The sequence below is a fragment of the Nonomuraea insulae genome (genome assembly GCF_042656245.1).
Genome location: NZ_JBHSPA010000057.1, coordinates 112,604 through 168,419, shown reverse-complemented (window position 1 = coordinate 168,419; position 55,816 = coordinate 112,604). Strand labels below are relative to the sequence as shown.

56 protein-coding genes and 1 pseudogene (2 of these 57 cut by a window edge) are annotated in these 55,816 nt (G+C 69.4%); 27 read left to right on the top strand and 30 right to left on the bottom strand.

Going from position 1 to position 55,816, the window contains the following annotated elements; genetic code table 11:
• Positions 1–591: the 5' portion of an ABC transporter ATP-binding protein gene (locus ACFPZ3_RS44050; protein ID WP_379520396.1), read on the bottom strand. The gene continues 1,257 nt to the left of window position 1, outside the view; only the first 591 of its 1,848 coding nucleotides appear in the window; the start codon lies at positions 589–591; its stop codon lies beyond the left edge, outside the window.
• Positions 592–706: 115 nt separating this feature from the next.
• Here ACFPZ3_RS44050 and ACFPZ3_RS44045 point away from each other — a divergent pair, with 115 nt between their 5' ends.
• The 3 genes from ACFPZ3_RS44045 (at position 707) to ACFPZ3_RS44035 (ending at position 3,103) form a co-directional block, all read left to right on the top strand.
• Positions 707–1,336, top strand: a complete 630-nt coding sequence (locus ACFPZ3_RS44045) for a TIGR03085 family metal-binding protein (protein WP_379520345.1) — start codon at positions 707–709, stop codon at positions 1,334–1,336.
• A 182-nt stretch (positions 1,337–1,518) separates the two neighbouring features.
• A complete protein-coding gene (locus ACFPZ3_RS44040; RefSeq protein WP_168019289.1) occupies positions 1,519–1,680 on the top strand; it encodes a hypothetical protein in 162 nt (53 codons plus the stop codon).
• Positions 1,681–1,741: 61 nt separating this feature from the next.
• The gene (locus ACFPZ3_RS44035) at positions 1,742–3,103 is read left to right on the top strand and encodes a glutamine synthetase family protein (RefSeq protein ID WP_379520344.1); all 1,362 of its coding nucleotides are present in this window, start codon (positions 1,742–1,744) and stop codon (positions 3,101–3,103) included.
• Between the two features lie 34 nt (positions 3,104–3,137).
• Here the strand turns inward: ACFPZ3_RS44035 and hisF are convergent, their stop codons facing one another.
• The 9 genes from hisF to hisD form a co-directional block, all read right to left on the bottom strand.
• Positions 3,138–3,899 (bottom strand): imidazole glycerol phosphate synthase subunit HisF, encoded by a 762-nt coding sequence (hisF, locus tag ACFPZ3_RS44030; protein ID WP_379520343.1) that lies wholly within the window; start codon positions 3,897–3,899, stop codon positions 3,138–3,140.
• On the bottom strand, positions 3,896–4,306 hold the full coding sequence (locus ACFPZ3_RS44025) for a Rid family hydrolase (protein WP_379520342.1): 411 nt from the start codon (positions 4,304–4,306) through the stop codon (positions 3,896–3,898). The genes hisF and ACFPZ3_RS44025 overlap by 4 nt, the downstream gene beginning before the upstream one ends.
• Before the next feature lie 21 nt (positions 4,307–4,327).
• Positions 4,328–5,050, bottom strand: a complete 723-nt coding sequence (priA, locus tag ACFPZ3_RS44020) for a bifunctional 1-(5-phosphoribosyl)-5-((5-phosphoribosylamino)methylideneamino)imidazole-4-carboxamide isomerase/phosphoribosylanthranilate isomerase PriA (RefSeq protein WP_379520341.1) — start codon at positions 5,048–5,050, stop codon at positions 4,328–4,330.
• Positions 5,051–5,380: a hypothetical protein gene (locus ACFPZ3_RS44015; RefSeq protein ID WP_379520340.1), complete on the bottom strand. Its 330-nt coding sequence runs from the start codon at positions 5,378–5,380 to the stop codon at positions 5,051–5,053.
• A 78-nt stretch (positions 5,381–5,458) separates the two neighbouring features.
• The gene (hisH, locus tag ACFPZ3_RS44010; protein WP_379520339.1) at positions 5,459–6,097 is read right to left on the bottom strand and encodes an imidazole glycerol phosphate synthase subunit HisH; all 639 of its coding nucleotides are present in this window, start codon (positions 6,095–6,097) and stop codon (positions 5,459–5,461) included.
• The gene (locus ACFPZ3_RS44005; RefSeq protein WP_379520338.1) at positions 6,091–6,246 is read right to left on the bottom strand and encodes a hypothetical protein; all 156 of its coding nucleotides are present in this window, start codon (positions 6,244–6,246) and stop codon (positions 6,091–6,093) included. The genes hisH and ACFPZ3_RS44005 overlap by 7 nt, the downstream gene beginning before the upstream one ends.
• Positions 6,243–6,836, bottom strand: coding sequence for an imidazoleglycerol-phosphate dehydratase HisB (hisB, locus tag ACFPZ3_RS44000; protein WP_106244651.1), 594 nt, complete (start codon positions 6,834–6,836; stop codon positions 6,243–6,245). Before hisB ends, ACFPZ3_RS44005 begins: the two co-directional genes overlap by 4 nt.
• Positions 6,833–7,903 carry a histidinol-phosphate transaminase gene (locus ACFPZ3_RS43995; RefSeq protein ID WP_379520337.1) on the bottom strand — a complete coding sequence of 357 codons (1,071 nt, stop codon included), beginning with the start codon at positions 7,901–7,903 and terminating at the stop codon, positions 6,833–6,835. Before ACFPZ3_RS43995 ends, hisB begins: the two co-directional genes overlap by 4 nt.
• Complete coding sequence (hisD, locus tag ACFPZ3_RS43990) at positions 7,900–9,216, bottom strand: histidinol dehydrogenase (RefSeq protein WP_379520336.1); 1,317 nt, start codon at positions 9,214–9,216, stop codon at positions 7,900–7,902. Before hisD ends, ACFPZ3_RS43995 begins: the two co-directional genes overlap by 4 nt.
• A gap of 393 nt (positions 9,217–9,609) precedes the next feature.
• On the opposite strand from hisD, the gene ACFPZ3_RS43985 reads away from it, so the two are divergent.
• From ACFPZ3_RS43985 to ACFPZ3_RS43975, 3 genes are all read left to right on the top strand, one after another.
• Positions 9,610–9,804, top strand: a complete 195-nt coding sequence (locus ACFPZ3_RS43985; protein ID WP_379520335.1) for a hypothetical protein — start codon at positions 9,610–9,612, stop codon at positions 9,802–9,804.
• A gap of 48 nt (positions 9,805–9,852) precedes the next feature.
• Entirely contained in the window at positions 9,853–10,875 is a 1,023-nt protein-coding gene (gene ligD, locus ACFPZ3_RS43980) for a non-homologous end-joining DNA ligase (RefSeq protein ID WP_379520334.1), read from the top strand.
• Between the two features lie 87 nt (positions 10,876–10,962).
• Entirely contained in the window at positions 10,963–12,432 is a 1,470-nt protein-coding gene (locus ACFPZ3_RS43975; protein ID WP_379520333.1) for a trypsin-like peptidase domain-containing protein, read from the top strand.
• A gap of 108 nt (positions 12,433–12,540) precedes the next feature.
• On the opposite strand, the gene ACFPZ3_RS43970 is transcribed toward ACFPZ3_RS43975, so the two are convergent.
• A complete protein-coding gene (locus ACFPZ3_RS43970) occupies positions 12,541–13,662 on the bottom strand; it encodes an MFS transporter (RefSeq protein ID WP_379520332.1) in 1,122 nt (373 codons plus the stop codon).
• 55 nt (positions 13,663–13,717) lie between these two features.
• On the opposite strand from ACFPZ3_RS43970, the gene ACFPZ3_RS43965 reads away from it, so the two are divergent.
• Both ACFPZ3_RS43965 and ybaK read left to right on the top strand, forming a co-directional pair.
• Positions 13,718–14,464 carry an AraC family transcriptional regulator gene (locus ACFPZ3_RS43965; protein ID WP_379520331.1) on the top strand — a complete coding sequence of 249 codons (747 nt, stop codon included), beginning with the start codon at positions 13,718–13,720 and terminating at the stop codon, positions 14,462–14,464.
• Positions 14,465–14,523: 59 nt separating this feature from the next.
• A complete protein-coding gene (gene ybaK / locus ACFPZ3_RS43960) occupies positions 14,524–14,979 on the top strand; it encodes a Cys-tRNA(Pro) deacylase (RefSeq protein ID WP_379520395.1) in 456 nt (151 codons plus the stop codon).
• Between the two features lie 57 nt (positions 14,980–15,036).
• On the opposite strand, the gene ACFPZ3_RS43955 is transcribed toward ybaK, so the two are convergent.
• The 5 genes from ACFPZ3_RS43955 to ACFPZ3_RS43935 form a co-directional block, all read right to left on the bottom strand.
• On the bottom strand, positions 15,037–17,484 hold the full coding sequence (locus tag ACFPZ3_RS43955; RefSeq protein ID WP_379520330.1) for a transglycosylase domain-containing protein: 2,448 nt from the start codon (positions 17,482–17,484) through the stop codon (positions 15,037–15,039).
• Positions 17,485–17,537: 53 nt separating this feature from the next.
• A complete protein-coding gene (gene murA / locus ACFPZ3_RS43950) occupies positions 17,538–18,848 on the bottom strand; it encodes a UDP-N-acetylglucosamine 1-carboxyvinyltransferase (RefSeq protein ID WP_379520329.1) in 1,311 nt (436 codons plus the stop codon).
• 15 nt (positions 18,849–18,863) lie between these two features.
• A complete protein-coding gene (locus ACFPZ3_RS43945) occupies positions 18,864–19,175 on the bottom strand; it encodes a hypothetical protein (RefSeq protein WP_379520328.1) in 312 nt (103 codons plus the stop codon).
• A gap of 138 nt (positions 19,176–19,313) precedes the next feature.
• Entirely contained in the window at positions 19,314–19,853 is a 540-nt protein-coding gene (locus tag ACFPZ3_RS43940; protein ID WP_379520327.1) for a Clp protease N-terminal domain-containing protein, read from the bottom strand.
• Positions 19,854–19,856: 3 nt separating this feature from the next.
• Complete coding sequence (locus ACFPZ3_RS43935) at positions 19,857–20,072, bottom strand: helix-turn-helix domain-containing protein (protein WP_379520326.1); 216 nt, start codon at positions 20,070–20,072, stop codon at positions 19,857–19,859.
• Between the two features lie 471 nt (positions 20,073–20,543).
• Here ACFPZ3_RS43935 and ACFPZ3_RS43930 point away from each other — a divergent pair, with 471 nt between their 5' ends.
• Together ACFPZ3_RS43930 and ACFPZ3_RS43925 are read left to right on the top strand one after the other, a co-directional pair.
• Positions 20,544–20,816, top strand: a complete 273-nt coding sequence (locus tag ACFPZ3_RS43930) for a hypothetical protein (protein WP_379520325.1) — start codon at positions 20,544–20,546, stop codon at positions 20,814–20,816.
• Between the two features lie 468 nt (positions 20,817–21,284).
• On the top strand, positions 21,285–21,638 hold the full coding sequence (locus tag ACFPZ3_RS43925) for a tyrosine-type recombinase/integrase (RefSeq protein ID WP_379520394.1): 354 nt from the start codon (positions 21,285–21,287) through the stop codon (positions 21,636–21,638).
• 75 nt (positions 21,639–21,713) lie between these two features.
• On the opposite strand, the gene ACFPZ3_RS43920 is transcribed toward ACFPZ3_RS43925, so the two are convergent.
• Positions 21,714–22,184, bottom strand: a complete 471-nt coding sequence (locus ACFPZ3_RS43920; protein ID WP_379520324.1) for a lamin tail domain-containing protein — start codon at positions 22,182–22,184, stop codon at positions 21,714–21,716.
• Between the two features lie 457 nt (positions 22,185–22,641).
• Between ACFPZ3_RS43920 and ACFPZ3_RS43915 the strand changes: the two genes are divergently transcribed.
• The 6 genes from ACFPZ3_RS43915 to ACFPZ3_RS43890 all read left to right on the top strand — a co-directional run bounded on the left by ACFPZ3_RS43915 (position 22,642) and on the right by ACFPZ3_RS43890 (position 27,560).
• Positions 22,642–22,917, top strand: coding sequence for an HNH endonuclease (locus tag ACFPZ3_RS43915; protein WP_379520323.1), 276 nt, complete (start codon positions 22,642–22,644; stop codon positions 22,915–22,917).
• Positions 22,918–22,921: 4 nt separating this feature from the next.
• On the top strand, positions 22,922–24,598 hold the full coding sequence (locus ACFPZ3_RS43910) for a DEAD/DEAH box helicase (RefSeq protein WP_379520322.1): 1,677 nt from the start codon (positions 22,922–22,924) through the stop codon (positions 24,596–24,598).
• A 49-nt stretch (positions 24,599–24,647) separates the two neighbouring features.
• Positions 24,648–25,661, top strand: a complete 1,014-nt coding sequence (locus ACFPZ3_RS43905; protein ID WP_379520321.1) for a hypothetical protein — start codon at positions 24,648–24,650, stop codon at positions 25,659–25,661.
• An 18-nt stretch (positions 25,662–25,679) separates the two neighbouring features.
• Positions 25,680–26,354, top strand: a complete 675-nt coding sequence (locus ACFPZ3_RS43900; protein WP_379520320.1) for a hypothetical protein — start codon at positions 25,680–25,682, stop codon at positions 26,352–26,354.
• Positions 26,355–26,408: 54 nt separating this feature from the next.
• Positions 26,409–26,633: a hypothetical protein gene (locus ACFPZ3_RS43895; RefSeq protein ID WP_379520319.1), complete on the top strand. Its 225-nt coding sequence runs from the start codon at positions 26,409–26,411 to the stop codon at positions 26,631–26,633.
• Between the two features lie 411 nt (positions 26,634–27,044).
• Positions 27,045–27,560 carry a hypothetical protein gene (locus tag ACFPZ3_RS43890; RefSeq protein WP_379520318.1) on the top strand — a complete coding sequence of 172 codons (516 nt, stop codon included), beginning with the start codon at positions 27,045–27,047 and terminating at the stop codon, positions 27,558–27,560.
• A 179-nt stretch (positions 27,561–27,739) separates the two neighbouring features.
• Here the strand turns inward: ACFPZ3_RS43890 and ACFPZ3_RS43885 are convergent, their stop codons facing one another.
• Both ACFPZ3_RS43885 and ACFPZ3_RS43880 read right to left on the bottom strand, forming a co-directional pair.
• Positions 27,740–29,122: an amidase gene (locus tag ACFPZ3_RS43885; RefSeq protein ID WP_379520317.1), complete on the bottom strand. Its 1,383-nt coding sequence runs from the start codon at positions 29,120–29,122 to the stop codon at positions 27,740–27,742.
• A 161-nt stretch (positions 29,123–29,283) separates the two neighbouring features.
• Entirely contained in the window at positions 29,284–29,409 is a 126-nt protein-coding gene (locus ACFPZ3_RS43880) for a hypothetical protein (RefSeq protein WP_379520316.1), read from the bottom strand.
• A gap of 333 nt (positions 29,410–29,742) precedes the next feature.
• Here ACFPZ3_RS43880 and ACFPZ3_RS43875 point away from each other — a divergent pair.
• Both ACFPZ3_RS43875 and ACFPZ3_RS43870 read left to right on the top strand, forming a co-directional pair.
• A pseudogene (locus tag ACFPZ3_RS43875) lies at positions 29,743–29,940 on the top strand (response regulator transcription factor); the annotation flags it as partial.
• A 90-nt stretch (positions 29,941–30,030) separates the two neighbouring features.
• On the top strand, positions 30,031–30,165 hold the full coding sequence (locus ACFPZ3_RS43870) for a hypothetical protein (protein WP_379520315.1): 135 nt from the start codon (positions 30,031–30,033) through the stop codon (positions 30,163–30,165).
• 42 nt (positions 30,166–30,207) lie between these two features.
• On the opposite strand, the gene dnaE is transcribed toward ACFPZ3_RS43870, so the two are convergent.
• A complete protein-coding gene (gene dnaE, locus ACFPZ3_RS43865; protein WP_379520314.1) occupies positions 30,208–33,735 on the bottom strand; it encodes a DNA polymerase III subunit alpha in 3,528 nt (1,175 codons plus the stop codon).
• Positions 33,736–33,905: 170 nt separating this feature from the next.
• On the opposite strand from dnaE, the gene ACFPZ3_RS43860 reads away from it, so the two are divergent.
• Both ACFPZ3_RS43860 and ACFPZ3_RS43855 read left to right on the top strand, forming a co-directional pair.
• Positions 33,906–35,297, top strand: a complete 1,392-nt coding sequence (locus ACFPZ3_RS43860) for an amino acid permease (protein ID WP_379520313.1) — start codon at positions 33,906–33,908, stop codon at positions 35,295–35,297.
• Between the two features lie 63 nt (positions 35,298–35,360).
• The gene (locus tag ACFPZ3_RS43855; RefSeq protein ID WP_379520312.1) at positions 35,361–36,398 is read left to right on the top strand and encodes an SGNH/GDSL hydrolase family protein; all 1,038 of its coding nucleotides are present in this window, start codon (positions 35,361–35,363) and stop codon (positions 36,396–36,398) included.
• Positions 36,399–36,405: 7 nt separating this feature from the next.
• On the opposite strand, the gene ACFPZ3_RS43850 is transcribed toward ACFPZ3_RS43855, so the two are convergent.
• Positions 36,406–37,236 carry a chorismate mutase gene (locus ACFPZ3_RS43850; RefSeq protein ID WP_379520311.1) on the bottom strand — a complete coding sequence of 277 codons (831 nt, stop codon included), beginning with the start codon at positions 37,234–37,236 and terminating at the stop codon, positions 36,406–36,408.
• 291 nt (positions 37,237–37,527) lie between these two features.
• On the opposite strand from ACFPZ3_RS43850, the gene ACFPZ3_RS43845 reads away from it, so the two are divergent.
• Genes ACFPZ3_RS43845 through ACFPZ3_RS43820 form a run of 6 tightly spaced genes read left to right on the top strand, consistent with a single transcriptional unit; the run spans position 37,528 to position 44,043 of the window.
• Positions 37,528–39,348 (top strand): serine/threonine-protein kinase, encoded by a 1,821-nt coding sequence (locus ACFPZ3_RS43845; RefSeq protein WP_379520310.1) that lies wholly within the window; start codon positions 37,528–37,530, stop codon positions 39,346–39,348.
• A 14-nt stretch (positions 39,349–39,362) separates the two neighbouring features.
• A complete protein-coding gene (locus ACFPZ3_RS43840; protein ID WP_379520309.1) occupies positions 39,363–40,922 on the top strand; it encodes a serine/threonine-protein kinase in 1,560 nt (519 codons plus the stop codon).
• Positions 40,919–41,761 (top strand): AraC family transcriptional regulator, encoded by an 843-nt coding sequence (locus tag ACFPZ3_RS43835; protein ID WP_379520308.1) that lies wholly within the window; start codon positions 40,919–40,921, stop codon positions 41,759–41,761. Before ACFPZ3_RS43840 ends, ACFPZ3_RS43835 begins: the two co-directional genes overlap by 4 nt.
• Positions 41,762–41,772: 11 nt before the next feature.
• Positions 41,773–42,435: an AzlC family ABC transporter permease gene (locus ACFPZ3_RS43830; RefSeq protein WP_379520307.1), complete on the top strand. Its 663-nt coding sequence runs from the start codon at positions 41,773–41,775 to the stop codon at positions 42,433–42,435.
• Positions 42,432–42,743, top strand: coding sequence for an AzlD domain-containing protein (locus ACFPZ3_RS43825; protein WP_379520306.1), 312 nt, complete (start codon positions 42,432–42,434; stop codon positions 42,741–42,743). The genes ACFPZ3_RS43830 and ACFPZ3_RS43825 overlap by 4 nt, the downstream gene beginning before the upstream one ends.
• A 10-nt stretch (positions 42,744–42,753) precedes the next feature.
• On the top strand, positions 42,754–44,043 hold the full coding sequence (locus ACFPZ3_RS43820) for a serine/threonine-protein kinase (RefSeq protein WP_379520305.1): 1,290 nt from the start codon (positions 42,754–42,756) through the stop codon (positions 44,041–44,043).
• Between the two features lie 3 nt (positions 44,044–44,046).
• On the opposite strand, the gene ACFPZ3_RS43815 is transcribed toward ACFPZ3_RS43820, so the two are convergent.
• Genes ACFPZ3_RS43815 through ACFPZ3_RS43805 form a run of 3 tightly spaced genes read right to left on the bottom strand, consistent with a single transcriptional unit; the run spans position 44,047 to position 45,909 of the window.
• Complete coding sequence (locus tag ACFPZ3_RS43815) at positions 44,047–44,976, bottom strand: RluA family pseudouridine synthase (protein WP_379520304.1); 930 nt, start codon at positions 44,974–44,976, stop codon at positions 44,047–44,049.
• Complete coding sequence (gene lspA, locus ACFPZ3_RS43810; RefSeq protein ID WP_379520303.1) at positions 44,969–45,556, bottom strand: signal peptidase II; 588 nt, start codon at positions 45,554–45,556, stop codon at positions 44,969–44,971. Before lspA ends, ACFPZ3_RS43815 begins: the two co-directional genes overlap by 8 nt.
• Complete coding sequence (locus ACFPZ3_RS43805; RefSeq protein ID WP_379520302.1) at positions 45,520–45,909, bottom strand: TraR/DksA family transcriptional regulator; 390 nt, start codon at positions 45,907–45,909, stop codon at positions 45,520–45,522. Before ACFPZ3_RS43805 ends, lspA begins: the two co-directional genes overlap by 37 nt.
• A 457-nt stretch (positions 45,910–46,366) precedes the next feature.
• On the opposite strand from ACFPZ3_RS43805, the gene ileS reads away from it, so the two are divergent.
• The gene (gene ileS / locus ACFPZ3_RS43800) at positions 46,367–49,513 is read left to right on the top strand and encodes an isoleucine--tRNA ligase (protein WP_379520301.1); all 3,147 of its coding nucleotides are present in this window, start codon (positions 46,367–46,369) and stop codon (positions 49,511–49,513) included.
• Positions 49,514–50,261: 748 nt separating this feature from the next.
• Here the strand turns inward: ileS and ACFPZ3_RS43795 are convergent.
• The 6 genes from ACFPZ3_RS43795 to ftsZ form a co-directional block, all read right to left on the bottom strand.
• The gene (locus ACFPZ3_RS43795) at positions 50,262–50,423 is read right to left on the bottom strand and encodes a hypothetical protein (protein WP_379520300.1); all 162 of its coding nucleotides are present in this window, start codon (positions 50,421–50,423) and stop codon (positions 50,262–50,264) included.
• Between the two features lie 2,270 nt (positions 50,424–52,693).
• The gene (locus ACFPZ3_RS43790) at positions 52,694–53,575 is read right to left on the bottom strand and encodes a DivIVA domain-containing protein (RefSeq protein ID WP_379520299.1); all 882 of its coding nucleotides are present in this window, start codon (positions 53,573–53,575) and stop codon (positions 52,694–52,696) included.
• Between the two features lie 105 nt (positions 53,576–53,680).
• On the bottom strand, positions 53,681–53,968 hold the full coding sequence (locus tag ACFPZ3_RS43785; RefSeq protein ID WP_379520298.1) for a YggT family protein: 288 nt from the start codon (positions 53,966–53,968) through the stop codon (positions 53,681–53,683).
• 79 nt (positions 53,969–54,047) lie between these two features.
• Positions 54,048–54,548 carry a cell division protein SepF gene (locus tag ACFPZ3_RS43780; RefSeq protein WP_379520297.1) on the bottom strand — a complete coding sequence of 167 codons (501 nt, stop codon included), beginning with the start codon at positions 54,546–54,548 and terminating at the stop codon, positions 54,048–54,050.
• Between the two features lie 137 nt (positions 54,549–54,685).
• Positions 54,686–55,378 (bottom strand): YggS family pyridoxal phosphate-dependent enzyme, encoded by a 693-nt coding sequence (locus ACFPZ3_RS43775; protein WP_379520296.1) that lies wholly within the window; start codon positions 55,376–55,378, stop codon positions 54,686–54,688.
• 165 nt (positions 55,379–55,543) lie between these two features.
• On the bottom strand, positions 55,544–55,816 hold the 3' portion of the coding sequence (ftsZ, locus tag ACFPZ3_RS43770) for a cell division protein FtsZ (protein ID WP_379520295.1). It continues 1,134 nt past the right edge of the window; only the last 273 of its 1,407 coding nucleotides appear in the window; its start codon lies beyond the right edge, outside the window; the stop codon is at positions 55,544–55,546.

Genomic DNA, 55,816 nt, shown 5'->3' with positions numbered 1-55,816 from the left:
GCGCAGTTGCTGGGCGCGGGTGGCGAGCGGGCTGAGCCTGCGCTGGTAGATCAGGTTGAGCACGGCGATGGCCGGGAAGATGAGGAACCCCACGAGCGCGAGCACGAGATCGGTGAACACCATCGCGATCGCGGCGGTGAACAACATGACGATCACGCCCACGGCCATCGGCAGCGGCGCGAGCGGCGCCCAGGCGGCCTCGGCGTCGGCGCTGGCGTTCGACAGGAGCTGCCCGGTCGGGTGCCGGTGGTGCCACGACAGCGGCAGCCTCAGGTACTGCTTGGTCACGTCGCGGCGCGACCTGGCCTGCATGCGGTACTGCATGACGCCGGCCAGGATGCGCCGCCCGGCCACGCCGAGCGCCTTCAGCAGCGCCGTGCCCAGGATCAGCAGCGTGCCGGTCCAGAGCGCGCCCGCCGCGACGTCGCCATTGTTGAACGAGGGCAGCAGCACGTTCTGCGTCGCCCAGCCGAGTGCCCAGGCGGAGGCGACGGTCATGCCGCCGTACACCGCGCTGGCCAGGACGGCCAGCGTGAACACCGCCTTCTCGGTACGGATGGCCACCCCAAGGACGCGGAGCCCTTGACGCATCACGGCCGAGGTGACCTTGCTCGCCACTCGGGGGATTCCTCTCAGATCTGACGTATATCCGTATGTCAGTATCACGTCTGATCACTCCGTTATTCCCGGCGGTAGGGTTGGGCCCGTGACTCACGCTCGTGGCGAACGCTCCGCGCTCTGCGACCTGCTCGACCGCCTCGGCCCGGACGAGCCCACCCTCTGCACGGGCTGGACCACCTCCGACCTGGCCGCCCACCTCGTGGTGCGCGAGCGCAGACCCGACGCGATGGCCGGCATCGCGCTCAAGCCCCTGGCCGGCTACACCGCCTCCGTACAGAACCGCCTCAAGGCCCGGCACTCGTGGCCCGAGCTGGTCGGCCTGGCCCGCGAGCCCGGCGGCGTCTACCGCCTGCTGCCCGCCCTCGACGAGGCCGTCAACACGCTCGAATACTTCGTGCACCACGAGGACGTGCGCCGCGCCCAGCCCGAGTGGGAGCCCCGCGAGCTGCCCCCCGACCTCGAGCAGCTCATCTGGAAGCGGGTCTCGAGCGGCGCCCGCCTGATGCTGCGCCGCTCGCCCGTGGGCGTGGTGCTGCACCGGCTCGGCGGCGGCGTCGTGCTCGGCGGCCCCAAGGGGAGCTCACGGGTGGAGGTCACCGGCCGGGCGGCCGAACTGCTGATGTTCTGCTTCGGGCGGCAGGCCCACGCCAGGGTGGAGCTCACCGGCGAACCCCAGGCCGTCGCCGCGCTGCGCGAGGCCACTCTGGGCGTCTGACCTTCCATCTTGCCCAGTACGGAAATCCCGGCGCGGTAGGCGCTCGCGCGCAAACTCAACCCCGTACCATGGCATAGGAAAGAAGCCCCCCGGTTAGGATCATGTACATCTTCACAGAAGATGCCTAGTGATCGCCCAGATCCGGGTATATACGGCTGGGAATGGACTGCAGGAGGCCCCCCATGCAGGTCAAGAAGGTGATCACGTACGTGGCTGTTGCGTTCGTGGTCTTCTACCTGTTCACCCGGCCGGCCCAAGCCGCCGCCGCGGTCAACGGTGTGTTCGACGGAATTCTTCAGGGAGCCAATCAGTTGGCCGTGTTCTTCTCGAGTGTTCTGACCTGACGGATGGTTCTGTCTGCGTCAGGTGCTTCCCCGCGCTGCCAGATCGTGTTACGCAGGCAGGATGAGAGATCGCCCTAGCGGCACCAAGATCAATCAGCTCGACCCCAATGCGCGGCGCATCCTCGAGCGAACTGAGCTCGAGGGCATCGAGCTGATCCGTTTTCTGTACGCCGACCACGGTGGCGTCATTCGTGGCAAGGCGGCATCCCGGTCGCGGCTGGCCGAACGGCTCAGCACGGGCATCGGGCACACGGTGGCCATGATGGCGATGAACATGCTCGACCAGCTCCAGGACGTCGAGCACATGGGTCCGGTGGGCGAAGTACGCATCGTTCCCGACCCCGCCACCTACGTGCCGCTGCCCCACGCACCCGGCGCCGCCGCCATGCTGTCGGACCTGTGCCTGCCCGACGGCACCCCATGGGAGGCGTGCCCGCGCACCTTCCTCAAGGACGCGATCAGCGAGCTCAAGACCGAGGGTTACGCGCTCGTGGCCGCGTTCGAGCCGGAGTTCACGCTCGGCCGGCGGCTGCCCCACCCGTCCGGAGGCCCCGACCGGCTGGTGCCGCTCGACGACTCGCTCTGCTATGCGGGCACGGGCTTCGACACCGCCCACGACTACACGATCAGGCTCATCCGCGCCCTGGAGACGCAGGGCCTGCGCGTCGAGCACTACCACCCCGAACTCGGCCCGGGCCAGCAGGAGCTGTCCGTACGCCACGCGCCCGCCCTGCGCGCCGCCGACAACCACGTCATCTACCGCGAGACCGTGCGCGGCGTGGCCATGCGCATGCAGATGTGGGCCTCACTGGCCCCCAAACCGCTGGCCGACCAGGCCGGCAACGGCGCCCACCTGCACCTGTCGCTGTGGAACGACACGCAGAACGTCTTCGCCGAGGAGAGCGAGGTGCGCGACGGCTTCATCGGCGGCCTGCTCGCGCACCTGCCCGCCCTCACGGCGCTGACCTGCGGCAGCGTCAACAGCTTCCGCCGTCTGACGCCCCGCACGTGGGCCGGCGCGTACGCCGTGTACGGCCCCGACAACCGCGAGGCCGCCATCCGCGTCTGCTCCCCGCTGGGCGAGAGCGGCGAGCCGAACCTGGAGCTGAAACCCTCCGACTCCTCGGCCAACCCCTACCTGTCGCTCGGCGCCGTCATCCACGCGGGACTCGACGGCATCCGGCGCAAGCTCGACCCGGGCGAGGCGGTGGACGTGGACCCGGACACCCGGCCGGGCCGCTATCCCCGCCTGCCGGCCTCACTGGGCGAGGCGCTCGACGCGCTGGAGGCGGACGAGGTGCTCATGGAGGCGCTCGGGCCGCTGCGGCGCAGCGCCTATCTGGCCGTCAAGCGGTCCGAGGCGGCCGCGTTCGCCGCCAAGGACACCTCCTACGAGCTCTTCCACCACCTGCGCGTGTTCTGACTCCTCAGCTTCCGGCTCCTCGGCTTCTTACTCCTCAGCGGACCGGGTGACCCGCCATCCGGAGCGTGTCCTTCACGTCGGAGATCTTCAGCGTGCCGAAGTGGAACACGCTGGCCGCCAGCACGGCGTCGGCGCCCGCCGCGACCGCCGGCGGGAAGTCCTCCAACCGGCCCGCACCGCCGCTGGCGATCACCGGCACGCGCACGGCCACCCGGACCGCGCGCAACATCTCCAGGTCGTAGCCGTCGAGCGTGCCGTCGCCGTCCATCGAGTTGAGCAGGATCTCGCCCACGCCCAGCTCTTCGCCGCGAGCGGCCCACTCCACCGCGTCGATCCCGGTGCCGCGCCGGCCGCCGTGCGTGGTCACCTCGAACCCGCTCGGCGTGCCCGGCGCCCGCCGGGCGTCCACCGACAGCACGATGCACTGCGCGCCGAACCGCCTGGACGCCTCGGTGAGCAACTCGGGCCTGGCGATGGCGGCGGTGTTGAGTGACACCTTGTCGGCTCCCGCGCGCAACAACCGGTCCACGTCCTCGACCGCGCGCACCCCGCCTCCGACGGTGAGCGGGATGAACACCTGCTCGGCGGTCCTGCGCACCACGTCGAGCATGGTCTCGCGCTCGCCGGAGGACGCCGTGATGTCGAGAAAGGTCAGCTCGTCCGCGCCCTCCTGGTCATAGCGCCTGGCCAGCTCGACGGGATCGCCCGCGTCGCGCAGGTTCTCGAAGTTGACGCCCTTGACCACACGCCCGGCGTCCACGTCGAGACAGGGGATCACTCTTACCGCCACGGTCATGTTCGCAGTGCCTCGATTTCGATCTCGACCAGCATTCTCGGGTCGACCAGCCCGGCCACCCGGACCCCGGTGCAGGCGGGGCGTACTTTGCAGAAGACCTCGTGAATGGCCCGCCCGACGGGGTCGAAGTGGCGCTGCTCGACCACATAGTAGCGGACCATGACGACGTCCTCCCTGGTCAGGCCGCCCATCAGGACCGCCTCCAGCGCGATGTCGATCGCCGTCAGGCTCTGCCCGTAGGCGTCGCCGACGTGGCGTACTTCTCCGTCGACCGTGGCCGTGCAACCGGACACGATCACCCGCTCGCCCGCCACGACGGCACGGGCGTAGCCGTACCTCTCCTCCCAGATGCCGCCCGAAAACACCCGATAGCCGGTGCTTTCCATACCGATGCTGCTGACGCTCATCTCGCCCCCTCCCGGCAAGAGCTACACGCGTACCGCGGACAGCGCTTTATCCAGCGTGAACGCGTGAGCGTAGAGGGCCCTGCCCACGATGACGCCCTCCACTCCGATCGGAACGAGAGAAGCGAGAGATACCAGGTCATCGAGGCTGGAAACGCCGCCACTGGCCACCACCGGCTTGTCGGTACGGGCGCAGATCTGGCGGTAGAGGTCGAGATTCGGGCCCTGCAACATGCCGTCCTTGGTCACGTCGGTGACCACGTAGCGGGGGCAGCCGTCGGACTCGAGGCGGTCGAGCACCTCCCACAGGTCGCCGCCCTCCTCGGTCCAGCCGCGGGCGGCCAGCGTGGTGCCGCGCACGTCGAGGCCGACCGCGATCCTGTCGCCGTGCTCGGCGATGATCTTCCGGCACCACTCGGGATTCTCCAGCGCGGCGGTGCCGATGTTGACCCGGCGGCAGCCGGTGGCCAGCGCGGCGGCCAGCGACTCGTCGTCGCGGATGCCGCCGGACAGCTCCACGTTCACGTCCACCCTGCCGATCATCTCGGCGATCAGGTCCCGGTTGCTCCCCCGGCCGAACGCGGCGTCCAGGTCGACGACATGGATCCACTCGGCTCCCGCCTCCTGCCAGGCCAGCGCGGCGGCCAGGGGCTCGCCGTAACCGGTCTCGGTGCCGGCCTCGCCCTGCACCAGGCGTACGGCCTGGCCGTCGGCGACATCCACGGCGGGCAACAGTACGAGCGACATTCAGATCCTCCGGTCGAAAGCCAAGGTCACGACGACGGGTACGAGCAGCAGGGAGAAGACGAGAACGGCGAAGCTGATCGGGAAGGAGCCCCAGACCAGCCAGGCGACCACCTGGACGATCACGAACCCGAGCGCCGCCACCGCGTTCTGGGCGCGGTGGCGGCGGGCGAGCAGGCCGCCCTGGCGGTAGAAGCGCACCGGGCGCGGGACGAGACGGCTCAGCAGGGCTCGGCGGCGGGCCCGGCGGGCCTGCCGCCGCTCGTTGGCCCGCATCGCGCGGGCCCGCTCGGCCTCCCGCTCCGCCCTCCGCCGCGCCCGCTCCTTACTCATAACGTGCTCAATACATGCTCAAACGCGCTCATGGGGTCCTCACAGCGTGCTCTCACAGCGTGCTCTCACAGCGTGTCCTCACAACGTGGCGAGCCAGTTGCGCAGCAGCGTGGCGCCGGCGTCGCCGGACTTCTCCGGGTGGAACTGGGTGGCCATGAGCGGGCCGTTCTCCACGGCGGCCACGAACGGCACCCCGTGCTCGGCCCAGGTGACGATCGGCTCCGCGAAGCCCTCTCCGGTGCGCAGCACCCACTCGCGCACGCCGTAGGAGTGCACGAAGTAGAAGCGGGTGGCCGCGTCGAGCCCCGCGAGCAACACGCTGTCCTCGGGCGCCTTGACCGTGTTCCACCCCATGTGGGGCAGCACGGGCGCCTCCAGCCGCTCGACCGTGCCCGGCCACTCGCCGCAGCCCTCGCTCTCCACGCCGTGCTCGACGCCCCTGGCGAACAGGATCTGCATGCCGACGCAGATGCCCAGCACCGGACGCCCGCCGGCCAGCCGCCGCCCGACGATCTGGTCGCCGCGGACGGCCTTGAGCCCCTTCATGCACGCCTCGAACGCGCCGACGCCCGGCACCACGAGCCCGTCGCACTCCAGCGCCGCCTCGAAGTCGGGCGTCACGCTCACCTCGGCGCCCGCCCTGGTCAGGGCCCGCTCGGCCGAGCGCAGGTTCCCCGACCCGTAGTCGAGCACCACCACGTTCTTCTTGCTCACCACCACAGCACCCCCGCCGTGATCGCCATCGCCGCGCCGAGCGCGCAGATGGCCGCACCGATCTTGAGCCCCTGCTTGGCCAGCGAGAACACCCCGCCCACCAGGAACAACCCGATGAACACCATGACTCCGGCGAGCAGGTTGTCCGTCATAGGACGCCCTTGGTGCTCGGCACGCCGGTGGCGCGCGGGTCGAGCTCGGACGCCTCGCGCAGCGCCCTGGCCAGCGCCTTGAACTGGGACTCCACGATGTGGTGGGCGTTGCGGCCGTAGGGGACGTGCACGTGCAGGCAGATCGCCGCCTGCGCGACGAACGACTCCAGGATGTGCCGGGTCATCGTCGTGTCGTACTCGGGGCCGATCATCGGCGCCATGCCCTCGGGCTCGGAGTGCACCAGGTAGGGGCGGCCGGACAGGTCGACGGTGACCTGCGCGAGCGACTCGTCCAGCGGGCACGACGCACTACCGAACCGCCTGATGCCCGACTTGTCGCCCAACGCCTCGCGGAACGCGGCGCCCAGCGCGAGCGCGGTGTCCTCGATCGTGTGGTGCGAGTCGATGTGCAGGTCGCCCTCGGTCTTGACGGTCAGGTCGAACAACCCGTGCTTGCCGAGCTGGGCCAGCATGTGGTCGTAGAAGCCGACACCGGTCGCCACCTCCACCCGGCCGGTGCCGTCGAGGCCGACCTCCACCAGGACCGAGGTCTCCTTCGTGACACGCTCGACGCGACCTACGCGGCTCACAGGACTCCTTCCAGGGCGGCGCGGAAGGCCGCCATCTCCTCGCCCGTGCCGATCGACACACGCAGCCATTCAGGCGGGCCCACCTCGCGGATGAGCACCCCGCGCTCCAGCATCCCCTGCCATACCCGCCGCCGGTCGGGGAACCGCCCGAACAGCACGAAGTTGGCGTCGGAATCGGCCACGGCCAGGCCCTTGGAGCGCAGCCACGCCACCGTCCCGTCCCGCTCGCGCCGTAGCGCGTCCACCGTGCCGAGCAGCTCCTCGCGGTGCCGCAGCGCCACGAGCGCCGCCGTCTGGGTGAGCGTGGACAGGTGGTAGGGAAGCCGCACCAGCAGCAGCGCCTGCACCACGGCCGGGTGCGCGGCCAGATAGCCCAGCCGGGTGCCGGCCATCGCGAACGCCTTGGACATCGTCCTGGAGACGATCAGCCTCGGGTGCGCCGGCAGCAGGGTCAGCGCCGACGGCGTGCCCTCCCGGGCGAACTCGGCGTAGGCCTCGTCCACCACGACGATGCCGGGCGCCGCCGCGAGGACCGCCTCGATCGTGTCCAGCGGCTGCGCAGTGCCGGTCGGGTTGTTCGGTGAGGTGAGGAAGACGATGTCGGGACGGTGCTCCTCGATCGCGGCGACGGCCTTGTCGGGGTCGAGCGAGAAGTCCTCCTCGCGACTGGCCTTGATCCACTCGGTGCTGGTGCCGCTGGTGATGATCGGGTGCATCGAATAGGACGGCTCGAAGCCCATGGCGTTGCGGCCGTGGCCGCCGAACGCCTGCAGGATCTGCTGGAGCACCTCGTTGGAGCCGTTGGCGGCCCACACCTGCTCGGTCGTCAGGCCGTGACCCAGATAGCCGGCCAGGCCGGCGCGCAGGGCCACCGCGTCCCTGTCGGGGTAGCGGTTGAGCTCGCCCGCCCGCTCCCCGATGGCCCGGGCCAGGTCGGCGACCAGCTCGGGAGAGGGAGGGTAGGGGTTCTCGTTGGTGTTGAGCCGGACCGGGACGTCGATCTGGGGCGCGCCGTACGGCGTCTTGCCCCTCAGGTCGTCGCGGATCGGCAGGTCGTCGAGGTTCACTCGGTCTCCGTGGGCACTCGCCAGTCGAAACGGGCGCGGATCGCGGCACCGTGTGCGGGCAGGTCTTCGGCGTCGGCCAGGACCGACACATGGGCCGCCGCGCCCGCGAGCGCCTCGCGGGTGTAGTCGACGACGTGGATGCCGCGCAGGAACGACTGCACGGACAGGCCGCTGGAGTGGCAGGCGCAGCCGCCCGTGGGCAGCACGTGGTTGGAGCCGGCGAGGTAGTCGCCGAGCGAGACCGGCGCGTAGGCGCCGACGAAGACCGCCCCCGCGTTGCGCACCCGCGCCGCGACGGCCGCCGCGTCGGCGGTGTGGATCTCCAGGTGCTCGGCGGCGTAGGCGTCGACGACCTTGAGACCGTCGTCGATCGAGCTCACCAGCACGATGCCCGACTGCACGCCGCTCAGCGCCTCGGTGATGCGCTCGGAGTGCTTGGTCGCCGACACCTGCCCAGGCAGCTCCTTTTCGACCGCCTCGGCCAGCTCGGGGCTGGTGGTGACCAGCACGGCGGCGGCGATCGTGTCGTGCTCGGCCTGGCTGATCAGGTCGGCGGCGACGTGGACCGGGTCGGCCGTCTCGTCGGCCAGGATGGCGATCTCGGTCGGGCCCGCCTCGGAGTCGATGCCGATGCGCCCCTTGAGCAGCCGCTTGGCCGCCACCACCCAGATGTTGCCGGGCCCGGTCACCATGGTGGCCGGCGGGCACTCCTCGGTGCCGTAGGCGAACATGGCCACCGCCTGCGCCCCGCCCACCGAGTAGACCTCGTCCACGCCGAGCAGTGCGCACGCGGCCAGGATCGTGGGGTGCGGCAGACCGCCGAACGCCTTCTGCGCCGGGCTGGTCACGGCCAGCGAGCTCACGCCGGCCTCCTGGGCCGGGACGACGTTCATCACGACGCTGGAGGGATAGACCGCGCGTCCGCCGGGCACGTAGAGGCCCACGCGCTCGACCGGCAGCCACCGCTCGGTCACGGTGCCGCCGGGCACGACCTGCGTGGTGACGTCGGCGCGCCGCTGGTCGCGGTGGACCAGCCTGGTCCGCCTGATCGACTCCTCCAGCGCGGCCCTGACCCTCGGGTCGAGCTCGGCCAGCGCCCTTTCCAGGGCCTCGGCGGGCACGCGGGCGGAGGCGATCTCGACACCGTCGAACCTGGCGGTCAGCTCCCGTACGGCTGCCGCCCCCCGATGATGCACGTCCTCGCAGATGGGCCGCACCTTCTCCAGGGCGGCCTCGACGTCGAGTTCGGCGCGGGGCAGCACGTCGCGCAGGTTCTCCGGCAGGGAACCTCGCATGTCGATACGGGAAATCACCCTGACAGTCTACGGATTCCGACGGCCGGATCCCGCTCTGTCCACACTCCGGAATGTCTCGGAACACCGAACGGCCGCGGGGCGGCGCTCGCCGACGCACGCCCCGCGGCCGAACTCACCCCGGACCGGGCCTGCCGGGGCGGGGCCGTGGCCGTCACGGGGGCACGGCCACGGCGGGGAAAAGCCAGGCCATCTCCTCTGCCCCAGACCGGAGCCCCGCTAACCTCGTCACACCAAGAAAAACTTAGCGTAGCCAGAAGCTGACTTTACGTCGTTTTCGCCGAGGGCGCCCGTCGTCCTGCGGCATCTCGCGGGCCACAGGAGCGCCTGCGCCGGACGCGTGAGCACGTTCACATTACGTGTCCATTATGTCCGGTGATTTACCCTTGCCACATGGGACAGTGGCACGGGCCGGACGGCATCCTCGTCGAGGCGATCATCTTGGATGATCGTCCGCTGCTGCGCGTCTCCCACCGGGTCAACGGTCATATGTACCTGCGCGGCTACTGCGCCACCGTGGACGAACTCGGCCGGCACGGCGTGGATCTGGGCGAACTGGTCGAAGACCCGGCGCTTGACCATCTGTAGACCGCCGGCCGCCACTGTCGATCAACCGGACGGGGTACGGCATGCACCATGGTGCGGCTGCCGGCCTACGCGCCGATGCTGGCCCAGCTCGGCACCCTGACCTCCGTACAGGGCCCGGACTGGGCCGTGGAGATGAAATGGGACGGTGTGCGCGCCCTCGCCTACGTCGAGGACGGAGCCGTCCGCCTGATGTCGCGCAACACCAAGGACATCACCCCCGCCTACCCGGAACTGCAGCTCATGGCCGGCGCCACCGGCCGGCGCGCGGCCGTCATCGACGGGGAGGTGGTGGCCTTCGACCAGACAGGACGGCCCAGCTTCGAGGCGCTGCAACCCCGGATGCACCAGCGCAACCCGGCGGCCGTGGCCGAACTGGCCAGGACGGTGCCGGTGACGTTCATGGCGTTCGACCTCCTGCACCTCGACGACGACAGCGTCATCTCACGGCCGTACACCGAGCGGCGCGAACTCCTGGAGGGCACGCTCACGCCCGGCTTCCGGTGGGAGGTGCCCGTCTGGTTCGCCGACCACGCCGAGCGGGCGTTCGACTCCTCGCGGCAGCTCGGGCTCGAAGGGGTCGTGTGCAAGCGGATGAGCTCGCCGTACCGGCCGGGGCGGCGCAGCGGCGAATGGACGAAGATCAAGAACGTGCGCGCCGTCGAGGTCGTGGTCGGCGGGTGGAAGCCGGGCGGCGGGCGGCGTTCCGGGATGATCGGGTCGCTGCTGATCGGCGCGTACGACCCGGCCGGGCGGCTGCGGTACGTCGGGCACGTCGGCACCGGGTTCACCGAGGCCACGCTGCGCGACCTGCGAGACCGGCTGACCCCCCTGGAACGCCCCGATTCGCCGTTCGGCGACGCGGTGCCGCGCGAGCACGCCCGCGACGCGCACTGGGTGGAGCCCCGGGTCGTGGGCGAGGTGCAGTACGCCGAGGTCACCGGCGACGGGCGGCTGCGGCATCCCTCCTGGCGAGGGCTGCGGCCCGACCGCGAGCCCGGCGAGGCCACCACGGCCGAGATCCTGCCAGACGGGCGGCAGGACGGGCGGCAGGACGGCGCGGCGGCGGGATGACCGCGACACGCCGACCCTGACTACACTTCGCCCTCTTATGGTGACTTACAGTGATCGAGAGGTTTGTCTAGCCGCTCGGGGGACATTGTGCAGAGAACTCTCGTCACCACGCTGGCCACGCTGGCCGGTGTCACCTTCGCACCGCCCGCGACGGCCGACCAGCCACCCGCGGCCCCCGCGGCACCCGTGGCGCCGATCGTGCGGAGCCTGTCCTGGGGGGCCGAGGCGTCGCCGGTGATGCGGCCGGGACGGGCCGTGCGTTATTGGAAGCCGGGCAAGCAGGCCAAGGCCAAGGCCGCCGAACTGCCCCTGAGCGCGCCGCGCGCGATCGAGGGCACGGCGGCCGGGCGGTTCAGCGTGCCCTCGGCCAAGCGGATCACCCCCGGCGGGGACACCAACGGGTACGCGCGCGTACCCAGGCCCTACACCGGAGCGGCCTACAGCCGCATCACCGGCCGGCTGTTCTTCGTCAACGCCGCCGGGAACGGCGACTCCTGCAGCGCCTCCGTCGTACGCTCCGCGGCCAGGCTGCTCATCGTCACCGCCGCCCACTGCGTCTACGGCGTCCCCCAGGGCTCGGCGACCGGACGGTGGCACACCAGCTTCGCGTTCGTGCCCGCCTACGACGGACGGGCCGCCGATGCGAAGCAGCGCGAACCGTACGGGCGGTGGGGCGGCCGGCGGGCGTGGAAGCCCGACGGGTACACCGGGGTGAGCGGCGGCGACTGGAACTCGATCTACGACATCGCCCTCATCGAGGTCGGCAAGCACAACCGCACCCTCCAGGAGGCCGTCGGCGCCTTCACCCCGATGCTCAACCAGGGCGGCAAGCACACCGTCGTCACCACCGGCTACCCGGGACTGCTCGGCAGGGAGCCGTACGACGGCAGCGACCAGCTCTGGTGCCTGGGCAGGACCAGGCCGGCGGAGGGCGTCTCCCGCACCCAGACCATGCTCGCCGCCCGCACCGCGGAGCCGGCGGCGAAGGGAGGGCGGATGGCGACGTACAACTGCCACCTGTTCAAGGGGCACAGCGGCGGGCCGTGGTTCGTCAAGGGCACCGGCGACCTGGTGGGCGTGCTGTCGGCGGGCAAGGAGGACGGCGAGGCCGAGGGCAACTCCGTCGCCAACGCGCTCAGCCTCGAAGGCTACGGGGCGATCGTCAAGCAGGCCGACCCGCGCGGCGTGTACGACGCGCTGTCCGTCAAGCTGTCCGGGCCCGCCCGGCCGGTCAGGCGTGGCGGCTCCGCCACCGTCACGGCCACCGTCACCATGCGCGGCCTGATGGCCGCCACCCAGGTGCCCGTCACGCTCGACCTGCCGTCCGGCGCGAGCCTGGCCTCGGTCAACGGGGCCACGTGCCAGGCCGCGGAGCGCAAGGCCGCCTGCACGATCGGCACCGTCCACCCCGGCACGCCGGTCCGGCTCACGGCGCGGCTGAACGTGGCCGCGAACGCCGCGCGGCGGCTGCCGATCACGGCGCGCGTCACCTCCACCCGCCTGGACCCGACGCAGCGCGACAACACCAACGTCCTGCGCCTCCTGACCCGCGGCTAGCCCTCCTCCCGCGAAGGTCTCCTCCCGCGAAGGTCTCCTCGCGCGAAGGTCTCCTCGCGCGAAGGTCTCTTCCGAGGGGGCGGGCGGCGGGGATCTCTCGCGAGCCGGTCAGGCGGGCACGGGGGCCGGATCTTTGAGGGTGCGGGCCAGCAGCCAGGCCAGGACCGGGAAGACGATCAGGCAGGCCAGCGCCATTCTGAGCGACGACGCCTCCGCCACCGCGCCCACCAGCGGGCTGGCCAGGCCGCCCACGCTCACCGCCAGCCCGAGGGTGACGCCGCCGGCCGTGCCCACCCGGGTCGGCAGGAAGTCCTGGCCGAGGGTGACGTGCAGGGAGAAGGGCGCGTACAGGGCGATCGAGGAGGCGGCGATGAACACGTACGCGGCGGGGCCGGGCACCAGCACCACGCCGGCGACCGCGGGGAAGGCCAGCGCGTACGCCAGGCGCATCGTGCGCACCCGGCCCCAGCGCGTCGCCAGCCTGCCGCCCAGCACAGTGCCCACCGCCCCACCGGCGAACAACACGAACAGCGCCACGGCTCCGGCCGCCCCGCCACCCATGTAGAGGGCCACGAAGGCGCTGAGGCCGACGTACACGACGGAACGGAAGACGATCACCAGCGTCAGCCTGGTGAACGACGGCCAGTCGTCCCTGCCCGAGACCGGCTCGGCGGCCCGAGCCGCCTGCCCGCCCCCGCTCAGCGCCCTGATCGCCGGCAGCGTCACCACCGCGCCCAGCACGGCAGGCAGCACGAGGAGCGGCGAGGCCCCCAGCCCCCAGCCCGACAGCAGCGGCGTCACCAGCACGGGGGCCGAGGCGAAGCCCAGCGTTCCGCCCAGGGAGAACCAGCTCATCCGCACGTGGCTGCCCTCGCTGGCGATCCTCGCCAGGCGCGCGGCCTCCGGATGGTAGGCGGCCACGCCCAGGCCGGACAGGGCGACGGCCAGCCAGGTCAGCACGTACGAGTCCGCCAGGCCACCCGCCGCGACCCCCACCCCGGAAAGGATCATGCTCAGCGGGATCAGCCAGGGCATGCGCCATTTGTCCGTCAACACACCGAACAGCGGCTGCACGATCGACGACAGGAGCGTGGCGGCCAGCACGATGCCGGAGACGGCGACGTACCCGTAGCCGCGTCCTGCCACCAGGAAGGGCACGAGAGCGGGGACCGCGCCCTGGTAGAAGTCCACGGTGGCGTGGCCGGCGGCGAGCATGGGGATCCTGTTCACGCCTCCGATCCTTTCCCGATGACCGGGTGGCCCGCTTCCGATAAAATGCCAATTTATGACGGGAATCCGCCATCTGTCCGAAGCGCCCACCGGCCGACGCCCCCTCGCGCCGGGCGGAGGCATCGACGCGCACCGGCACGATACCCACCAGATCGTGTACGCCTGCCGCGGCGTCCTGTCCGTCACCACCGACGCCGGCTCCTGGGTGGCCCCGGCCAGCCGGGCGATCTGGGTGCCGGCGGGAACCGTCCACGAGCACCGGGCGTACGGGAACACCGACCTGCGGCTGGTGGGCCTCACGGACAACCCGCTCGCACTGGACCGGCCCGCGGTGCTGGCGGTGGGGCCGCTGCTCCGCGAACTGATCGTCGCCTACACCGACTCCGCCGGCAGCCCGCCGTCCGGGGGCGGGGAGCGGGAGCGGCTGCTGGGGGTGCTGCTCGACCAGCTCAGAGGGGCGCCCAAGCAGCCGCTGCACCTGCCCACGCCCCAGGACCCCCGGCTGGCCGCCGTCTGCGCCGCGCTGCACCGCGATCCCGCCGACAACAGCACGCTGGCCAGGCTGGCCGCTCGGGCCGGCACCAGCGACCGCACGCTCGCTCGCCTGTGCCGGGCGGAGCTGGGCATGAGCTTTCCCCAGTGGCGCACGCAACTCCGGCTGCACCACGCACTGCTGCTGCTCGCCGACGGTGTGCCCGTGACCGCCGTGGCCCATCGGTGCGGGTGGGCCACGGCGAGTGCGTTCATCGACGTGTTCCGGCGGGCGTTCGGGTACACCCCGGGCCGGGCCTTTACATTGTAGATTCGCTACAATCGAACGTTGTGAGCAAATCGAAAGGCAAGGGCGGCACCCCGGCCACCATGGCGCTGACCCAGGCGAAGGCGGAGTTCACGCTGCATCCGTACGAGCATGACGCCTCCGCCCAGGCCTACGGCGAGGAGGCGGCGGACGCGCTCGGCGTGCCGTACGAACGGATCTTCAAGACGCTGGTCGCCGAGGTCGAGGGCGGGCTGGCGGTGGCGGTCGTGCCGGTGGCGGGCAAGCTCGATCTCAAGGCGCTGGCGGGCGCCCTCAACAGCAAGCGGGCGGCGATGGCCGAGGCCGCGAAGGTGGAGCGGGTTACCGGCTATGTCGTCGGCGGCATCAGCCCGCTGGGGCAGCGCAAGCAACTCCCGACCGTGGTCGACTCCTCGGCGCTCGACTTCGAGACGATCTACTTCTCGGCCGGGAAGCGCGGCCTCCAGATCGAGACCGCGCCCGACAACCTCATCACGCTCACCAGGGCCGTCACCGCCCCCATCGGCAAGGCCGGCTGAGCCTGCGGCGCGGAGGCCGCTCCCATGGCCCGCCCCCGGGAGTTCCGGAGGCCGCTCTCATGGACTGCCTGGGCGGTCCGGAGGTTGCCGATTGAGCGAATGGCCGGATGAACCGGGGGTCGGCCAGTCGAACGGCCGGTCGGGCTGCTGCCCGGACCCCGGTCGTCCAAAGGGCCGCTCAAGTTGCCCGATGAGCCGCTCAGGCTGGCCGACGGGGCGATCGGGACGGCTGAAAGGGCGGGGCTGCTCGCGTTCCGGCTGTTCAAGAGTCTCCTCGCCCCGCGGCTGTTCCTGCTCCCACCCGGAACGCCGCACCTCCACCGATCCCGCGTCCGGGAACTGCTCCAGCAGCCAATCGAACAGCCGCCGATGCCGCCGCACGAAGGGATGATCGCCGCGCCCGCGCCGCTCCTCCTCCGCGAGCGCCTTCTCCAGCCCCGGCGTATGCCCGCCACCGAAACGCGACATGTCCGGCCCTGGGAACCCGCGCGGCTCCGTACGCCGCAACGCCGGCCCCATCGACTCCACCCAGATCGGTCCCGGCAGCGACGCCCCCTGCACAGAGCCGTAGTACTGGTCCCCGATCTGCACCCCCTGCAGCGGGAACCGATACGACCCCCGGATGTCCCCCACGCTGACCGCCGCCGCCAGGTCGGGCGTGTAGCCGGCGAACCACGCGGAGGTGTAGCCGTTGTTGGTGCCCGTCTTGCCCGCCGCGGGCCGGTCGATGCTCTGCCCCTGCATGGTGCCCTTGTCGAAGACGCCCTTGAGCACGTGGTTGACCGCGTCCGCGATCGGCCGTTCGATGACCTGGTCGCACGCGGGCGGCACGTGCGTACGCCGCCCGTCCCTGCCGGTGATCTCCATGATGGCCAGCGGCCGGCAGTACAGCCCCCTGGCCGCGAACGTCGCGAACGATGCCGCCACCGTCACCGGGTCCATCTCGTTGATCCCCAGCGTGAACGTCGGCACCTCCCGCAGCGGCCTGCCGTCCGCCCTGACCACGCCGAGCGCCCTGGCCGTGCGGACCACGTTGCAGAGGCCGACCTTGCGCTCCAGCATCATGTAGAAGATGTTCACCGACTTCCAGGTGCCCGTCTCGATGCTGTGCGGTCCTCCGGCGCCCTCGCCGCTGGCGTTGAGCACGCGGGCGTTCGGGTCGTTGACGGAGTTGCCGGCGCAGTCACGGTAGCCCTGCGACGGCGACATCGCCCCCGGCGTCTGGAAGCCGTCGCCGAAACGCCAGCCCTGCTGCAGCGCGGTGGCCAGGGTGAACACCTTGAACGTCGAACCTGCCTGGAAGCCCTGTCCGCCGCCGTGGGCGACGTCGGCGGGCAGGTTGAAGGTGGTCTTGGAGCCGTTCTTGCGGTTGCCGGGGTTGCGGCCGAAGCGTTTGCTGGCCGCCATCGCCTTGATCCGTCCGGTAGCCGGCTCCACCATGGCCTCGGCGGCCACCTCGGTGTCCTCGGGTGAAACGTGTTTCTGGATGGCCTCGTCGGCGGCGCGCTGCGCAATGGGGTCGAGGCTGGTCCTGATCACCAGGCCGCCCCTGGCCATCCTGGCCTGCCGTTCGCGAGCGGTGTTGCCGAAGACGGGGTTCGAGAGGAGCTCCTGCTTCACGTACAGGCAGTAGAACGGGTACTCGCTCTGCTCGCACCCGCCGGGCTCCGGCCGCAACAGGATGTCCAGCGGCGCGGCCTTGGCGCGCGCCGCCTCCTGCTGGCTGATCTGCTTGAGCCCGGCCATGCGGTCGAGCACGAGATCGCGCCGCATCTTCAGCCGCGAGCGGTGCTCCGGGCCGAGCGAAGGGTCGGTCGAGTACGGCATGCGCACCGCCCCCGCCAGCGTGGCCGCCTGGTTCAGGTTCAGCCGGGAGGCCGAGGTGGAGAAGAAGCGCCTGGCCGCCGCCTCCACGCCGTGCGCTCCGGCGCCGAAGTAGGCGATGTTCAGGTAGCGCTCCAGGATCTCGTCCTTGCGGTACTTCCGCTCCAGCGCCAGCGCGTACCGTAGCTCGGTGATCTTGCGGGCCAGGTTCGGCGCGCGGGCCCGGTCGCGCTCGGCGTCGCTGCGCGCGCTCTCCACCAGGATGTTCTTGACGAGCTGCTGGGTCAGGGACGAGCCGCCCTGCCGGATGCCGCCCGCCTGGGTGTTGGTGAGCAGCGCCCGGAGCGTGCCCTTGACGTCGAGGCCGCCGTGCTCGTAGAAGCGGGCGTCCTCGATCGCCACGATGGCCTTGCGCATCATCGGCGCGACCGCGCCGAGCCGGACGGCCGTCCTGTTGGCCTCGTAGAACTGGGCGAACTGACGGCCATCCTTGTCCAGCAGCCTGGTCACCTGCGCGAGCGGCTCCTCGCGCGGGGCGGGCGGCAGGTCCACGAACGTGTTCGCGACGCTCATCGCGGCGAGGCCGCCCCCGCTCACCACGGGCGCGGCCAGTGCGGCCGCCAGCACTCCTCCGAGTGCCCCCGCCAGTCCGAGCGTCCCGACGGATCTGAGTACGGTCACGTCAGATGATCTGCGACGTCCAGATCAGTGGCAAACGCCCGATTCCAACGTCTTTACCGTTGCCGTGTGATGTTCAGACCCAGGGAGACGAACTGCTCGAACGGCCGGTGGTAACCGCGTTCGATGTGGTGCACGCCGCGCAGCGTGGACGTCCCGTCGGCCACTGCCGCCGCCAGCACCGCCGAGAACCCGGCCCTGATGTCGGGCAGCGTCACGTCGGCGCCCTTCAGCTTGGACACGCCGCGCACGACGGCCGAGTGGCGGGCGTTGGTGTCGTGGTAGCGGCAGGCGGGGCCGCCCAGGCACTGGTCGAACACCTCGATCTCGCAGCCCATCTTCTGCAGCGCGGGCACGTACACCAGGCGGTTCTCGAAGACCGTCTCATGCAGCACCGACATGCCCTGGCTCTGCGTGAACAGCACCATCAGCGGCGTCTGCCAGTCCGTCATGAACCCCGGGTGGGTGTCGGTCTGCACGGCCGCCGCGCGCAGGCCCTCGGGGGGCGCGGTGGCGCACACGTACTCGTCGTTGATGTCGAACTGGGCGCCCATCCTGGCCAGGGTGGTGATCGCGGTGACGAGGCGGTCCTGGGGGCAGCCGTGCACGCGCACCTCGCCCTGGGTGACCAGGCCCGCCGCCAGGTACGAGAACGCCTCGATGCGGTCGCCGGTCAGCCACGTCGAGGCGCCGCGCAGCCGGTCGACGCCCTCGATGAGGATCCTGCGGTCGGGCGAGAGCTCGATCCTGGCCCCCATCCGCTGCAGGAACAGCGCCAGCTCCACCACCTCGGGCTCCATCGCGGCGTTCTTCAGCACCGTCTTGCCCTCGGCCAGCACCGCCGACATCAGGATCGTCTCCGTGGCGCCCACGCTCGGGTACGGCAGCTCGATCCTCGTGCCGTTGAGCCGTTTGGCCTTGGCGTAGATGCCGGCGTCGCGCACCTCCACCTCGGCGCCCATCGCGCGCAGGGCCTCCACGTGGAAGTTCACCGGCCGCCGCCCGATCGGGTCCCCGCCGACCAGCGGCACGAACGCCTCCCCCGCCAGGTGCAGCAACGGGCCGAGCATGAGGATGGGGATACGGTTCAGGCCGGTGAACGCGTCGGGCACCCTGGGCTCGATCTCCGGGCCCTGCTCGATCCGGATCTCCGTACGGGAGATCTCCACGTTGATGCCGAGGGCCCGCAACATGTCGGCCGTGATCCCGACCTCCCCCACCTCGGGGGCGTTGTGGATGCTGCTCTCGCCGTTGCCCAGCATGGCCGCGACCATGTGCTTGGACACGCCGTTCTTGGAACCGCGCACTTCGACGTCACCCCGGAGCGGGCCGGAGGGTTCTATCAGCCAGACCTCTTCTGCATTCACGAAGTTATGCCCTTTTCAATCAAAGTTGTGCGCAACCGCACACGATCCACGATCGTACGTCGACGTTCCCAAGAGTCCGCATCCGTGTACCGCGGCAGTCAGGCCGACCGTCTCGTCGGCGGCGACATCTCGCGCCTTGGTCAGCACCGCACTCCCGTAGGCGCCGATCACGGCGCTCACATACGGCATCAGCAACGCCACCACAGCGGAGACGTCCATACGCCCCTCCCGGACCATCTCGACGGGTGAGTCGATCGCCCGCCGCGCTGCGATGTTCGCCAGGCGCTGCAGGGCAAGCCTAGGGATATCCCCGAATCGGGCCCGCATACCTGCTCGCTTGAGACACTAGTGTCTCGGCGGTCATAGGCGACAACTTCCCCTAGCGATCCAGGTAGGCCGGGACAGGGCTGCGATTTCGGTGACGGTGGCCGGCCTGCACACCCCGCCCACCTGCGGTGAGCGTGGCTAGGCGGTCCGGCGGGCGGCGGGCCCCCGCAGTTCCTGGACGAGCTCGCGCAGGTCGACCCCGGCGTCCGCCAGGATGCGGGCGGCGCCGTTGGCATGGTCGGCCAGCAGCCCCCACGTCAGGTCCTCGCCAGTGACCGGGCGGCCGGGCCGCCACCACGTGGCCACCTCGACGGCCTTGCGGGCGTGCATGGCGAGGGGGAGCTGGCCGAGCGGCCCGTACAGCATGACCCGTAGCGGCCGCATCGGGGAGCGGCGCAGACTCCAGGCCGCCGGGTCGTCGGCCCCGGCCCTGGTGCTGCGGTGGACCCGGTCGAGGTCGATGCCGAGCGTGGCGAGCAGCGCCCTGGCATCCCCAGCGCCCACGCGCTCCCGCACGTCGGCGGCGGTCACGGTGAACGAGCGCAGCGTGAACGGCCGCACCTCGGCCAGCCCGAGCAGCATCACGTCGGCCTCGAGGGCCGGTCGCCCGGAGTCAAGCGCGATGATTCCGGCCCTGACCACGGCGCGGCGGGCCCCTTCCGTGAACCTGGCGAACACGCGTCATCCCTTCGTCCGGCGAGCATGCTTGCGATGGGCGGTCTGCCGCCTTACGCCCAGCGCGTCCGCGATCCGCTCCCAGGACCAGCCCTGGGCGCGGGCGTTCGAGACGTGCATGGCCTCCAGCTCCTCCAGCAGGGTCCGAAGCGCGGCCACCGCCGCCAGGCCCACGCCGGGGTCGTGGTCGGCGGCCGCCTTGGCCAGCTTGGCTACTTCCACAGTGTCAGCATATGCTGACACATGTGCCTTGTCAGCATATGCTGACGTATTTCCGCGATCGGATGACGTGTTTGCAGGGTTTCGCCCCCTGATAACCCTCTAGTTGCAGATCTACTCCGAACGTCGCGCGCTCTGTGCGCGGAATTCGTGTCCGCTGCATCAGGGGGGTTCAGCGACGGGAACGTGGCGGCGGAGGCGAGATCTCGTCAGGCTGCACCCCGACGACGCGGTGCCATCGGGCTGGGCGGCAGGAAGCGCCTGCGGGGTGCAGTGCTCCGGTAGCTCGCGCACGCTCCGATCAGTGTGACGGCCCGCCGGTGCGGTACCGCGGAGACTTGCCTGAGGGAGGAAGTCAGCCAGGGGCCCGAGGACCTGACTGAAGCGAAGTCCGCCGGTCGTAGGTCCCGGCCCCGAGGTGATGGCGGCCTGCGCTGGAGCGCGAAGCGGCAACGGTGGATCGTAGAGGTCACCGTGGGCTACACCCCGGCCGGCCGCCGTATCGTCCGGTCCGCGAGCGACCGCTCCAAGACTGGGGCGCTCAAGAAACTCCGTACCAAGCTGCGTGATCGCGACGACGCCCACTGCACCGTGGCGCAGGCCGTTCAGGACTGGCTGACGTACGGACTGCATGGCAGGGAGGAGGCCACGGTGACCACGAACCGCCTCCTTGCCAAGAAACTCATCATCCCGGACCTGGGCGCGCGCAAGCTCCGCGACCTGTCGGCCGACGACGTCGACGCGTAGCCGGCGCGCAAGGCGGAGGAAGTGAGCACCCGCACGCTTCGAGAGCTCCGGTCGATCCTCCGGCGGTCGACGGCCCGAGCGCAGGAACGGGACAAAGCGAGCGGAACGTGGTGTTGCTCTGCGAGCTTCCGGGCCGGCCATCCAAGTCGCTGACCCTCACGCAGGCTGAAGCAGTCCTGAGGGCAGCTGAGGAGGCTCGGCCGTGGCTGCGGGCGCATGTGTCGCTGTCGCTGCCGACCGGGGCCTGTACCGAGGAAGTGCGCGGACTCACGTGGTCGCATGTGGTGTCCTACGACCAACAGCGCCAGCAGTGGCTGTCAGTGACGGTGGCGGGTTGGCAACACGACGAATTCATCGTGTGCGTCTGGCGGTCCGTGCGCTCCGGCGGGGACACGAAGACCCCGAATCGCGGGCACGCTTAAACTCCCGCGCCGCTGCGTCTACGCTCTGGCCGTGCTGTGAGACCACCTGAGCGCTCGCGGGCGTCTGAGCGCGAATGATCCGGACCAGCTGTTGTTCGCCAGTCGGAACGGGACCACGATGAGTGCCGGAAACGTCCGGCGGGAATTCCGGAAGGTGATCTCGCGGGCCGGTCTGGTCGGTGCGGAGTGGACGCCGCGGGAGATGCGGCACAGCTTCGTGTCGCTGCTCTCAGACAACGGGATGGCCCTTGAGAACATCGCACGGCTGGTCGGGCACACCGGAACCGCCATCACGGAGAAGGTATATCGCCTACAGATCCGGCCCGTGATGGAGGAGGGTGCAACCGCCATGGACCGCATCTTTCCCTCCGACAGCGAGAAGCCTGCGCCAGATAGTTAGCCTAGTAAAGATCAGAAGGCCACATCCCGCGATGGGATGTGGCGCTTGACCTTGGCGTCCAGTGAGCTCTTTAGGTCAACAGATCTTGTAGTCGTACCGCGTGGAGTTGTACGAGCAAGAGTCGATCAGCATGCCAGACGCGTTTCGCAGATAGGCGGTGTCTGCGTCTTGGTTCCAGATGTAGGCGAGGGTTCCCCCGCTCCTGTTCCAGTAGCGGGTGATAGTGGTGTTCTTGCCCTTACCGGTCCGCACAGTGATCGTCTTCCCGGCTCCGAGGGTGAACGTGCCGAAGGTGTAGACGTGATCCGACCGGTTCGTCTTGTCACGCAGAGTCCACCCCTTGAGACTGACGGCCTGCTTGGTGCGGTTCTTGATCTGCGCGTATTCACCGTTCAGGCTGCTGTTCGCGCCGAAGTCCGGCGAGCCCGGCGAGTCGTAGTAAATCTTGTTGATCTGGATGACAGGGCCTGCCGCATAGGCGGGCTGCGAGATGGCGACCACGACACTGGCTAACGCGGCGGCCATCAACAGAGATCGGATATGCACGAGGATACTCCTGGGGTGGGTGACATGGGTGAAGCGATCATATTGATGGTGTTGAGTACCGATGGACCGTTCCCGTATCGTTTTGGCATCCGATGCACCAGATGATCTACGGCGCTGCGGCTGTGAACACTCGGCAGCGCGATGGTTGGTCCGGCGCTGAGAGTGCGTAAGTCGCCTTTGCCCTGATCTCCTCGCCTGCCTGCGATCCAAACTAGGGAGCGTGGGCTAGGGCAGCGAGTCGGCCATTCGTGAAGACTTTCGCCAAACGGCGCGACCTAGATGAAGGCGGACATGATGCCTCGAAGTTCCGAGTAATACAAGTGATGTGTGTCACACTGGCCGAACGATTCCGTAACAATTGATCAAGTGGCACGGCCCATGACGTGCCATCATCACAATTCGCATCCTTGCGAGAACTCTTCGCATTTGTTAGCGAACCGGTTCACCTCGTGATCTGATGCGGCACTCTGGGTTCACGGATCAGCTCGGCTGGTCGGGCGTCATGGAGACGCCGCAGCGCGAGCGTCGGGAGGCGGGGCGCATGAGCCGCCGTTTCAACCAATCACAGAGAGCTGCTCTCTTTCTGGCTGCTGAAGGACTCTGCATGAGATGCGGGGCCGAACTTCAGCGTGGCTGGCACGGTGATCACGTCACGCCCTACTCCAAGGGTGGTCGGACCGACGTGGTCAATGGCGAAGCGTTGTGTCCCGAATGCAATCTTTCAGAAAGGTGATCGCATGAGCCGCCTCAGAGCCTGGCAGGAAGACGCCCTTAGGGAGTACGCCCTGTGGACACCCGTGGGCGGGAATGGTTTCCTCGTCGAGGCCACCCCTGGCGCCGGCAAGACCCGACTCGCCATTGAGATTGCTTGTCGCGCTCTTACATCTGGTCGGATCCAGCGGGTTGTCATCGCCGTTCCCACGAGCAGGTTGGAAGGGCAGTGGGCAGAGGAATTCGGCAAGCAGGGCGTCAGCATCAACCCTGGCTGGCATGCAGGAGATGGGCGGCTCGCTTCCGATGAGCGTGGCTGTGCGGCAACTTACGCGGAAATCGCCAAACAACCCGAGAGCTACCGCAAGCTCGTTTCCGAGAAGCTCACACTCGTGATCCTCGACGAGATCCACCACTGCGGCAGCGATGACCGTGCTTGGGGAGCCGGAGCCAGAATCGCTTTCGAACCAGCCGTTGCCAAGCTCCTGCTGTCGGGAACGCCTTTCCGCTCTGATAACGATGAAATTCCCTTCGTCAACTACGTGGACGGAGTGGGCGCACCAGACTTCCGCTACGGTTATGACCGCGCCCTGGCCGACGGCGTTGTCCGCGCAGTGTTCTTTCCACGCCGTGGCGGTCACATGGAATGGACCGCTCCGAATGGTGCTGCCAAGAGTGCAACCTTCGAGGACAAATTGTCTGACCGCGATGCAGCCCACAGGCTCCGCACCGCGCTTTCTCCCAACGGGGAGTGGTTGCCTTCGGTGTTGGGGGAGGCCAACACGCAGCTCACCGAACTCCGAACTGTGGACCCAGAAGCAGGTGGCATCGTCTTTTGCGAGGACTCTTTCACTGCCCGCGAGGTCGTTAAAATGCTCAGGAAGATCGGTCAGACGCCCATCTTGGCCATCTCCGAAGAGCCCGAGGCCGACGGGCGCATTAAGGTCTTCAAGTCCTCGAAGGACCCATGGATTGTTACCATCCGCAAGGTAAGTGAGGGCGTTGACATTCCTCGGCTCCGCGTTGGCGTGTACGTGACGCCGTGGATCACTGAGCTGTTCTTCCGCCAGGTGGTTGGTCGTCTCGTGCGAATCCGCCCAGGAGAAGACGATCCGACAGCTTACCTTTACATTCCAGACGACGCGCGGCTGCGAGAAATGGCCGCCCAGATCAAGCTTCAGCGGGACCACATTCTTGACCAGCAGGAAGCAGACCTGCTCGGGACCTCCATGACGGGGGTGCTCGACGAGGGTGATGGTCAGATCTCCATCTCGCTATTCTCGCCCATCTCTGCCACGCCGACAGATGAGGGCGTCATCGTAGACTCCGACACCATCACGCCGGCCGATCTCGCTAACGCGGAGCAGGTCAAGAGGATGGACTCCACGACGGTCGTGATGCCAACCGCGCTGGTGGCGGTGCTGTTGCGGAACGCCGGCGCGAGCGTGACGACGTTCACGGTGCCCTCACAGGAGAGCGGCGAGGTGCCGTTTGAGCGCAAGGAGCGGTTAAAGAAGCAGAACAACACTGCCGCGAAGCGTGTAGCCGCCGCCCACGGGATCGTCCATAGTCACGTGAACGCGCGGTTGAATAAGTTGGTAGGCGTATCAAGCATTCGTCAGTGCAGCGAGGAGCAGTTGGAGCGACGCTTGCGATTTGCTCAGGAGTGGCTGGCAGCAGGGTCTCTCACGGAAGAAGGGTGACCGAGATAATGGGTTGATCCGATGTTTGGGGAGCGCCCTGTGGCCCCGCATGCTCCGCACCAAGTGGTTCATAGTTGAGGCATCTTATATCGAGTCGTTTTCTGCTGTTACCAAAATGGAGGATGGGATGACTGGAGCATCTGGTTCTAAGAAGATTAGCCCACTTGCGTATGATGCCCTGACGGATTCACTCTCTCTAATCTTCTGGTACAAGAAGTCACTAGCGCGTTTCTTGCGCGCCGCACTTCGTGAATATCCAGAACTCCTAGTTGGACTGGATTTGGAAAACGCGCCAAAGCGCGATACTGCCGATGTGCTAGTTTCTCGGTTGATGCAAGGAGAACACAAATACCAGGCGGTATCTATTGGGCTGATGCTTGAGATTTCCTCCATGGAGCGATTCAGAGAGTTGGAGCAACTTGACGACTCTAGCTGGTTGGAGCGTGCCCAGCAGGCGGTTGCAGACCTTAGTGACCTTACAGCCCAGCATCGTGAGATAGCTGCAGAGCACGCACGGTTTGCGCAAGAATTGGCAAATGCTATCGAAGAAGCTGAAAAGGGACGTGCGACTTCGAAAGCTTTGGACGAGCTTAAGCAACAATTCCTAGTACTTCATTCATCTGCGGATCCGCAAGGGCGGGGACGTAAGTTCGAGGGGTTTCTCAATGATCTTTTCTGGCTTTTCGATCTTAACCCAAGAGCGGCCTATTCGCTGGAACTTGAGCAGATTGACGGATCCTTCAGCTTTGACACTGATGATTACGTGCTGGAAGCCAAGTGGCTAAGGGGCGTTGTGTCGCGCGAGCAATTGGATGTCTTCGGTATGAAGATTGCACGCAAGGGGAAGAACGCTCTAGGTCTTTACGTAAGCATCAATGGTTACAGTTCTGACGCATTGAAGCAGTACGAGTCGGCATCGTCGTTCACTACAATGGACGGCTCCGATATCTTTATGATCCTTGATGGTCGCGTTCGACTAGACGATCTGCTTCTACGGAAAAAGCGTTATGTCAACGAGACTGGGAATTGCTATTTTCCAGCGACTCGCATGTTGGGTGAATAGATCTTTGGAGGAAATGAGATGAAGCGGCTAGGCAAGATTCCGACATATATGCGTCGGGGTCGCGAATTACGCCAAAGCAGGAATGGCAACAAGGGATTTCGGAGAACCATAATGTTTCCGACATTAGTGTCGCTCATTTCAGCACTATTGGGCGCGCTCATTGGTGGAGGCATTACGGCTTATACTTCCAAACAATCAATTGATGCACAGCAGGCGCAGCAACGTATCCAACTTGAAGAGCAGCGAAATGGTTCGATTCGCTCTACTCGCATTAAAGTTTACCGGCAATTTCTATCTTCTATAGATAAGTCTTTTGCTCTTGGACAAGAATTCGGCTTCTGCGTGAAGAAAAACCATGAGATTTACCTGCCGGGAAACACGGGCGCTCTCGATAAACTTCATCGCTGCAAAGGCAGATTTAAGAAATATATGAGCAATATGTCACAGTCAACATTCGATGATTTAGCTATATACGGGTCAAAAGACGCCCTCGCTGGCGCATTGAACTACTCTGTAAATATGCAGCTCCAAGTTGACGAAATGGCCACGAAGGGATTTCTGACATGGGATGAAGGAAAGAGAGTGGCGACCGCTCGTGCTCAATTTGCTCAAATAATGTGCAAAGACTTGAATCCGATTCCTCGGGCAGACTGTTTTGCCCGGCCATCCCCTAATTGGCCACTTCCTTTCTGAGCCTGAATCCACCGCTGGGAATCTGATAAAAGAAGTCGGAAGGACACCTCGTAAGTGCAATTCTTCCACGACGCGGCCAAGACCGGCGCGATCTTCGATGATGAGCACGTGATCGCATACGGCGGGCTGGCCCCGGCGATGCGGTTGGCCGAGCGGTGCGGCCTGGATGCCCTGGTCGGCGAGCAGGTGGCCATCACCGCCGCCGACGGGGCCAATGCGCCGGCGAAGGTCGCCTCCATCGTGGCGGGCATGATGTGCTGGTCTGTGTTGACTTTCTGAACAGCTCCGTGCCGGCCCGTCCACTCGTCCGCGCCAGCCGTCCGGCGTTCTTGCGCGCCGTCCGCAGAAGCGGAGCGAGAGGCGGTGGCGTGCGCCGAGACGGCGGCGCGTGCGGCCCGTTTTCGGGCCGCCTTGATGATGTACAGAAAGTCCTCACATGTGAGCGGCCTCGATCCAGCCCCGGCGCAGCCCTTGCCAGTGCCCCCCTGTCCCGGCGATCTCATGAAGAGCCTGGGTCAGGCAGTTAGGCAGGCAAAGATCAACAGAGCCACCCCCTGAGCCCGGGGATGTGGGGCTTGGCCTTGGTCAGCAGTACGAGACCGAACCACTCACCTCTTCTGCATTCACGAAGCGAGCCTAGCCGGGGGATACCATCGAGCTGATTCGGACGTACATGTGAGGGGGAGTGGCGTGACGAGGGAAGTACGCGCTTTTGCGGTAACTGTCCTCACCCTCGCCGCTCTCGGAGTGGCCGCCGGGCTGCTCTGGTCCGGGCTGACGCCACGGGCTCCGTACCAGGTCACCGACCAGGGCACGGTGCTGGCCGACCCCACCACGCAGGCGCTGATCGCGGCCGACGGCTGGTTCGCGGTGATCACGGGCGGCCTGGGGCTCCTCTGCGGCGGGGTCGCCTGGTTCGCCGGGCGGCGTTTCATGCTGCCGGTGCTGCTGGGGTTGTGCGCGGGCGGGGTGCTGGCCGCGTTCCTGACCTTGTGGGCCGGAACCACGTTCACGCTCGGCGCGGTCACGGTGGAGGCGGCCTCCATCCCCGGGGTCAAGGTCGTGCCGGGCGCACTGAAGCTGACCGCCTCCGGTGTGCTGGTGTCCTGGCCGCTGCTGGCCGTGGGGTTCTTCGGGCTGCTGGAGGGCATGCACGGCTACCGCGAGTCGCCGCTGCGGCAGCCGTACGGCATCGACCCAAGCTAAAGACGGCACCCCGCACCCCTGCACAGCGCGTCGCCGTACGGAACCGACCCGAGCCAGGCCCCTGCACAGCGCCTCGCCATACCGAACCGACCCGAGTCAGGCCCCTGCACAGCGCGTCGCCGTACGGGATCGACCCGAGTCAGGAGCAGCGCCCATACCCGTGTGGTCCTTGCGCGGTGTCAGAGCGGGGGCCTGCGCAGCCCGACCTGGGTCGCCTGCTCGAACGCCCGTGCCACCCGCAGCACCCTGGCATCCTCGAACGGCCTCCCGACGATCTGCACCCCCACCGGCAGTCCGTCCTCCGTGAACCCGGCGGGCACCGAGGCGGCCGGCGAGTGCAGCACACTGATCCAGTACGCCGAACGCATCCACGACAGGTAGTCGGGCAACTTCTGCCCATTGATCTCGCTGACGTGCGGATACTCGATCGGGAACGGCGGCACCTGGCTGACCGGCGCGATCAACACGTCGTAGGTGTCGAAGAAGGCCGCCATACGCTGGTAGAGGCCGCTGCGCGCCACCTCCGCCCTGGCCAGGTCGACGCCCGTGACCTGCCGGCCCTGCTCGACGTTCCAGGCGGTGTTGGGCCCGAGCCCGCTCTTGTTCCCGTGGGCGAGCAGGTAGTACCAGGCCCGATAGGTCCTGAACGCGTCCTCGGCGCCACTCAGATCCGGCTGAACCTCCTCGACGTGCGCGCCGAGCCGCTCGAACACGCCGGGCGCCGTCGCGGTGACCGCCGCCGTCCGCGAATCCACGGGCAGCCCGCCCAGATCGGGGCTCCACGCCACCCGCAGCCCCGCCACGCCCTGCTCGGGCTCGGGGGCGAAAACCTCCTTGATCGAGTACGGGGAGCGCCGGTCGAACCCGGCGATGGCCCCGAACATCAGCGTGACGTCCTCGACCGTCCTCGCCATGGGCCCGGAGACGCCCAGGGTGTACCAGGCGGCGGTGTCCGACGGGTTGGGGACACGCCCGGGGGTGGGCCGCAGTCCGACGACGTTGCAGAAGGAGGCGGGGTTGCGCAGGGACCCGCCCATGTCGGAGCCGTCGGCCAGCGGCACCATGCCGGTGGCCAGCGCCACGGCCGCTCCACCGCTGCTGCCGCCCGCCGACTTCGACAGGTCGTAGGGGTTCCTGGTCGCGCCGAACACCTCGTTGACGGTGTGGGAGCCGGTGCCGAACTCCGGCGTGTTCGTCTTGCCCACGGTGACGGCACCCGCCGCCCGCAGCCGCCCGACGATCACGTCGTCCTGGTCGGGCACGTTGTCAGCGAACATCGGCGACCCGTACGTGGTGCGGATCCCCGCGGTGTCGACCAGATCCTTGTGCGCGACCGGCACGCCGTGCAGCGGCCCGACCGGCTCCCCCGCGCCGATCGCCGCGTCGGCCGCCTTGGCCGCCTCCAGTGCCCGCTCGGCGACGAGGGTGACGATGGCGTTGACGGTGGGGTTGACCTGTTCGATGCGGTCAAGGTGCGCCTGGAGGACCTCCACGGCGCTCACCTGCCGGGTCTTGATGAGGTCGGCCAGCTCGGTCGCAGTCAGGTAGTGCAGTTCACTCACCCTGCGATCCTCCCCCACAGACACCGGCAAGGCGACGGCCCCCCTCCACCGAGCCCCCACCACCCCGACAGCCGCTCCTCGCAAAGACCCCTCCATCCCTTACGGCTCCGCACGGGAGGGCCCACCCACCGCACGTGGCCGGGGTCTGTCCAGGGTGACGCTCACCAGGTGCGTATGGCGGGCCGCCGTAACGGCGCTCTGTGGGCCGTGGGAGTGGTGACGATCAATTGCGCGAGCATGGTGACGAGCGTGATCAGCATCGCCCAGACGGGGTGGGTGGCTTTCATGGACGACCACGCTAGGCAAGCGGGCCGGGGTGGCGCGTCGGACCAGGGGTTGAAATCGTTCATGACGATGGTCATGGCCATCAGGGAGGATCACAACGTCCGCGCGGATCATTAAAGTCGGTGCCATGCTGCTCCGTCTGGCTCGGCTGCGTGACGCGCGACAAAGGGAATGAGGGCGCTCCCGGCTGAAGAGGCAGGGCGATGGAATGGCGAAGACCATGACGGCACTGCAAAGCGACAGGGCAAAGCGACAGGGCAAGGCGACAGGGCAAGGCGACAGCGCGGCGAAGGCCATGGCAGCGCTACTGAGCGACAACCCAAGGCGATGGTGCGGTGAGGGCGATCAGAGTTCTGCTGGTCGATGATCAGGAGCTCATCCGGCAGGGGCTGCGCAAGATGCTGGAGATCGAGGACGGCATCGAGGTGGTCGGTGAGGCGGCCGACGGGGAGGAGGCGCTGCGTGTGATCGAGACCTGCGATCCAGACGTGGCGCTGGTGGACGCGAGGATGCCCAGGATGGACGGCGTTGAGTCATGGACGTAGACGGCCGACGAATGACCCAACGACACCGCGACGCGGCGACGAAACAGGTGGCCGGCCGAAGCCCGGCCATGCGCCCCCATGAGTGACCAGGTCACCACGACCACGGCCCAGGGGGCGCGCGTCGCGGTGGCCGGCCACGCTCACCCGGTGAGCGTCACCCTGGACAGAGGCCGGCCACGTGTGGTGGGTGGGCTCTCCCGCGCGGAGCCGTAAAGGATGGAAAGGCCCTCAGCGCAAAGGATGGGACACCAAGGCTCAGGGGATCAGGCATGCGGGACCGAGCAGTTGCTTGAGGTCGCCCATGAGGGAGGCTGAGGGCGTCACCCGGAGGCGGTCGTCGAGGCGCAGCACCGTCGTCTTCGGCCCGTGGTGGACCTGCAGGTGCACCTCCGACGGGCCAGGGTGCAGGGCCAGGATCTCCTTCAGCCGCCCCACCACCGGCGGCGTGCAGCGCCTCAGGGGCAGGCTCACCAGCAGCGGTCCCCCGATCTCCTGGGTCAGGTCGGGCGCCGTCACCTCCATGGCGATGATCTTCGCCACGTCCTCGCGCTTGTCGATGCGCCCCTTGACGAAGACGATCGCGTCCTCGGCCAGGATCGTCGAGCACAGCTGGTAGGCGGAGGGGAAGATCATCACCTCGATCGAGCCCTCAAGGTCCTCGAGCTGGGTCAGCACCCACGTGTCGCCCCTCTTGGTCACCTTGCGCTGCATCCCGCTGAGGATCCCGCCCACGGTCACCACCTGCGAGTCGGCCCGGCCCTCGTCCTGCACGGCCGCGATCGAGCAGTCGGCCCCGAGCGCCAGGATGTGCTCGACGCCGAACAGCGGGTGGTCGGAGACGTAGAGGCCGAGCATCTCGCGTTCGAACTGCAGGAGGGTGTTCTTGTCCCACTCCCCCACCGGGATCTGCACGTCGAAGGTCTGGTCCTCGCCGCCGTCGGCCCCGCCGAACAGGGAGTCCTGCCCGATGGCCTCGTTCCTCTTGATGTCGGTGATCGCGTCGACGGCCGGCTCGTGCACCATGATCAGGCCCCTGCGCACGTGCCCCAGCGAGTCGAACGCCCCCGCCTTGACCAGCGACTCGATCACGCGCTTGTTGCAGACGACGGCGGGCACCTTGCGCAGGAAGTCCTTGAAGTCAGAGAAGCGGCCCTTCTGCCTGCGCGCGGCGATGATGCCGTCGACGACGTTGGCGCCCACGTTGCGCACCGCCGACAGCCCGAAGCGGATGTCGGTGCCGCGCGGCGTGAAGTCGAAGTCGGAGTCGTTGACGTCCGGCGGGAACACCTTGATGCCCATGCGGCGGCACTCGTTGAGGTAGAGGGCCGACTTGTCCTTGTCGTCCTTGACCGCGGAGAGCAGCGCGGCCATGTAGGCGGCCGGGTGGTTGGCCTTGAGGTAGGCGGTCCAGTAGGCGATGAGGCCGTAGGCGGCGGTGTGGGCCTTGTTGAAGGCGTAGTCGGAGAAGGGCAGCAGAATGTCCCACAGCGCCTTGATGGCGGCGGCGGGGTAGCCGTTGTCCTTCATGCCCTGCTCGAAGGAGGTGTACTGCTGGTCCAGCTCCGCCTTCTTCTTCTTGCCCATCGCGCGGCGCAGCAGGTCGGCGCTGCCGAGCGAGTAGCCGGCCACCCGCTGCGCGATGGCCATGACCTGCTCCTGGTAGATGATCAGGCCGTAGGTGGTGTCGAGGATGTCCCTGAGCGGCTCCTCCAGGGCGGGGTGGATCGGTGTGATCTCCTGCTGGCCGTTCTTGCGCAGGGCGTAGTTGGTGTGGGAGTTGGCGCCCATCGGGCCCGGCCGGTAGAGGGCGAGGGCGGCCGAGATGTCCTCGAAGTGGTCGGGGCGCATGAGGCGCAGCAGCGAGCGGCTGCCGCTGCCGTCGAGCTGGAAGACGCCGAGCGTGTCGCCCTTGGCCAGCAGGTCGTAGCTCTTACGGTCGTCGAGCGGCAGCCCGAGCAGATCGACCTTCTCGCCCGTGGTCGCCTCGATCATCTTGAGGCAGTCGTCCATGACGGTGAGGTTGCGCAGGCCCAGGAAGTCCATCTTCAGCAGGCCGAGCGACTCGCAGGCCGGATAGTCGAACTGCGTGATGATCACGCCGTCGGAGTCGCGGCGCATGATCGGGACGTGGTCGGTCAGCACCTCGGCCGACATGATCACGCCGGCGGCGTGCACGCCGGTCTGCCTGATCAGGCCCTCCAGGCCCCTGCCGAGGTCCATCGTCGCCTTGACGTCGGCGTCTTCCTCGTAGAGCCTGCGCAGCTCACCGGCCTCGTCGTAACGCGGGTGCTCCTTGTCGAAGATGCCGGCGAGCGGGATGTCCTTGCCCATGACGGCGGGCGGGAAGGCCTTGGAGACCCGGTCGCCCAGCGCGTAGGGGTAGCCCAGGACGCGGCCGGCGTCCTTGATGGCGGCCTTCGCCTTGATGGTGCCGAACGTGGCGATCATGGCGACCTTGTCGGCGCCCCACTTCTCGGTCACGTAGCGGATGACGTCGCCGCGCCTGCGCTCGTCGAAGTCGATGTCGACGTCGGGCATGGAGACGCGCTCGGGGTTGAGGAACCGCTCGAAGATCAGCCCGTGCGCGATCGGGTCGAGGTCGGTGATGCCCATCGCGTACGCCACCAGCGACCCCGCCGCCGACCCACGCCCGGGCCCGACCGGGATGCCGCTCTGCTTGGCCCACATGATGAAGTCGGCTACCACGAGGAAGTAGCTCGGGAAGCCCATCTGCTCGATGATCCCGATCTCGTATTCGGCCCGCTTCCTGTGGTGCTCGTCGTAGCCGTCCGGCCAGCGCCGGTCCATGCCCTCCCAGACGCCGCGGCGGAAGAACTCGCTCTCCGTCATCCCCTCGGGGATCGGGTAGGTCGGCATGAGGTTCTTGAACGGGAAGAACCCCGACGGATCGACCCGCTCGGCCACCAGCAGCGTGTTGCGGCAGCCCTCGGCCCACAGGTCGGAGGAGTCGACCGCGCGCATCTCCTCGGCGCTCTTGATGTAGTAGCCGGTGCCGTCGAAGCGGAAGCGGTCGGGGTCGGACAGCTGCTTGCCGGTCTGGATGCACAGGAGGGCGTCGTGGGAGGCGGCGTCGGCCTCGTGGGTGTAGTGCGAGTCGTTGGTCACCAGCGGCGGGATGCCCAGCTCCGCGCTGATCCGGCTCAGCCCGTCGCGGACGCGGCGCTCGATGTCGAGGCCGTGGTCCATGATCTCCAGGAAGAAGTCGTCCTTCCCGAAGATCTCCTGGTATTTCGCGGCGGCCTTGAGCGCCTCGTCGTACTGGCCGAGCCGCAGCCGTGTCTGCACCTCGCCCGACGGGCAGCCCGTGGTGGCCATGAGACCGCCGGCGTGCTCGGCGAGGAGCTCGGCGTCCATCCGCGCCCATTTGCGCACGAAACCCTCGGTGTAGGCGCGCGAGGACAGCTTCATCAGGTTGTGCAGGCCGGTCCTGTCACGCGCCCAGATCGTCATGTGGGTGTAGTGGCCACCCGCCGAGACATCGTCCCTCTTCTGGTGCGGCTCGCCCCACGACACCGGCTTCTTGTTGTGGCGGCGCTCGGGCGCCACGTAGGCCTCGATGCCGATGATCGGCTTCACGCCGGCGTCCGTGGCCTGCCGGTAGAAGTCGTAGGCGCCGTGCAGGTTGCCGTGGTCGGTGATCGCGATGGCGGGCATGCCCAGGTCGCCGACATGTCGGAACATCTGCTTGAGGCGGGCCGCCCCGTCCAGCATCGAGTATTCGGTATGGACGTGCAGATGGACGAACGAGTCGCTGGGCGACATGGAGCGGCGCCTCCCCGTCTCGAAGTGGTGTGCGATAACTGAACTGTAGTTGGCGGCACCGACAATCCGAGGCCGCCTCACACCAGCCCCGCGGACCGGCGCGGCGGGTCCAACGCCACAGGCCGTACCGATATCCTCGATGTCACTTAAAGTCATCAAGGAGTCACTCGGTGCGCACGCAGTCGGACGAGGGATACAAACACGCGCTGGGCAACCGGCAGGTCCAGATGATCGCCATCGGCGGGGCGATCGGGGTGGGCCTGTTCCTGGGCGCCGGCGGCCGGCTGGCCGCCGCGGGCCCGGCCCTCGTGCTCTCGTACGCCGCCGCCGGGGTGGCCGCGTTCTTCGTCATGCGGGCGCTCGGCGAGCTCGTGCTCTACCGCCCGGCCTCGGGCTCGTTCGTCGAGTACGCCGGCGAGTTCATCGGCCCGTGGGCGGCCTTCGCCAGCGGCTGGATGTACTGGATCAACTGGGCCTTCACCGGCATCGCCGAGCTGACCGCCATCGCCGCGTACGTCCATTACTGGGCCCCCGCCTTCCCCGAGTGGCTCACGGCCCTGATCTCCCTCGGCTTCGTCATGACCGTCAACCTGCTGTCGGTGCGGATGTTCGGCGAGCTGGAGTTCTGGTTCGCCATGCTCAAGGTCCTGGCCATCACGGTCTTCCTGGTGGTGGGCCTGGTGCTGGTGGTGTTCGCGGTCGGCGACGCGGGCCCGCAGAACCTGGTGGCGCACGGTGGGTTCTTCCCGACCGGGGTCCCGCTGGTGCTGATGAGCCTGCAGTCGGTGGTGTTCGCCTACGCCTCGATCGAGCTGGTCGGGATCACGGCGGGCGAGACGGCCAGGCCGCACGAGATCATGCCGAAGGCGATCAACGGCGTCGTGTGGCGCATCGGGATCTTCTACGTGGGCTCGGTGACGCTGCTGGCCATGGTCCTGCCCTGGACCGCCTACCAGGCGGACACCTCGCCGTTCGTGACGGTCTTCTCCGGGCTGGGCGTCCCGTGGGCGGCCGACGCCATGAACCTCGTGGTGATCACCGCCGCCCTCTCCTCCTGCAACTCCGGCCTGTACGCCACGGGCAGAATCCTGCGCTCGATGGCGATGAAGCAGGAGGCCCCCCGCTTCGCCGGCGCCCTCAGCTCCCGGCACGTGCCCATCGGCGGCATCGTGTTCACCGCCCTGATGTTCGTGGCGGGGGTGGCGTTGTTCTACTTCCTGCCCGAGCGGGCCTTCAACATCGCCACGGCCGTGGCCTCGCTCGGCGTGATCACCACGTGGGGCGTCCTGGTGTTCTGCCAGATCCGCCTGCGCCGCACAGGGCACCGCTCGGACTTCCCGATGCCCGGCTCCCCCTACACCAACTGGCTCACGCTGGCGTTCCTGGCGCTGGTGGTGCTGCTGATGCCGTTCGCCGACCAGGACCAGCGGGTGGCCTTCTACCTGGCCCCCGCCCTGGCCATCGCGATCACCCTGGGCTGGCTGGCGGTGAGCCGGCGGCGCGCGCGGCGGGCAGGAACCGTGGCCGCCCAGCCATTCCCGGGCCGATCATCGGCTGGGTAGTCTCGATGGCGGCAGCAGAAGCAGTCGCCGCTCGGGGAGGTCGCACTGGACGAGGCTAGACGGATGGCTCGACGGGGGGTCGTCCAGGCAGCCGCGGCGGCCGCCGCCGGCGTCGTGCTGGCGCTGGCGTGCCTGCCCCTCGGCGTCTACCCCAAGCTGGCCTGCGCCGTCCTGGACGCGGGCTGCCCCGCAGGCCGGGAGGCGCCGGGCGCCCTGCCGGTGGTGACCAGGCTGACACCCGTGCAAGTGGCCCAGAGCGGCAGATATGTCGCGCTCGGCGACTCCTACTCCTCCGGCGAGGGGGTCTACGAGCTGGACGAGGAGCCGGTCAACGACGGGGCCGACCGCTGCCACCGGGCGACGGGCTCCTACGTTCCGCTGGTCGCGAACGCCTACAGGTTCGGCGGCGGCACCGCCTTCTACGCCTGCAGCGGAGCCACCACCCGCCAGCTCCTGACCGGCCAGTACGGCCAGCCGCCGCAGATCACCCGGGTGAACTCGGCGGCGAGCCTGATCACGCTGAGCATCGGGGGCAACGACGCCGGCTTCACCAAGGTGCTGACGGGCTGCATCGTCAAGATCCCGTGGTCGACGGCCTGCGTCGACCAGGACGCCGCCGTCGGCCGCCGCATCGAGGAGCTGCGCACGAGCATGCTCCAGATCCTGCGCGAGCTGCGCGTGCGCGCCCCCGGCGCCCGCGTCATCGTGCTCGGCTACCCCAGGCCGTTCCCGGAGAGCCCGCAGACGAGCGTCGACAACATGAGCGAGGCCGACCAGCGCTGGCTGAACGGCATGACGCGGCGGCTCAACGACGCCGTGGGGGCCGTGGTGGCGGACTTCGACCGGGCCATCGCGGCGTTCGGCGCGCCCGGCAGCGCCGAATACGTGGACGCCTACGAGTCGTTCGCCGGCCACGAGGTGGGCCGGCCGCAGCCGTTCCTGAACGGGCTGGCCATGAACATGGAGGAGCTGTCGGTCAACGCGCGCAGCTATCACCCGACGGGTGACGGCTACCGCCGGTTCGCGGAGCTCATCACGAAGCAGATCGCGGCCGGCCCCGGCCGGCCGATGAACAACGTCCACGTGGCCGCCACCCCCTGAGCCGGGCTCACCGGGCCGCGCGCTCCTCGGCCAGGTGCAGGCCCGCCTCGATGACCGCGTTCATGATCGTGGCCATCCGCTCCTCACCCAGAGAGGGCGCGCGCACGGCCATCCTGGCGACGAGGGCGCGCTCCCTGCCCAGGTCGCGGCCCGCGAAGCCGCCCACCGGCTTGATCCGCTGCACGATGCCCGCCAGCGCGGCCCGCCGTTCGAACAGCGTGGCCAGCGCGGCGTCCACCCGGTCGATCGCCTGCCTGGCCTCGGGCAGCGTGGCGGGCGCCTCGTCGCGCAGCAGGGCGCCGACGAGCGCCACGGCCTCCTCCGCCACCCGCCGGTCCGCCCCCACGTCAGAGGCGTCGACGATCAGCCCGTCGGCCCCGGCCGCGACGGCGGCGGCCGACAGGCCGACGTCGCCGGAGACGTCGGCCAGCACGGGACGCCCCGAGGCCGCCTTGGCGGCCCGCATGAGCGCCAGGTCGGGCCGGCCGCCCTCGCACAGGATCACCCGCCCGTCCCCCTCGGTCGCGCAGTAGTCCGCCAGCCCCAGCCACTCCTCCACCGACGCCGTGGCCCGGCGCTCCACCACCACCGGCAGCCCGAGCCCGGCCGCCGCGCGCACCAGGGGGATGTCGCGCGTCCATGACGCCCCCACCACCACGGCGTGCGCGTGCTCGGCGATCGCCGGCAGGTCGGCGGCCGTGGACGGCTCCACGAGCGTGGCTCCCTCCAGCGCCTGCCCGCGCCGCAGGCTCACCCGGCCGCCGATCACCACGGCGGGCCCCTCGCCCACGAGCAGTTCGCCCACCGGCACCGCGTGCCGTTCCAGCGTCGATGACATTCCCGACTCCCCATTCGGCCGGCCCCTGGAGCCGGCGGGACAAAACCCAAAAAGGCAGAGACGGATGTCTCTGCCTCGTGCCGACTCCAGGTGGTCGCTAGCTCACGACCGGCTCTCCCGGAGCCGGCTCGGTAAACGCGTAGCGACGACAAGTCATATCTGAACCCTACACCCCTGCCTCCACCTGCTGGGCAGCCCTTCCCACATGACGGACTGTCCTTCAGGCGAGTCGCCGTTGATCCCTGCCTATGGGAGTATTTCTTGGCCTAGAGGGAGGGTTTGAGGCCGTTGATGTCGGATCGCAAGCAGGACGGACGCCGCATCGCCGGCCGCTACCAGCTGCAGGAACCCATTGGCAGGGGCGGAATGGGCATCGTCTGGCGTGCCCACGACGAGCTTCTCGACCGCACAGTCGCGGTCAAGGAGGTCAGATACGCCGCCGCCCTGGGCGAGGAAGTGCAGCTGCTGAACCGGCGCACCATGCGCGAGGCGAGGGCGGCGGCGAGGTTCGAGCATCCCAACGTGATCGTCGTGCACGACGTGATCGAGGAGGACGGCCGGCCCTGGATCGTCATGCAGCTCGTCCAGTCGCGCTCGCTGGGCGCCGTGATCAAGCAGGACGGGCCTCTGCAGCCCAAACGGGTGGCCGAGATCGGCCTGGCGATGCTGGACGCGCTGCACCGCGCCCACGAGGCGGGCGTGCTGCACCGTGACGTCAAACCCGAGAACGTGTTATTGGCGGACGACGGCCGGGTCGTGCTCACCGACTTCGGCATCGCCACGCTGGAGACCGAGACTCAGCTCACCGTGACGGGCCTGGCGGGCACGCCGGCGTTCATCGCGCCCGAGCGGCTCAAGGGACTGCCCGCCCGGCGCGAGTCGGACCTGTGGTCGCTGGGCGCCACGCTGTACACCGCCGTGGAGGGCCGCTCGCCGCACGAGCGCGGGATGGCCCTGGCGACCATGCACGCCGTGCTCACCGACGAGCCGGATCCCGCGACCCACGTGGGCCCGCTCAGCGACGTGATCAGCGGGCTGCTGGAGAAGGAGCCGGTGCAGCGGCTGACGTACGAGGAGACGCAGCGGCGGCTGCGCGAGACCCTCGCCCAGATGAACGCACCGGTGAGCCCGCCGCCCACCGCGCAGTTCCCGGCCGCGCAGGAGCTGCACGTGCCGGCCGCGGCCGAGCAGCGGCGCCCCACCGCGCCGACGAAGCCGAAGCGTCCCGCCAAGGCCAGGCGTCCGTACGCGCCGGTCGAGGACGACACCCCGACCGACCCCGACCTCCTGTCCCCCTCCCAGGAGGCCATGCCCGAGACCGGCGTCCGCATCCCCCAGGCGCTGACCGCCGAACCGCCGCGGCCTCCTGCCGAGTCCACGATGGAGGCGGGCAGGCCGGAGCAGCGCCGGGCCGCCCTGATCATCGCGGTCGCCGTGGCGGTCCTGCTGGTGGCGGGTGTGGGCGGCTACCTCGGCCTGCGCTCGGCTCCCGACGAGGGGCCGCAGGAGGATGCCGGCGCGCACGCGGCGGCCGTCACGACGAACCAGTCGCAGGCGCCGCCGAGCGCGTCCGCCTCGCAGCCGCCCACGGCCGAGCCGTCGGCGTCCGCGCCGGCGTCGCCCAGCTCCTCCCCCAGCGCGACACCCGAGGAGACGAAGAAGGACGCGATGCCGTCCGGGTGGAAGAACCACAAGGACAAGCTCGGCTTCCAGATCGGCCTGCCCAAGGGCTGGGACGAGTGGAAGCGCACCGGCAAGGGCGTCGAGTTCAAGGGTCCGGGCGGGGCGCCCAACGCGCACGTGCGGATCGAGGAGTTCCCCAAGCTCGGCAAGGACCCGTTGAAGGGCTGGAAGAAGCTGGAGCCGAGTCTCAAGGACGGCTACGGCGGCTACAAGAAGCTCGGCATCAAGAAGGTGGACTACCGCAAGGCCGCCGCCGACTGGGACTTCATCTGGCCCACCAACACGGGCAAGAGCCACATCCGCTACCGAGGGTTCATCGCGGAGGACGGGAAGGCGTACGCGATCTACTGGCACACGCTCAGCAGCCACTGGAAGGCCGACTATGACCTCTTCGAAGGCTTCTGTGCGACGTTCGTCCCTCCCAAGTAGGTAGGCTGCGCTCCGTGCGCGTCAGCAATCGTTACCGTCTCATCGAGCCGCTCGGCGAGGGCGGCATGGGTGTGGTCTGGCGAGCCTACGACGAGCTGCTAGACCGCACGGTGGCGGTCAAGGAGGTCCGTTACACGGGCGTCGGCGACGCCAAGCGGGCCGAGCTCAACCGCAGGACCATCAGGGAGGCCAGGGCCGCGGGCCGGCTCGACCACCCCTCGGTCGTCGTCATCCACGACGTCGTGGAGGAGGACGGCCGGCCCTGGATCGTGATGCAGCTCGTCCGCTCGCGCTCGCTGGCGCAGGTGATCGGCGAGAGCGGGCCGCTGCGGGCGGGACAGGTCGCGCTGATCGGCGGCCGGGTGCTCGACGCGCTGCGGGCCGCGCACGCGACCGGGGTGCTGCATCGTGACGTCAAGCCCGAGAACGTGCTGCTCGCCGACGACGGCAGGGTGGTGCTGACCGACTTCGGCATCGCCTCGATGGAGACCGAGGCGGGGCTGACGGCGACCGGCAACCTGGTGGGCACGCCCGCGTACATGCCGCCCGAGCGCCTCAACGGCGAGCCCGCCCGGCCGGAGTCGGACCTGTGGTCGCTGGGCGCCACGCTGTACGCGGCGGTCGAGGGGGAGCCGCCGTTCAAACGGGACTCCTGGGCCGCGACGGTGGCGGCGGTGCTGCGCGACGCGCCGGAGCCGCCGGTGCGGGCAGGGGCGCTGAAGCCGGTCATCATGGGCCTGCTGCGCCGCGACCCGGCCGCGCGGATGCCCGCGGAGGAGGCCGCCAGGCTCCTGTACGAGGTCGCCTCGGCCCCGGTCGCGACCACGCCCGGCCTCCCATGGGATGCCGAAGCGAGCCCTGCCGGGCGGACGACCGGTGGCGTGCCGTACCCCACGGTTCCCGGTCAGCGGAGCAGGCGCGGCAAGGCGCTGTGGCTCGGGGTGCCCGCGGCGGTGGCCGTCGTGGCGGTGCTGGGCACGGGCGGCGTCCTGCTGTCCGACCGGTGGACGGCCCAGGCCACGCCCCCGCCCGCCACGCCAACCACCGAGCCGAGCGCGACCCCCACCCCCACCCCAACCCTCACTCCCACCCCGGCCCCCACCGCCACGAACCCACGGGTCCCCGTGGGCTGGCGGTCGTACAGGAACACCGCGGGCGGCTTCCAGATCGCCCTGCCCCGGCAGTGGCGGGCGACGAAGAACCCGGCCAGGGACAGCGTCACCTTCAAGGGCGCCGGCGTCCCCGGCACGATGATCGTGGAGTGGACCGTCCCCGACCTCCCCTGGCAGGACCCGGTCAAGCACTGGGCCGCCCTGGAGGCGGAGATCCGCGCGAAGGGCGAGTTCCAGCAGTACAAGCGGATCGGCATCACCTCCACCCGCTACCTCGGCATGGAGGCGTCCGACTGGGAGTTCACCAGGATGCGCGACGGCGTGCTGATCCACGTGATCAACCGCGGCTTCCACACCGCCGACGGCCGCCCGTACGCCCTCTACTGGGAGAGCCCGCACGCCCGCTGGGCCAGGGACAGGCACTACTTCGACACGTTCGTCAAGGCGTTCAGGCCGCTGTGAAGGAGCAGGCGAGATTCTGGCGGCACCCGGCGGTGCCGGAGACGGACCTGCTCAAGGCCCGCTATGTCACCCACCGCTTCACCAGGCACGCCCACGACGGCTACGCCATCGGGCTGATCGTCTCGGGCGTGGAGGAGTTCGACTACAAGGGGACGTTGCATCGGGCGGCGGCGGGCGAGCTGGTGCTGGTCAACCCCGACTCGGCGCACACGGGGCAGGCGGGGACGCCGGGCGGGTGGGCGTACCGGATGCTCTATCCGTCGATCGACGCGCTGGCCGGGATCGCCGCCGAGCTGGGCATGCCCTTCGGGACGCCGCACTTTCCCGAGCAGGTGGCGCGCGACGAGCAGCTGGCGGCGCTGCTCGGGCGGACGCACCAGGCGGCCGAGCGGGGCGACGCGCTGGCCGCCTCGACGCTCAGCCGCACGTTGTTCGCCCGGCTGCTGACCCGCCACGCCGCCCCGGGACCGGCCGCGATCGTGCCGGACGTGGGCAGGCGGGCCGTTCGCGAGGCGCTGGACCTGCTGCACCAGAGCCTGGTCGATCCTCCGGCGCTGGACGACCTGGCGGGCGCGGTGGGGTCGCGGCCGTTCGCGCTGCTGCGGGCGTTCAAGGCGGCGACGGGGATGCCGCCGCACGCGTACCTGACCTCGCTGCGGGTCCGGCAGGCGTGCCGTCTTCTGCGCTCCGGTGTGCCTCCCGCGCGGGTGGCCGCCGAGGTGGGCTTCACCGATCAGGCCCACCTGAACCGGCACTTCAAACGCATTGTGGGCGTGCCGCCTGCCGCGTACCAGCGGGCTGCAGGAACGTACAAGACGGGTGATTTGTCCGCCATCTAGCCTCAGGTGGCATGGAACAGAACACACACCGTTCCGCCGCCGTGCGGGACGGTCTCGGCGTGGGCCTGGCCGTGGGGCTGTCCGGCCTCGCCTTCGGCGCCGCGGCGATCACCGCGGGCATCTCGGTGCCGCAGGCGTGCGTGCTGAGCCTGCTGGCCTTCACCGGCGCCTCGCAGTTCGCGCTCACCGGCGCCGTGGCCGCGGGCGGCGACCTGGTGACCGCCGCTCTGGGCGCGCTGCTGCTGGGCGGCCGCAACACCCTGTACGGCCTGCGCCTGGCCGACCTGCTCCAGGTACGCGGCCCGCGCAGGCTCCTGGCCGCGCACGGCGTCATCGACGAGACCGCGGCCGTCACGCTGGCCCAGCCGACCCCCCAGGCGGCCCGCACGGGCTTCCTGACCACGTTCGCCAGCCTGTACCTCACCTGGAACCTCACCACGCTGGCCGGCGCCTACGGCACCTCGTTCCTGGGCGACCCCGGCGTCCTCGGGCTGGACGTGGTGGGCCCGGTCGCGTTCCTGGCCATCCTGTGGCCCCGCCTGGCGGGCAGCGCCGAACTGCGCGGGCTGGCCGCCGGCGCGGCGGCGATCGCGCTGTGCGCCACCCCGTTCTTCCCCCCGGGCGTGCCCGTGCTGCTGTCGGCCGTCGCGGTCCTGGTGGTGATGGTCCGATGACGCTGTGGTGGGCGATCGCCGCCGTCTGCGCGGGCTGCTACGCGCTCAAGCTGGCCGGGCTGGCCGCGCCCCGGGCGGTGCTGAACCATCCGGCCGTGCGCAGGTTCGCGGAACTGGTGCCGGTGGCGCTGCTGGCGGCGCTGATCGCGGTGCAGTTGTTCACGGAGCAGGGCGGGCTGCGCTTCGATCCCGCCCGCGCGGCGGGGCTCGGGGCGGCGGTCGTGGCGCTGCTGCTGCGCGCCCCTTTCCTGGTCGTTCTGGCCACCGCGGCGGCGATTACCGCGCTTGTCCGGATTCTTCTGGGGTAGTCGCCGGTGCATGTCCGATTCTGCGGAGATGGTCGGCGGGCGATATCGGCTGCTGAAGACGATCGGTCAAGGCGGCATGGGCACGGTGTGGCAGGCGCACGACGAGGTGCTCGGCAGGGACGTGGCCGTCAAGGAGGTGCTGCCGCCGCCCGATCTGACGGGCGCCGAGCGCGAGGAGTTCGCCAAGCGCACCTTCCGTGAGGCCAGGGCGGCCGGCCGGGTGGCGCACCCCGGCGTGGCCACCGTGTACGACGTCGTGGAGGAACGAGGCCACCCCTGGATCGTCATGCAACTCGTGCGCTCGCGCACGCTGGGCGAGCTGATCCGCGACGAGGGCCCGATGCCCCCGCTCGACGCCGCCGCCGTCGGGCTGCAGCTCATGGAGGCGCTGCGCGCCGCGCACGCGGCCGGCGTCTTACACCGGGACGTCAAGCCCGACAACGTGCTGCTCGCCCAGGACGGCCGGGCGGTGCTCACCGACTTCGGCATCGCCACCACCGAGGACGAGGCGCCCCTCACGCGCACGGGCATCCTGGTCGGCACCCCCGCCTTCATGGCGCCGGAACGCGCGGCGGGCAGCCGGGCCATGCCGGCGTCGGACCTGTGGTCGCTGGGCGTGACGCTGTACATGGCCGTCGAGGGCAAGTCCCCCTTCCACCGGGACAACGCCCTGGCCACGCTGGGCGCGGTCATGCACGCCGAGCCGGAGCCGCTGGCCCGCGCTGGCGTGCTCGCCCCCGTGCTGCTGGGGCTGCTGCGCAAGGATCCGGCCCAGCGCATGACGCTGGAGGAGGCCGAGCGGCGGGTGGGCGCGATCCTGACGGGCAGCGTCCCCGAGCGGACGGGCCCTGTCACCGTTCCCGGGATGAGGCGGCGGCGCCGTTCGCCGGTGGCCGCGATCGCCGCGGGCGCGGTCGTCGTCGGCCTGGTCACGGGCGGGGCCGCCTGGTGGACCCAGCGCGACCAGCACCGCACCTCGCCGCCGGGTCCTCTCCCCGCCGTGGTGACGGCCACCGCCTCCAAGACGGGGACCCCGCGCCCGACGTACGAGGCGCCGGCGCGGACCACTCCGCCTCAGACCACTCCGCCGCAGACCGCTGCGCCCCGGACCGGGAGCACCCCGCCGCCCTCGCGGGAACAGTCCGGTACGCCGACCGGCGAGCGGACCACCGGCAAGACCCGGAGGCCGGAGCCGACCGGCACCAAGAAGGACAAGACGCCCGCCGCCGCCACCCCCAGCCAGGTGGAGGGTTCGGGCAACGGCCGGGCATCGGACAAGGGCAAGAAGAAGAGGGCCTGAGCCTCAGGACTCCTCGCGGACGATCTCCAGGGCCTTGTTCAGGTCGGCCGGGTAGTCGGTGCTGAACGACATCCACTCCCCGGTCGAGGGGTGCTCGAACCCGAGCGCCACCGCGTGCAGCCACTGCCGGGTGAGGCCGAGGCGGGCCGACAGCGTGGGGTCGGCGCCGTACAGGAGGTCTCCGACGCACGGGTGGCGCAGCGCCGACATGTGCACCCTGATCTGGTGCGTGCGTCCGGTCTCCAGCTTGATGTCCAGCAGCGACGCGGCCCTGAACGCCTCCACCGTGTCGTAGTGCGTGACGGACGGCTTCCCGCCGGCCACCACGGCGAAGCGGCCGTCGCCCGACGGGTGCCGGTCGATGGGCGCGTCCACCGTGCCCCTGAACGGGTCGGGATGCCCCTGCACCAGCGCGTGGTAGCGCTTGTCGACCGTGCGCTCCTTGAAGGCCCGCTTGAGGAAGGAGTAGGCGTGCTCGCTCTTGGCCACCGCCATCGCGCCCGTGGTGTTGGCGTCGAGCCGGTGCACGATGCCCTGGCGCTCGGCGGCGCCGCTGGTGGCGATCGTGTGCCCGGCCCCGAGCAGCCCGCCGATCACGGTGGGCCCGGTCCAGCCGACGGTCGGGTGGGCGGCGACCCCGATGGGCTTGTTGACCACGATGATGTCGTCGTCCTCGTAGACGATGGTCATGCCCGGCACGGGCTCGGCCACCGGCATGGGCGTGGTGACGGGCGGCGGCATCGTCACCTCCAGCCACGCTCCGGCGTGCACTCTGTCGGACTTGGCGGGCTGGCGGCCGTCCACCTGCACCTCGCCCGCCACGATCAGCTCGGCGGCGCGGGTGCGGGAGAAGCCGAACAGCCGCGAGAGCGCGGCGTCGACCCGCTCGCCCTCCAGCCCGTCGGGCACCGGCAGGCTGCGCTGCTCAGTCATCCTTCGCCACCTCCTTGGACCCGTCGATCTGCACGTTGCGCCAGGCCAGGAGCACCGCCAGGATGCCACCGCAGACGATCGCGGAGTCGGCGACGTTGAACACGGGGAAATAGTCGATGATGGGGAAGTGCCCGGGGAGCACCTCGATGAAGTCCACGACGTGCCCCTGGAGCTGCGAGGAGCGCCCGAACCCCGAGGGATAGCGCAGCAGCCGGTCGGTGAGGTTGCCGAGCGCGCCGCCCAGCAGCAGCCCGAGGGTGAGTGCCCAGGCCCGGCTGCCGAGTTTGCGCGCCGTGCGCACGATGGCCACGACCACGCCCGCCGCGATGAAGGTGAAGACGAACGTCATTCCGGTGCCGATGCTGAACGCGGCACCGGAATTGAAGATCACCCGGAACTGCAGCACGTCCGGGATGACGACCAGGGGGGGCTGGTCCTCCAGGGTGCGCAGCACCACCGTCTTGGTGATGAGGTCGGCCGCGTAGATCACGGCCGCCAGCACGACGAGGACGGCGAAGAGCCGCCCGCGACTCCCGCCTCCCGTTACCGGCGCTCCTCCTTCTGCTTGCAGGCCACGCACAGCGTCGCCCTCGGGAACGCCTGAAGGCGTTCCTTGCCGATCGGCTTGTGGCACGATTCGCACACTCCATAGGTCCCTGCGTCGATCCTGGCGATCGCACGTTCGTTCTGCGCGACCAGATCGCGCGCATTCAGGGTAAGGGCGATCTCGCGTTCGCGCTCGTAGGTCTTGGCGCCGGCGTCCGCCTGGTCGTCGCCCGCTCCCTGGGTGACGTCCCCGGAGGCGATCTCCGACTCGTGGCGCGTGATGTCCGCCTCGAGCTCGTCGATCTCCGACTGGAGACTGCCGCGTACCTCGGCCAGCTCCTCTTCCGACCACATCGACGGTGTAGCGGTCTGCGTGACTGCCGCCATGGCTGCCTCCATTGCTGATCAAGGCCGTAAATGGTGCGGGCAGCTTAGGATCCTGATAACGGAACGGCAAACGACCCGCCGGACGGTTTACCTCCCCCGTACTATCCCGCCCCGCGCATTCAACTCCTCCCCAGGGGCGTCCATTCCCACAACTTTGCACCGTTTACGACTTACGTACCGGTGGGCGGGTCGCCACCTGGAAAACGTGGAAGCCTTCGCCCCCACTCTGCGTTATGGTTTGAGACTGCAAGGCGTTGATGGGGCCCGACTGTGAGGGATATCACCCCGGAGCCGCCGGAAGAACGGCTCTCGCGAGCTCATTAGAACCGGCAGCAGCTCAAATGAAGAGGGCCCCGCCCGCGCGGCGAGGCCAAGAAGGGTGGTACCGCGGAGCCGCGAGGCTTCGTCCCTTCGCGCACAGCCCAACGGCCGATCAAGCGTGGAGGTCCCGCCCGAAATGTCTTCCCCATCATTCCGCTCTCTTCCCGCGCAGGTCGACCTGCCCGCGCTCGAGCGCGAGGTCCTCGACCGCTGGCGGGACGGGAAGATCTTCGAGCGGTCCATCGAGCAGAACTCCGGCAACCCCTCCTGGGTCTTCTACGAGGGCCCGCCCACCGCCAACGGCCTGCCCGGCGTCCACCACGTCGAGGCGCGGGTGTTCAAGGACCTGTTCCCGCGCTACAAGTCGATGCGCGGCTTCAGCGTTCCGCGTAAGGCCGGCTGGGACTGCCACGGCCTGCCGGTCGAGGTCGGCGTGGAGCGCGAGCTGGGCCTGTCCGGCAAGAAGGACATCGAGACCTACGGCATCGCCGAGTTCAACGCCAAGTGCCGCGAGTCGGTGCTGCGGCACGTGGACGCGTTCGAGCAGATGACCGAGCGGATGGGCTACTGGATCGACCTGTCCCAGGCCTACCGCACGATGGACCCGTCCTACATCGAGTCCGTCTGGTGGTCGCTGAAGGTCGTCTTCGACAAGGGGCTGCTGTTCCGCGACTTCCGCATCACGCCCTACTGCCCGCGCTGCGGCACCGGGCTGTCCGACCACGAGCTGGGCCAGCCGGGCGGCTACGAGACCGTCTCCAGCCCGTCGGTCTACGTCCGCATGCCCGTGACCTCGGGCCCCCTCGCCGAGCTGGGCGCCTCCCTGCTCATCTGGACGACCACGCCGTGGACGCTGGTCTCCAACACGGCCGTGGCCGTGCACCCCGACGTCACCTACGTCGCGGCCCGCACGGCCGAGGGCGAGGTCCTGGTCGTGGCCGAGCCGCTGCTGTCGGTGCTCGGCGACGACGTGACCGAGGTGGCCCGCTACGCCGGTCGCGACCTGGAGCGCACCACCTACTCGCGCCCGTTCGACCTGGTCGACATCCCGGGCGCCCACTACGTGGTGCTCGGCGACTACGTCACCGTCGAGGACGGCACCGGCCTGGTCCACCAGGCCCCCGCCTTCGGCGCCGACGACCTGGCCGTGATCAGGCGTTACGACATGCCCGTCGTCAACCCGGTCGGCCCCGACGGGCGCTTCCTCGACGACGTGCCCATGGTCGGCGGCCGCTTCTTCAAGGACGCCGACGAGGAGCTGACCGAGGACCTGCGGGCGCGCGGGCTGCTGTACCGCGGCGGCCACCTCGAGCACAGCTACCCGCACTGCTGGCGCTGCCACACCGCGCTGCTCTACTACGCCCTGCCCTCCTGGTACATCCGCACCACCGCCGTCAAGGACCAGATGCTGGCGGAGAACTCCGGCACCAACTGGTACCCGGACACGATCAAGTGGGGCCGCTTCGGCGAGTGGCTGCGCAACAACGTGGACTGGTCGCTGTCGCGCTCGCGCTACTGGGGCACGCCGCTGCCGCTGTGGGTGTGCTCACAGGATGAGTCCCACGTGACGTGCGTGGGGTCGATGGAGGAGCTGGGCGCGCTCGCCGGGCAGGACGTCTCGGCGCTCGACCCGCACCGCCCCTACGTCGACGACGTCACCTTCGACTGCCCGGCCTGCGGCGCCCTGGCCCGCCGCGTGCCCGACGTCATCGACGCCTGGTACGACTCGGGCTCCATGCCGTTCGCCCAGTGGGGCGAGCGCGGCAAGCCGGAGGGCGTCTACCCGGCGCAGTTCATCTGCGAGGCCACCGACCAGACGCGCGGCTGGTTCTACTCGCTGATGGCCGTCGGCACGCTCGTCTTCGGCCAGTCCTCCTACGAGAACGTGCTCTGCCTCGGCCTCATCCTGGCCGAGGACGGCCGCAAGATGAGCAAGCACCTGGGCAACATCCTCGAGCCGATCCCGCTGATGGACGAGCACGGGGCCGACGCGCTGCGCTGGTTCATGGCCTGCTCCGGCTCGCCGTGGGCGGCCCGCCGGGTGGGGCACAACACGCTGGAGGAGATCGTCCGCAAGGTCCTGCTGACGCTCTGGAACACCACCTCCTTCCTCACCCTCTACGCCAACGCCGAGTCCTGGTCGCCGGCCCGGCTCGCGGAGGCCACCCCGGCCGCCGAACGCCCGCTGCTGGACCGCTGGGCGCTGGCCGAGCTGCACAGGACGGTGGCCGAGGTCACGGCGGCGCTGGACGTCTATGACACCCAGCGCGCCGGCCGCCGCCTGGCCGACTTCCTCGACGACCTGTCCAACTGGTACGTACGCCGCTCGCGCCGCCGCTTCTGGCAGGGCTCGGAAGACGCCTTCGCCACACTGTACGAGTGCCTGGAGACGGTCATCAGGCTCATGGCGCCCGTCACGCCGTTCGTCACCGACTACCTCTGGGACGTCCTGCGTGCCGAGGACGCCCCCTCGTCGGTGCACCTGGCCTCCTGGCCGCAGGTGCGCGAGGACCTGCTGAACCCGGCGCTGTCGGACCAGATGGCCCTGGTGCGGCGCCTGGTGGAGCTGGGCCGCTCGGCCCGCGCCTCCTCCGGCGTCAAGACCCGCCAGCCGCTGCGGCGCGCCCTGGTGGGGGCGCACGACTGGCCCTCACTCCCCGGTGAGCTGCGCGGCCTCGTGGCCGACGAGCTGAACGTCCAGGCCCTCGAAGACATGTCCGGCTTCAGCGCCGACCTCGTGTCCTACACGGTCAAGCCCAACTTCCGGGCCCTGGGCAAGCGCTTCGGCTCCCAGACCAAGCTCGTGGCCGCCGCGGTGGCCGCCGCCGACCCCACCCGCGTGGCCAGGGCCCTGCGCTCCGGCTCCACGGTCATGGTCGAGTCCGAAGACCTGGGCGAGATCATGCTCGGCCCCGACGAGGTCATCGTCAACGAGCAGCCCCGCTCGGGCTGGGCCGTCGAGACGGGCGCCATCGGCACGGGCACGGGCGAGACGGTGGCCCTGGACCTGGAGCTCGACGACGACCTGCGCCGCGCGGGCCTGCTCCGCGAGGTCATCCGCCTGGTCCAGGAGGCCCGCAAGTCCACCGGCCTGTCGATCACGGACCGCATCGACCTCTGGTGGAGCGCCTCCTCCCCCGACCTGGCCACCGCCCTGCGCTCGGACGGCCGCGTGGTCACCGAGGAAGTCCTCGCCACCACCCTCACGGAGGGCGCCGCCGAGGACCTCCCTCGTCACACGGACGAGGACCTGGGCCTGACCTTCCAGCTCCGCCGCGCCTGACCCTTCCAGGGGCGCACCCCACTCCGCGGGGTGCGCCCCTTTCTTCTTCACCTTCAGCTGTCGTGCCCGGTGGTTCGGCGCGGCAGGGTGTCGACTGACTGATCACACGCGGGCGTCGTCTCGCGGCCCTCAAAGCCGGCGTCCTTGTCCCGTATCCGCTGCGGCATGGCGCGCTGATCCGGTGCTCGCATCAGCACCCACGAGTCGCGCTCCAGGCACACCCTCAGGTCGCTGACCCAAGACTGCGCATCCGGTCCAGGACGGGCACGACAAGCCTTCACCGCATGCCAGTTCGCCGGTCCGGCGGCGGTATTCGGCGCGCTGGTCGATCTTGTGCTGCACATCGGCGTAGATGTCGGCGATCGCCGCGAGTCGGCTGATCGTGAGCACTGGGCGGGGCCGATGCCCAACACGGTGAGAGCGACCACCGAGACGCCAGGGGGAAGCTCCCAGCCCACGTCAGCAGGAGCCTCTTGACCCACGCCACGGGAGGCTCCCAGCCCACGTCAGGACTGGACTCTCCTGGCCCCACGTCGAGGAGACGCTCTCACCTCACGTCAGGAGCCTCCTGGCCCACCTCAGGGGGAGGCTCCCAACCCACGTCAGGACTGGACTCTCCTGGCCCACGTCGGGGAGAGGCTCTCAGCTCACGTCAGGAGCCTCCTGGCCCACGCGAGGCGAGGGCCCACGCGGGGCGAGGCTCTCACCTCACATCAGGAGCCTCCTGGCCCACCTCAGGGGGAGGCTCTCAGCCCACCGTCTCGCGCTCGTGCTGACACACCGAGCAGCTCGTCAACCCGGCCGCTTCCGCCGACGCGAGCGTCATCGTCTCCACGCCGGTCTCACCCGCGCCCCGGATCAACGGACAGGCGGTGCTGTGGTAGCGGCGAGTGCCGATGATGACCTTCACCGTCCTCGGCCGCTCACCCTTGCCACCGCCGGGCCCTTTGGAATCAGCAGGCTCATCACCAGACGCATCGCCCTTGGCAGCCCCCGCCTTGGGAGCGCCACCCTTGGGAGCGCCACCCTGAGGAGCGCCACCCTGAGGAGCGCCGCCCTGGGGAGCGCCGCCCTGGGGAGCCCCGCTCTTGGCGGGCCCTACCTTCGGCTCACCTTCCTTGGGAGCATCTGTCTTGGAGCTCTCTGCCTTGGACCCAGCATCGGCAACTGATGGTCGCTCGCCGGCGGGCGACCTCTCGGCGCCGGGCGACCGCTCGGACCCCGTGGCGGTCCGGCGCTCGGCACCTGCGGCAGGCGGACGCTCAGCCCCTGCGGCTGGCGGGCGCTCGGATCCGGCCTTTCCGGGGACGGCTCCGGGCTTGGCGCCCGACGATCCCCCCGGGGCGCCGGTTGGCAGCGGCCCCTTGGGCTTGGCCGTCGACTCGGCCGAGGACGCGGGCCGCTCGTGCAGAACCGCCGTCTCTCCGGCGGAGGACGGCTCCTCAACGGGCCCAGAAGGGCGCTGCGACGGCTTGGCAACCCCATCGGAGGACTCCGGACGCGCGGGCATCCCCGACACCGTCACACGAGGCTGCGGCGCCGTCGCGGGCCCCGCGGAGTCATCGTTCCGCGCACCCGAGGACTGCCCCGGCTTGCCACCACGCTGCTCCGCCGTAGAACCAGACTGCCCAGGACCGGATTGACCCGACGTGGAACCAGGCCGCCCAGGACCCGTCGTGGAACCAGGCCGCCCAAGGCCGGCACCGGACTGCCCAGGCGTATCGTCCGACTGCCCCTGCTTCCCACCGGCTTGCACGGGCTTACCACCGGCTTGTACGGGCTTACCGCCGGTCTGCACGGGCTTACCACCTGGCTGTCCAGGCTTGCCACCGGCCTGCCCAGGCTTGGCGCCGGGCCCGCCAGCTCCGGGTGTGGGGGCCGACTGGCCGGGCTGCTCGGGCGTAGCTGCCGTAGCGGCCGTCTGGCCGGGCTGCTCGGGGGTGGCGGCCGACTGGCCGGGCTTGACGCCTGGTTTCCCAGCCGGGATCCGAACGCGGCCGGTTTGCTCGGCCTCACCCTCAGAGGACTGCCCGGACCTGCTCACGGGCTGTCCGGACGGCCGCACCTCAGGTTGCCCGGTCTTACCCACGGGCTGTCCGGGCTTGGCACCGGGCTGTCCGGGCTTGCCACCGGCCTGCCCAGGCTGTCCCGGTGCGCCACCGGCAGGCCGCGACAGCTCGCCCGGCGAGGTCATCGTCTCGTCGTCGGAAGGCTCGTCGGCGGCGGGCTCACCGGAGGCGCCCGTACCAGAGGCACCCGTACCGGAAGAAGGTTTGCCCGGCGCGGGCGGCGACTCGGCTCTCAGCGCGAACGGCGGCGGCCGGAGGTAAGAAGTCTGCTGGTCCGCCTGCTCATCATCCGAATCAGGCGATGGCGACTCGGGGGCGGCGGAGGCCTTGGCCTGGCTCTCCGGGGTGGCCGTGGAACGGCCGAACCATCCGGGGGCGCCTTCCTCGTGGGCGGCGGCAGGCTCCGGGCTGGGGGTGGAAGCCTTCGTGTCGGGCTTCGGCGGCGTGACCGGCGGACGTAGGTCCCTGGTCTGCGCGGAGTTCTCGGCTCGGCTCTCGGTGAGGGCGCGGCCGGGAGCGACGACGGGCTCGGGGTCGGCGGCAGGCGGCAGTTGCCGTCCGCCGAGCGCGGCGTCTGGCAGGCACGTGGTGCAGGGCGTGAAGCCCTCTTCGCGTGCCTCTTCGTAGGTGAGCTCCTCCTGGTCCCGGCCGATCAACTGCCTGCAGCCGGGCATGTGGTAGCGCTTGCGGCCCGGGATCACCAGCACGATCGCATCCGGCGAGATGCCGCTCGCCGCGGGGCGGCGTGGGGCGGGGGTGGGAGCCGTCCGCTGCGGTGGTGCCTGCGGATGCGGCTGCGGTCGAGGCTGCGGCTGGTGAGCCATGGGACTGGTCTGGTTGTACGGCATGGCCGGCGGCATGAGCCCCTTCGGGGGGGTGGCCGGCGCAGCGGCCTGCCCACCTCCGGGAAAAAGCTCGTTTCGTCGCAGGAACGCTCCGATCACCAGGAACAGCGCGGAAAGCACGCTGACCACGATGGACCACATGATCAGGAACGGTGTCGCCAGTACGAAGCCCGCGATCAGCAGAACCACTGCCGCGAGCACCAAACCAGCACTGATAAGGATCACAGGGGGCTCTTTCGAGTGACAGGTCCTAGTGACCCGCTACTTTACCGGCGGTCGTTGTGCGGACCGTCACCGCCGGGGAAGGCTCCCTGCGGAGGCTCGCCACCGAACGGGTTGGGACCACCGGGAAGAGGCTGCTGGTTACCCTGAGGCACGGCGTGCGACATGGCGGGAGCCTGCTGCTGACCCTGCTGCGGACCACCGGACATCACCGGGAACCCGCCGCTGCCCTCCGCGGAGACGTTGAGCTCGGCGAGCTGGTTCTCCAGGTAGAGCTTGAGGCGGCTGCGGTATTCGCGCTCGAAGCTGCGCAGTTCCTCGACCTTGCGCTCGAGCTCGTCGCGGGTCTGCACCAGCGAGCCCATCGCCTGACGGTGGCGCTCCTGGGCGTCGCGCTCGAGCGTCTCGGCGCGGGCGCGGGCGTCGCCGATGACCTGCTCGGCCTGGCGGCGGGCCTTGGTGAGGATCTCGTCGGCCTCGCGCCTGGCCCGGGTCACCGTCTCGTCCGCCTCCCGGCGGGCGTCGGAGATCGCCTGGTCGGCGGTCTGCTGCGCGAGCGCGAGCACGCGGGCTGCGGTGTCCATGTTGTCCTCGGCGGGAGGCATGTTCATGGCCACGGGCACCGGCTGCTGCACCGGCGGCGGCTCGGGGGCCCGCATGGGCTCCGGCTGCGGCGGCGCCATCATCTCCGGCTTGGGCTGCTCCTGCACCGGGGCGGAGGCCATGGGCATGTTCATGCCACCCGGCACCTTCCCCCGCAGGCACTCGGCCAGCTTGGCGCGGAGCTCCTCATTCTCTTGGATCAGGCGGTCGAGCTCAGCTTCCACCTCGTCGAGGAAGGCGTCGACCTCTTCCTCGTCGTAGCCCGGTCGCAACCGGGTGGTACTGAACTGCTTGTTCCGCACATCAGCGGGCGTCAGCGGCATTTTTTGGTCTCCTTGGCGCGCTTGGAGTCTGTCCGGAGGACGGTAACCCGAATCACTTCAGCGCGGACACGAGTTGGATCACGACCAGCTCCCCACCGGTTCTGATCATCGCAGCGTTCCGGCGATCTGAATCAAGATCAGAACCACGATGAACAGGACAGTGAAGCTTAGGTCAAAGGCCACCGTACCCAACCGGAGCGGAGGAATGAAACGGCGGAGGAACTTGAGTGGTGGGTCCGTTGCGGTGTATGTGGCCTCCGCCAGCACCAGAACGACGCCCGAGGGGCTCCATTGACGAGCGAAAGCCTGCACCGTCTCAAAGATCATCCTGCCGATGAGCAGCACCAGATAGACGGACAGGACAACGACCAAGATCCCACCAACGATCTCCACGGCCCCGCCGCGCCTCCATTCTGATGTGCCCTCCAGGCCTCGGCGAGACCAAGTTGGGTCCAGTAGGCATACAGAGACTCTAACTCTGGTTGAAGAACCCGCGTTCCGCGATTCGGGCCTTGTCCTCGGCGGTCACCTCGACATTGGCAGGGGACAACAGGAACACCTTGTTGGTAACACGTTCAATGCTGCCATGTAGGCCAAAGACCAGACCTGCCGCGAAATCCACGAGCCGCTTCGCGTCACTGTCAACCATCTCGGTCAGGTTCATGATGACCGGGGTGCCGTCACGGAAGTGCTCTCCGATGGTACGCGCCTCGTTGTACGTGCGGGGGTGGAGGGTCGTGATGCGAGCCAGATCGGTCGTGCGGCGTTCCAGGATCGTCGTGGTGGGCCTGGGGGCCGGAACCCCGGCTTCGGGCTCCTCTTCGCGGTCCTGGAGCGCCACGGGACGCTCCTCACCGGTCCGCTGCGCCTCGTCCTCGTAGGCGTAGTCGTCGGTGTAGGTCTCGTACCTCTCGTAGCGGTCGTCCTCCACGAGACCGAGGTAGACCGCCATCTTGCGCATCGCGCCGGCCATCGCTACGTCGTCCTCCTGCTCACGGTCGCACTCGCTCGGGCTCGTCGCCACGTCCGAGGCGGTAGGCGTACCCCCTGGAGCTCACCGCTGATCGACCTCTACTTGGTCATGGGCTTGGAGACCCACTTGAGGGGACATTACCTGACGAAGGGCTTGCGGCGACCGAGCAACGCCGTACCGACCCGCACGTGTGTCGCGCCGTACGCGACCGCTTCCGTGAGGTCGTCGCTCATGCCCGCGGAGATCATCGTGGCGCGCGGGTGCTGCTCCTGCAGGAGCAACGCCAGATCCCGCAGCCGCGCGAACGCCTTGGCCGGGTCCTCGCCCAGCGGGGCGACCGCCATGACGCCGCCCAGCCACACGCCCTCGGCCAGCGCCACCTCGTCGGCGAGCGCGAGCAGGTCGCCGGAGCGCGCGCCGCCCCTGGCGGGGTCGTCGTCGAGCGCGACCTGGAGCAGGCAGCCGACCTCGCGCCCCTGGCGCACGGCCTCCTTGCTGATCGCCTCCAGCAGCCGGAGGCGGTCGACGGAGTGGATCACATCGGCGTAGCCGACCACGGAGCGGACCTTGTTGGTCTGCAACTGGCCGACGAAGTGCCAGGTCAGTGGCAGGTCGGCGAGTTCGCGCGCCTTGGCGGCGGCCTCCTGGTCGCGGTTCTCGCCGACGTCGCGCACACCGAGCCCGGCCAGGATGCGCGTGTCCTCGGCGGGGCGTGTCTTGGTGACGGCGATCAGCGTGACCTCGCCCCGGTCGCGCCCCACCGCGTGACAGGCCTCGGCGATGCGCGTGTCCACCTCGGCGAGACCGGCCGCGATCTCGTCCCTTCTCACGTGCCTGCCTCCCTCGCTCCTGGCGTGCCTGGTGTCCCTCGTCATACTCGGCGTCATACTCGGCCGCCCGCACATGTCATCCTCGCCCATCTGCCCGCACACGACGGCGCCGCTCCCGTTTTCCCAGCGGGGAGCGGCGTCAGGCGGACCGGCTGCTGTGACGGCCTATTTGAGGAAGTCGGGAACGTCGAGTTCCTCTTCCTGCTCCTCGAAGATCACCCTAGGACGTTTGGGGGGCTCCGACATGCGGGAGGTGATGGGCGTGGGCGGGTTGGCGGGCTCGGGCGCGGGCCGTGGGATCGAGACGGGGCCGGACGGCTCGTCGTCAGGCTCGTCCTGCCGCGAGTCCTGCACCGGCTCGACCGGGCGGACCGGCTCGGGCCTGAACTCCGTACGGGGCTCGGGGCGCGGCTCGGGGCGGAACTCGGGACGCGGCTC

Excerpts from the sequence above, each read along its gene's own strand:
- ACFPZ3_RS44040 (WP_168019289.1), top strand. The coding sequence starts at position 1,519 with ATGCAGGTCAAGAAGGTGATCACGTACGTGGCTGTTGCGTTCGTGGTC.
- ACFPZ3_RS44035 (WP_379520344.1), top strand. The coding sequence starts at position 1,742 with ATGAGAGATCGCCCTAGCGGCACCAAGATCAATCAGCTCGACCCCAAT.
- hisF (WP_379520343.1), bottom strand. The coding sequence starts at position 3,899 with ATGACCGTGGCGGTAAGAGTGATCCCCTGTCTCGACGTGGACGCCGGG.
- ACFPZ3_RS44025 (WP_379520342.1), bottom strand. The coding sequence starts at position 4,306 with ATGAGCGTCAGCAGCATCGGTATGGAAAGCACCGGCTATCGGGTGTTT.
- priA (WP_379520341.1), bottom strand. The coding sequence starts at position 5,050 with ATGTCGCTCGTACTGTTGCCCGCCGTGGATGTCGCCGACGGCCAGGCC.
- ACFPZ3_RS44015 (WP_379520340.1), bottom strand. The coding sequence starts at position 5,380 with ATGAGTAAGGAGCGGGCGCGGCGGAGGGCGGAGCGGGAGGCCGAGCGG.
- ACFPZ3_RS44005 (WP_379520338.1), bottom strand. The coding sequence starts at position 6,246 with ATGACGGACAACCTGCTCGCCGGAGTCATGGTGTTCATCGGGTTGTTC.
- ACFPZ3_RS43985 (WP_379520335.1), top strand. The coding sequence starts at position 9,610 with ATGGGACAGTGGCACGGGCCGGACGGCATCCTCGTCGAGGCGATCATC.
- ligD (WP_379520334.1), top strand. The coding sequence starts at position 9,853 with ATGGTGCGGCTGCCGGCCTACGCGCCGATGCTGGCCCAGCTCGGCACC.
- ACFPZ3_RS43965 (WP_379520331.1), top strand. The coding sequence starts at position 13,718 with ATGACGGGAATCCGCCATCTGTCCGAAGCGCCCACCGGCCGACGCCCC.
- ybaK (WP_379520395.1), top strand. The coding sequence starts at position 14,524 with ATGGCGCTGACCCAGGCGAAGGCGGAGTTCACGCTGCATCCGTACGAG.
- ACFPZ3_RS43945 (WP_379520328.1), bottom strand. The coding sequence starts at position 19,175 with ATGCGGGCCCGATTCGGGGATATCCCTAGGCTTGCCCTGCAGCGCCTG.
- ACFPZ3_RS43915 (WP_379520323.1), top strand. The coding sequence starts at position 22,642 with ATGCGGCACTCTGGGTTCACGGATCAGCTCGGCTGGTCGGGCGTCATG.
- ACFPZ3_RS43910 (WP_379520322.1), top strand. The coding sequence starts at position 22,922 with ATGAGCCGCCTCAGAGCCTGGCAGGAAGACGCCCTTAGGGAGTACGCC.
- ACFPZ3_RS43905 (WP_379520321.1), top strand. The coding sequence starts at position 24,648 with ATGCTCCGCACCAAGTGGTTCATAGTTGAGGCATCTTATATCGAGTCG.
- ACFPZ3_RS43900 (WP_379520320.1), top strand. The coding sequence starts at position 25,680 with ATGAAGCGGCTAGGCAAGATTCCGACATATATGCGTCGGGGTCGCGAA.
- ACFPZ3_RS43880 (WP_379520316.1), bottom strand. The coding sequence starts at position 29,409 with ATGAAAGCCACCCACCCCGTCTGGGCGATGCTGATCACGCTCGTCACC.
- ACFPZ3_RS43870 (WP_379520315.1), top strand. The coding sequence starts at position 30,031 with ATGAGTGACCAGGTCACCACGACCACGGCCCAGGGGGCGCGCGTCGCG.
- dnaE (WP_379520314.1), bottom strand. The coding sequence starts at position 33,735 with ATGTCGCCCAGCGACTCGTTCGTCCATCTGCACGTCCATACCGAATAC.
- ACFPZ3_RS43855 (WP_379520312.1), top strand. The coding sequence starts at position 35,361 with ATGGCTCGACGGGGGGTCGTCCAGGCAGCCGCGGCGGCCGCCGCCGGC.
- ACFPZ3_RS43850 (WP_379520311.1), bottom strand. The coding sequence starts at position 37,236 with ATGTCATCGACGCTGGAACGGCACGCGGTGCCGGTGGGCGAACTGCTC.
- ACFPZ3_RS43845 (WP_379520310.1), top strand. The coding sequence starts at position 37,528 with ATGTCGGATCGCAAGCAGGACGGACGCCGCATCGCCGGCCGCTACCAG.
- ACFPZ3_RS43830 (WP_379520307.1), top strand. The coding sequence starts at position 41,773 with ATGGAACAGAACACACACCGTTCCGCCGCCGTGCGGGACGGTCTCGGC.
- ACFPZ3_RS43825 (WP_379520306.1), top strand. The coding sequence starts at position 42,432 with ATGACGCTGTGGTGGGCGATCGCCGCCGTCTGCGCGGGCTGCTACGCG.
- ACFPZ3_RS43820 (WP_379520305.1), top strand. The coding sequence starts at position 42,754 with ATGTCCGATTCTGCGGAGATGGTCGGCGGGCGATATCGGCTGCTGAAG.
- ACFPZ3_RS43815 (WP_379520304.1), bottom strand. The coding sequence starts at position 44,976 with ATGACTGAGCAGCGCAGCCTGCCGGTGCCCGACGGGCTGGAGGGCGAG.
- ACFPZ3_RS43805 (WP_379520302.1), bottom strand. The coding sequence starts at position 45,909 with ATGGCGGCAGTCACGCAGACCGCTACACCGTCGATGTGGTCGGAAGAG.
- ileS (WP_379520301.1), top strand. The coding sequence starts at position 46,367 with ATGTCTTCCCCATCATTCCGCTCTCTTCCCGCGCAGGTCGACCTGCCC.
- ACFPZ3_RS43790 (WP_379520299.1), bottom strand. The coding sequence starts at position 53,575 with ATGCCGCTGACGCCCGCTGATGTGCGGAACAAGCAGTTCAGTACCACC.
- ACFPZ3_RS43780 (WP_379520297.1), bottom strand. The coding sequence starts at position 54,548 with ATGGCCGGCGCGATGCGCAAGATGGCGGTCTACCTCGGTCTCGTGGAG.